Source organism: Pseudomonas lactis, assembly GCF_001439845.1.
Taxonomy (GTDB): domain Bacteria; phylum Pseudomonadota; class Gammaproteobacteria; order Pseudomonadales; family Pseudomonadaceae; genus Aquipseudomonas; species Aquipseudomonas lactis.
The window spans coordinates 115344-171515 of sequence record NZ_JYLO01000013.1; the positions used below are offsets into that span (position 1 = coordinate 115344).

Here is a 56172-nt window from a genome sequence, read left to right on the forward strand (position 1 = left end):
ACCCAGGGCCTGGACCTGATCCGCAAGCTCGGGCGCTTTGTCGAGTTCAGCGTGTTTGGCGCCGAGACCAGCGTGGACTGGTCGATCATCGGCGACCGTAAGGAGCTGGACGTGCGCGGCGCGCACCTAGGCCCGTATTGCTACCCGATCGCCATCGACCTGTTCGAGCGTGGCCTGGTCACTTCCCAAGGCATCGTCACCCATGATTTCCCGCTGGACGACTGGGCCGAGGCGTTTGAACTGGCCAATTCGACCAAGTCGATCAAGGTGCTGTTGAAGCCGGTGCTCTGAGATGGACTACGTCATCGGTGTAGACATTGGCACCCAAAGCACCAAGGCGCTGCTCGTGGATGCCCAGGGCACGATCATCGCCCAGCACAGCCACGGCTACCGGGTGGACACCCCGAAAGTGCGCTGGGCCGAGCAGTGGCCGCAGGTGTGGCTGGATGCCGTCCAAACCTGCGTGGCCCAGTGCATGGCCAAGGCCGGGGTGCCGGCGCCGCAGGTCAAGGCGCTGTGCATCAGCAGTTTGTACGGTGGTTCGGGCATTGCCGTGGATGCGCAGATGACGCCGCTGCACCCGTGCCTGATCTGGATGGACCGCCGCGCCGGCGAGCAGGTGGCCTGGGTGCGCGAGCGCGTGGACCTGGAGCGCTTGTTCGCCATCACCGGCAACTCGGTAGACAGCTACTACGGCTTCACCAAAATGCTCTGGCTCAAGCAGCACCAACCGCAGGTGTGGGCGGATACCCGCTACCTGTTACCGCCCAACAGCTACATCAACTGGTGCCTGACCGGCGAGTTGGCGGTGGACCACAGCAGCGCCGGGAATATCGGTGGTGTCTACGACGTGGCGGCGCGCAACTGGTCAGGCGAGATGCTGGAGGCGTTGGGTATCGCGCAGTCGATGATGCCCGAGCGGTTGCTGTATTCCGGCGAGGTGGTGGGTGGTTTGCTTGCAGACTGGGCCGCCCGCCTGGGTTTGCAGGCGGGCACGCAGATCCTCGCTGGGGGCGTGGACGCGGCCATGGCGACCCTGGCGGCGGGTGTCACTCAGCCAGGTAATCATGTGGCGATGATCGGCACCAGCATGTGCTGGGGCTACCTGAACCAGCAGGTGGATGCGCGCCATGGTTTGGTGAGCATGCCCCATGTCTACAACGGCCACCACGACCTGTACATCTTCGGCGGTGCGATCACCGCCGGGGCCTCGGTCAGCTGGTTTCGCGAGCAGTTCTGCCAGGCCGAAGAACAGCAGGCCCAGGCCACGGGGCAAGACAGCCTGGCACTGTTGGAGCAGAGCGCGATGAATATTCCGGCCGGCAGCGAAGGCGTGGTGTTTTTGCCTTACCTGATGGGCGAGCGCAGCCCGGTATGGGATGACCGCGCTAGCGGCAGTTTTGTCGGGCTCAACCTCTACCACAGCCGCTTTCACCTGTACCGCGCGGTGCTGGAGGGCGTGAGTTTTGCCCTGCGCCACAATATCGAAGCGGGTACTCAAGGCGCGCACTCCCTGGACCCACGCCTGATTGTGGTGGGCGGGGCGAGCCATTCGGACCTTTGGATGCAGATCATCGCCGATGTCACACGCTACCCGGTGTACACCATCGTCCAGGAGGTAGAAGCGGCCTTGGGCGCGGCGTTGCTGGCGGCGCATACCGTGGGGCTGGTGAGTGATGGGCAGATGGACACCGGCTGGGTGCAGTTGCAACTGCGGGCGCAGCCCAAGCGGGAGAATGTCATGACCTATGACCGGGCGTTTGCCGAGTACCTGAAGCTGTACCCGGCTCTGAAACCGATCATGCACAACCTGCAAACCACCTGATTCAACACGGTCCAGAAATGTGGGAGCTGGCTTGCCTGCGATAGCGGTGTATCAGCACCCGATAAGGAGACTGATACTCCGCTATCGCAGGCAAGCCAGCTCCCACAGTGGATCTTCATTGGTTTTGAGATCTTTATTTATGACCACTACCTTCGACTTCTCTCACCGGCGCATCCTCGTCACCGGTGCCAGCAGCGGCATCGGTCGCGAAATTGCCCAGCAACTGATCGCCAGCGGCGCCGAAGTCTTCGCCCTCGGTCGCGACGCCCAAGCCTTGGCGGCATTGGGTTGCCACACCTTGTGCGTGGACATCGCTGACAACATCACCCTCGACGAAGCCCTGCAAGCTTTGCCGCCCCTGCACGGCCTGGTCAATTGCGCCGGGATTTCACGCCTGGAACCCGCCGCCGCTATCAGCGCCAGCGCCTTCGATCAGGTGATGAACGTCAACGCCCGCGCCGCTGCGCAAGTGGCCAGCCGGGTCGCGGCGAAGATGATTGAGGCGAACATGGCGGGCAGCATCGTCAACGTCTCCAGCCAGGCGTCGTTGGTGGCGCTGGACGATCACCTGAGCTACTGCGCTTCCAAGGCCGCGCTGGATGCAATCACCCGTGTGCAATGCGCCGAGTGGGGCCGTTTTGGCATACGCGTCAACAGCGTCAACCCCACCGTGACCTTGACGCCGATGGCAACCATGGCCTGGTCCGACCCGGCCAAGCGCGACCCGGCGCTGGCTGCGATTCCGTTGGGGCGTTTTGCGCAACCGGCGGAAGTGGCGCTGCCGGTGCTGTTCCTGCTCAGCGACGCGGCGAGCATGATCAGTGGCGTCAGCCTGCCGGTGGACGGCGGCTACACCAGCCGCTAGCCGTTTTCCAGCTGCCCGGCGATGACCACTTTATCCCGTGGCTTGTACGGGTCTTGCAGGCGGTCGAGCAGCAGGCGCACCGCACTGCTGCCGGCCAGGGACGCGTCATGGGCCACGCAGGCGATGGGCACGCCAAAGATATCGGCGAAGGGCAGGCGGTCGATGCCGCAGATGGTCAGGCTGTCATGGGCAATGTTGTGCATGCGTAACGCGCGCAGGGCGCCCAGGGTGATCAACTGGTTGAAACCCATGATCGCGTCCGGCGCCGAGTGTGCGGCCAGGTAGTCGAGGGTATGCAGGTAAGCCGGCATCAGCGTGTAGTCACCCGCCTGCACCTCGACCTGAATGTCGGGGTGTTCGGCCAGCACTTCCCGCAGGCCTTTGAGGCGCTCCACGCTGATGCGCGAGTGCTCGGGGCCGGTCAGCACCAGCAGGCGCTTGAGGTTGGGCGTTTGGCGTAACAGGTAGTGCGCGGCTTGCAAGCCGCTGTGGTAGTTGTCGAGCACCACACGGCTGAACGGGCTGTCGTGGATGGTGCGATCGAGCAGCACCACCGGGGTCTTGCCGTTGCTCAGGCGCTCCAGATAGTCGGGTTGGTAGCTCGGTTCATCGGAGACCGGCGAGAGGATGATCCCCGCCACGCGATACCCCAGCAGGGTATCCACCGCCTTGCTTTCCAATTCCTCCAGCTCATCGGTGTCCACCAGCATGATGGTGTAGCCGTGCTTTTTCGCCTCGCGGGAAATCGCCTTGATCATCTCGCTGTAGAACGGGTTGTCCACCGAAGCGGTGATGACCCCGATGATCAGGCTTTCACTGCGCTTTAGCCCACGGGCGAAGGCGTTGGGCACGTAGTCCAGCTCGCGTGCCACTTCCAGAATGCGCGCCAGGGTGGCGGGTTTGACCAGGTCGGGTTTGCTCAAGGCCCGGGACACCGTAATGGTGGTCATGCCGACCCGTTTGGCAATGTCGCTGATGGTGACGGACTTTTTCTTGTTCATCGGTAAGGCTGCGAGGGGAAACACCAGCAGGCTAGCATGTGCGCAGATGTAGAGTGATTCAAATCAGCGGGTCCCAGCGTTGCGACCAGTCGCCTTCGGCCTTCACCACTGTACGTAGCAGCTCCAAAGCCTGTTGCAACACCGCCGAATCCCGCGCCCGCGAATACACCAGGTAGGTCGGGAAGCTGAATTCCGGCGCCTTGGGCACGCGCTGCATCACGCCGCTGTCCAGGTAGCTTTGCACCACCCGTGTGCGGAAGTAGCCGGCACCGCCGTTTTCCAGAATGTACTGCAACGCCAGCGGCCCCAGGTTGAAACTCACCGCGGCACGCGCACGGTCGGGCAGGGCGGCGTCGTGCTGCTGGCGAAAACCCTGGCCCCAGTCGATATACACGTAAGGCTCGGGTTTGCTCGCCAGTTGCACCAGAATCAGCTTTTCTTCCAGCACCTGCTCCACCTGCAAGCCCGGCCAGTATTGCGGCTGGAACACCAGGGCGGCGTCGAGCACACCCAGCTCTAGTTGGCGCAGCAGGTACTCGCCCTCACGCACTTCGGTGCGCAGAGCATGGCCCGGAATGTGTTCGCGCAGCGCCTTGGCCCAGCCGAGCATCAACGGGTTGCACAGGCTGACTTCACCGCCGATATGCAGCACGTTGCGATAGCCGTCTGGCAATGGCAGGTCGCGGCGCGCCGCTTCCCAGGTTTGCAGCAACTGGTTGGCATACACCACGAAGGCCTCGCCGTCGGCGGTCAGCCGCGCACCGGCACGGTTGCGCACGAACAGGGTGCAGCCCAGCTGGTTCTCCAGGTTTTTCACCCGGGCGGTGATGGCGGTCTGGGTGACGTGCAGTTTCTCGGCCGCTGCGGCCAGGCTGCCGCAGCGGGTGATTTCGAGGAAGGTGCGTGCCAGTTCGATGTCCATGAAGCCCCCGGGGATGAATAGGGGCATTGTAGAGCGATGCAGGATTGGAATGCGATCCATGTGGGAGCTGGCTTGCCTGCGAAATCGCTGGTTCAGTTAGCCCATTGGCCTCTGACACACCGCTATCGCAGCATAGGTATCTACATAACTTTGGTACGACGCTGTATCTGTGGCGAGGGAGCTTGCTCCCGTGGCGGCCTGACAGCGACGCTTATCCACCTGACGCGCCGCAGTCCTATGTGGGAGCTGGCTTGCCTGCGAAGACGGCCTGACAGTCAACTGGGATGTTGGATCAGAGCGCGTACATATCCGTTATTTAGGTAACGGCCACTTAGGGTTCCGCCCTGACGGCGGCTCACTTTGCAAAAGCGGCAAAGTAAGCAAAACGCTCTTGCCCCACCACTCGGCACCTCGCTTAGGCTCGGTGTGCCCGTAATCCGCCAGTGATTTGGGGGGCCGCCGCCACGCGCCATCCATGGCGCGGGGCGGCTAAACCGGCATCCCTGCCGGTTTACCCCCCAAATCCCTGTCGAATTCCGGCCAGCGTGGTTTAACGGGGCGCCTGAGATCAAGATCAAAAGCAGATCAAGAGCGGCTCGCTTCGCATCGTGGTTACCGTTGGCTGCTACAACCTACAAAATTGTGTAGAAGCTGCGACGGCGGTGTGTCAGAGGTCAATGTGCTGATTGAACCAGCGCTATCGCAGGCAAGCCAGCTCCCACAGTTGTAGGTATTTCAGGTCGGGATTTTCGGTGTGTGCAAGTGCGCTGTGGGGAATGCCTGTGCATACGCGTGACACACCCTAAGTACCTGTTCATCGGCAAACCGCGCGCCCACCACATGCAAGCCCACTGGCAAGCCATTTGCCGCCAACCCGCAGGGCACTGACGCCGCCGGTTGCTGGGTGAGGTTGAACGGGTAGGTGAACGGCGTCCATTCCATCCACTCAGTCATTCCCGAACCCGGCGGTACGTTGTGCCCGGCTTCGAACGCGGTGATCGGCATCATCGGTGACACCAGCACATCGTAATGCTCATGGAAAGCCGCCATCTGTGCGACCAGCGCCGCCCGGGCTTCCAGGGCTGCATTGAAATCATCCAGGCTCAAGCGCTCGCCCCGTTGTGCAATGCGTAGCAGCCCTGGGTCCAGAAGTTGCCTTTGCGCCTCGCTCATCGTGCCGGTCAGGCGTGCTGCGCCGGCAGCCCATAGGGTGCTGAACACCTCCAGCGGGTCGCTGAAACCGGGGTCGATCTGCTCGACATGGGCGCCCAGTTGCACCAGGCCCTGCACAGCCCGATCCACTACCTGGGCAACTTGCGGGTCGACTTTCACATAGCCGAACGTGGGGCTATGGGCGACACGCAACCCTTTCAAGTCCGTTCCTGGAATGAGCCAGGGCGTGGTTCGCGGCGCACCGATCAAGCCGTCCCGTGCATCCGGTCGCGCCACGGCTTGCAGCATCAGCACGCTGTCTTCCACGGTGCGCGTCATCGGCCCCAGGTGCGACAGAATCGTCATGGAACTGGCCGGCCATTGCGGTACATAGCCGAAAGTCGGCTTGATCCCGAAGGTGCCGGTAAACGCACAGGGAATGCGGATCGAGCCACCGGCGTCGCTGCCCTGGTGCAGCACGCCCAGGTTCAATGCCGCCGCCGCAGCGGCGCCCCCGGATGAACCGCCGGCGGTGGTGCGCGTGTCCCACGGGTTACGGGTGATGCCGTACAGCGGGTTGTCGGTCACGCCTTTCCAGCCGAATTCCGGGGTGGTGGTCTTGCCCAGCAGCACCGCGCCGGCCTTGCGCATGAAGGCCGAGAAGGGCGCGTCGACGTCCCATGGGCCCTCGGCACTGGAGGTGCGCGAGCCTTTGCGCGTGGGCATGCCGACCGTCAAGGTGAGGTCTTTGATCGACGCCGGTACGCCATCCAGTGCGCCGCAAGGTTCGCCTTTGAGCCAGCGCTGTTCCGACGCTCGCGCCGCGTCCAGTGCGCCTTGCGGGTCGACATGGCAGTAGGCATTCACCACCGGGTTGTAGCGCTCGATGCGCAGCAGCGCATCTTCAGTGACCTCCACGGGGGACAAGCTTTTGTCGCGAAAATGCTGCAACAGCTGCACCGCTGTCAGTTGGCCAATCTCACTCATGCCAGATCCCCCTGGGCCGCGTTCACCATGGCGCGCAGCAACACCGCGCAACCCGCCGCCAGGTCATCCGGCGCGGCGTTTTCGATTTCGTTATGGCTGATGCCGCCTTCGCACGGCACAAAGATCATCCCGGCCGGGCCCAGTTCTGCGACGAAGATCGCGTCATGCCCGGCGCCGCTGACGATGTCCATATGGCTCAAGCCCAATGCCTTGGCACCTTCGCGCACGGCGTTGACGCAGGCCGGGTGGAAGTCCAGCGGCGGAAAGTCGGCGGTGGGCGTCAGTTCAAACGACAAGCCGTGGCGGGCGGCCGATTCTTTGATCACTGCGCGCACTTCATCGACCATGGCTTGCAGCTTGTCGGCGTGCAGGTGGCGCAGGTCGATGGTCATGTTTACTTGGCCGGGGATCACGTTGCGTGAGCCAGGGTGCAGGTTCAGGCAGCCGACGGTACCGCAGGCGTGAGGCTGATGCTGATGGGCGATACGGTTGACCGCGCTGACCACCTCGGCAGCGCCCACCAGGGCGTCCTTGCGCAGGTGCATGGGTGTAGGGCCCGCATGCGCCTCCACGCCAGTGAGGGTCAGGTCGAACCATTTCTGGCCCAGGCAGCCCATCACCACGCCCAGGGTAATGGCCTGGTCCTCCAGCACCGGGCCTTGCTCGATATGCGCTTCGAAATACGCCCCCACCGGGTGGCCCAGCGCCGCACGCGAACCTGCATAGCCGATGCGCTGCAATTCGGCGCCCACCGACAGGCCCTGGTCGTCGCGCTTGTCGAGGGTCTCCTGCAAGTCGAACTTCCCTGCAAATACCCCGGAGCCCATCATGCACGGCGGGAAGCGTGAGCCTTCTTCGTTGGTCCATACCACCACTTCGATGGGCGCCTGGGTTTCGATCTGCAAGTCATTGAGCGTGCGGATCACTTCCAGCCCGGCCATTACCCCGTAGCAACCGTCGAACTTGCCGCCGGTGGGCTGGGTGTCGATATGGCTGCCGGTCATCACCGGGGGCAGGGCGGGGTTGCGGCCAGGGCGCCGGGCGAAAATATTGCCGATGGCATCCACACTGACGCTGCACCCGGCGGCTTCGCACCACTGCACAAACAGGTCGCGGGCCTGGCGGTCCAGGTCGGTGAGGGCTAGGCGACACACGCCGCCCTTGGCCGTGGCGCCGAGCCGGGCCAGGTCCATCAGCGACTGCCACAAGCGGTCGCGGTTGATCAGCGGGGCATTGCTCTGGAGCGGTTGCGCAAGACTGTTCATCAGGAATCTCCACTCAGGCACTCAAGGCCAGGTATCGGTTTTTGATCGTCGGGTCGGCGCGGAAGTCAGCGGCGCTGCCTTCGTACACCACGCGGCCCTGTTCGAGCACGTAATGGCGGTCGGCGAGCTTGTCGCAGACCATCAGGTTCTGTTCCACCAGCAACACCGGCAGGCCCTCGTCCTTGACCTTGCGCAGGATCTTCACCAGCTCGTCAACGATCACAGGGGCCAGGCCTTCAGTGGGTTCGTCGAGGATCAGCAGCTTGGGATCGTTCAGCAGGGCGCGGGCGATGGCGAGCATCTGCTGTTCGCCGCCGGACAACGCGTGGCCGGCGTTTTTGCGCCGCTCCTTGAGGCGCGGGAACATGGCGTATACGTCTTCCAGTTGCCAGCGGCTGTGCTTGCGGGCGGCGATGCGCAGGTTTTCTTCCACCGTCAGCAGGCGGAAAATTCCGCGGTTTTCCGGTACCAGCGCCAGGCCTTGGCGCGCAATTTCAAAGATCTTTTGCCCGACCAGCGCCTGGCCGTTGAAGTGGATCTGGCCCTGGCGCGGGCAGATGATGCCGAGGATGCTGCGCAGGGTGGTGGTCTTGCCGGCACCGTTACGGCCGAGCAGGGTCACCAGTTCGCCGGGGTTGACGCTCAGCGACACACCCTCCAGCACATGGCTTTTGTCGTAGTAGGAATGGATATTCTCGACGATCAGCATCAGGCAGCCTCCCCAAGATAGGCAGTGCGCACACGTTCATCGGCGCGCACGAATTCCGGCGTGCCTTCCACCAGAATCTGCCCATGGCTCATCACCGTGATGCGCTGGCTGATGGACATGACGATGCTCATGTTGTGTTCGATCAGCAGCACCGTATGGTCGCGGCCAAGGTCGCTGATCAGTTGGGTCATGATCGGGATATCGTCGATGCCCATGCCCGAGGTGGGCTCGTCGAGCATCAACAGTTTGGGTTTGGAGCCGATCGACATGCCCACCTCCAGCACCCGTTGTTGGCCGTGGGACAACTCACCGGCCAGGGTGTCGGCGCGTGCCGTGAGTTGCAGGCGTTCCAGCACCTGGTCGGCCATCTCCAGGTGTTCGCGCTGGCTGTCGACCCGACGCCAGAAATTCAAGGCTCGCACGCCGTCGCGGCCTTGGGCGGCCAGTCGCAGGTTCTCGCGCACGCTGAGGTTCTGGAACAGGCTGGTGAGTTGGAACGAGCGCGCCATGCCCAGGCCGACGCGGCCGTGGGCGGGCTTGCGCATCAGGTTCTTGCCGTCGAAATGGATCGCCCCGGCGGTGGCCTGGCGCTCACCCGTGAGGCAATGGAACAGGCTGGTCTTGCCGGCGCCGTTGGGGCCTATGATGGTGTGGATGGTGCCGGCTTCAACCTTGAGGTTGACGCCATTGACCGCATGGAACGCGCCGTAGGCCAGCTCCAGGTTTTGGGTTTCCAGCAAGATACTCATAGCCCGTCCTCCTTGGCGACGACCACGGGTTTGCGCGTGCCGCGCACCTTCTCGAACAGCGACGCGAGGCCGCCCCACAACCCGCCGCGCATGAAGATCACCACCAGGATCAGGATCACCCCCAGCAGCATCAGCCAGCGCGGCCACAGGTCGGAGAGGAAATCCCCCAGCAGCACGATGGAGCCGGCGCCCAGCAGTGAGCCGAACAGCGAGCCGGTGCCGCCGACGATGGTCATGATCAGGATGTTCTCGGACATCGCCAGGTCGATATTCGACAGCGGCACAAAGTGCAGCAGCATGGCGTACAGCGCCCCGGCAATCCCGGTGACCGCGCCGGACAGCACGAACACCAGGATCTTGAAGTGGCGCGTGTCGTAGCCGATGGCCGAGGCGCGGGTTTCATTTTCGCGAATCGCCATCAGCGTGCTGCCAAACGGTGAGGCGATCACCCGACGTGCGCCGACGAAGATCAGCAAGAACAGCACCGCGACAAAACCGTAGAACGCGCGGGCATCGGCCAGGGACAGCAGCACGGTGTCACCCACCCGGATTTCCGGGCGCGGCACGCTGAGGAGGCCGTTGTCGCCACCGGTCCAGTCGCTCAGGGTGTAGGCAACAAAGTAAGCCATCTGGCTGAACGCCAACGTGAGCATCACGAAATAAATGCCGGTGCGTCGAATCGCCAGGGCACCCACCAGCAAAGCCAGCACGCCGCCGGCCAGCGCCGCGCCCAGCAACGCGGTGAATAGGCCCAGTTGCAGGTGGATCATCAACAGCGCCGCGCAATAAGCGCCGGCGCCAAAGAAGATGCCTTGGCCGAAGGACAGCAGCCCGGTGTAGCCCAGCAGCAGGTTGCAGGCCAGGGCGGCCATGGCAAAGATCAGGATCTCGGTGGCCAGGGTCGCCGAGGGCAATACCAACGGCAGGCCGATCAGCACGGCCAGCACCCACAGCAACATGGCTCTGGATTGGGTCTTGGCGAACGGCAGGGGGTTTTTCTCGCTCATGTCAGGCTCTCCCGAACAGACCGTAAGGGCGCACCAGAATCACCACGGCCATGGCGCCGTAGATCATCAGGCTCGCACCCTGGGGCCAGAGTGTGGTCATCAGGCTTTGCACCACGCCCACCAGCAAACCGCCGACCAGCGCGCCGCTGAACGAGCCCATGCCGCCGATCACCACCACCACGAAGGCGATGCCCAAAATCTCCGGGCCGACGAAGGGCTGGGCGCCGCGCAAGGGTGCGAACAACACCCCGGCGACACCGGCCAGGGCGACGCCGAGGGCGAAGGTCATGGAGAACAGGCGGAAAATATTGGTGCCCAGCAGCGACACGGTTTCAGTGCTTTCACTGCCGGCGCGCACCAGGGCACCGAAGCGCGTGCGTTCCAGCAGCAGCCACAGGCCCAGGCCCACCAGCCCGGAAAACACAATGAGGAACAGGCGGTAGTAGGGATAGACAAAGTCACCCACCACCAGCACGCCGCGCAGCAGCTCTGGTACGGCGACGCTTTTGCCCACTGGGCCCCAGATCATCACGCTGGCTTCCTGGATGATCAGGGCGATCCCTAAGGTCACCAGAATCTGGAACATGTGCGGCAAGTGGTAGATGCGTTGGATCAGCAAGCGCTCGATCACCCAGGCCAGCGCGGCCACCACCAGCGGCGCGATCAGCAGCGCCAGCCAGAAGTTGCCGGTAAGGCTCACGGCGGTGTAGCAGATGTAGGCGCCGAGCAGGAAGAACGCGCCGTGGGCGAAGTTGACGAAGTTGAGCAAGCCGAAAATGATCGTCAGCCCCACCGCGATCAGGAAGTAGATCATCCCCAACCCGAGGCCGTTGAGAATCTGGAACAGGTACAGATTAAGCATGCAGGCACCCTCCGCAGACGGCCGCTTGCACGGCCCTGCGCGACAAAAGTTAAGCGGTCAGCCGAGTGTGCAGCCCGTCGCCTCGACTGCGGGGAACGACTGGCCAGCGCTGAGCACTTTGGCCAGGTCGTCCTTGTCGGCCATGTCGCCGCTGGCCTTGCCGATCAACAGGTAATAATCCTTGATCACCTGGTGGTCGCCGGCGCGGATCGACTCCTTGCCGGTCGGGCCTTCGTAGCTCAAGCCCTGCATGGCCTTGGCCACGGTCGGGCCGTCGAAGCTGCCGGTGGCAATGATGGTGTCGAGCATGACTTTGGTGCTGATGTAGTCGGCGGCCAGCGGGTAGGTAGGGTTGATGCCGTAGGTGGCCTGGGTGAGCTTGACCAGTTCACGGTTGAGCGGGGTGTCGACCTGATGCCAGTACTGCGCGCCCAGGTACACGCCTTCGAGCACATCGCTGCCCAGTTCCTGGAATTGATCCAGGCCGGCAGACCACACCAGCAAGACCTTCATGCGTTCCTTGATGCCGAAGTTCACCGCCTGGCGCAGGGTGTTGGACGATTGGCTGCCGAAGTTGAGCAGCACCAGCACATCGGGCTTGGTGGAAATGGCGTTGGTCAGATAGCCGGAGAATTCCTGTTCTTGCAGCGAGTGATAGCTGTTGCCCACGTGTTCCAGGCCATGTTCCTTGAGCACGTTCTTGGCGCCTTCGAGCAAGGCTTCGCCGAACACGTATTGCGGGGTGATGGTGTACCAGCGCTTGGCGTCCGGCAGCAGCTTGATCAGCGGCACCATGGTTTCGCGGATCGCGCCGTAGGTGGGGACCGACCAGCGGAAGGTCGCCTTGTTGCAGTCCTTGCCTGTAACTTCATCGGCGCCCACCGGGGTCATGAACACGCCGCCGACCTTGTCCACTTCCTTGGCCACTGCCAGGGCGGAAGACGATAGCGTGCAGCCCTGGAAGAACCGCGCGCCGTCCTGCTGTATGGCTTCCTGCACCTTGCGCACCGCCTTGCCGGCGTTGCCTTCGGTGTCGATGACCTTGTAGTTCAGCGGGCGGCCGAGCAATTGGGGGTGTTGTTGCACCGCCAGGCGCGAACCCATGTCGGCAAATTTGCCATAGCTGGCAAAGGCGCCAGACATGGACTTGAGGCCGTAAAAGGTAAAAGGCTCGGCGGCGAATGCCGAACGCACGCTCAGCGGAAGGCTGAGGGCGGCGGCTGCGGTGAGGCTGGCTTTCAATAACGTACGACGCTGCATGGGGTGACTCCCTGGTTTAGTTATTGGCAGGAGCGGCAAGGGCGATACGGTGGAGCAAGGGCCTGTGGGCAGGCTTGTTATTAGATGTGGGAGCTGGCTTGCCTGCGATGCAGGCGCCTCGGTATTACAGGGAAGGCCGAGTCGATGCCATCGCAGGCAAGCCAGCTCCCACATTGATCGGGTTCCCACATTGGATGTTCGGTGTGTTTAAGAGTGGTCGAACTCCAGTAGAAAGTGCGGGCTTACCTGGCCTTCCAGAGCGGTCATATGGTGTTCGGCATCGCACATGTGTTCATGCATCAAGCTGCGTACCGCGCTTTCATCCCCAGCGCGAAAGGCGATCAGCAGTTGCTTGTGATAGTCGAGGTTGGCCGCGTCGAACTGCTTGCGCTTGGGCTTGTAGGCCTTTTTCAGCACCACCAGATCGCGCAGCAAGTCATTGAGAAACTGCGCCATGAAACTCAGCAGCGGGTTGGGGCACGCCCGGGCCAGCAGGTTGTGGAACTCCAGTTCCGCCAGGCGCTGTTCGCGCTGGCCGGCTTCGCTGTCTTCGGGGGCGCTGCAAAACTCCACGTTGGCTTGCAGGGCGATGTAATCGTCTTCGCTCAAACGCCCCAGCACCGACACTGCCAGTTCCACTTCGATTACCTTGCGCAGTTGGTAGACCTGCTCGCCGTCCAGGTGCTGGAAGTGCAGGTAATTGCGCAAGGCGCGGCTGGCCGGTTCAGTGCCGGCCTGATTCAAGTAGGCCCCGCCGCTGGGGCCGGTGCGTGTGCTCACCAGGCCTTCGACCTCCAGCGCCTTGAGCGCTTCGCGCGCCGAGCCCTTGGAGCACTGGAAACTTTCCATCAGCTCGCGTTCGGTGGGCAGGCGGTCGCCGGGCTTCAAGGCGTCGGTGACGATCGAGCGCTTGACCGACTCGACAATCACATCGGACAGCTTCTGGCGTTTGCGGCGTAGCGGTCGACTCAGCATGGCGGTGATTTATCGTATTAATGCGGATAAATAGTACTTAATAACGATTGGGCAGGGGCGTCAACGCAAGGGGTCGTTTTCGGTGAATAGGGGTCGTAAATGCGCAGGTTATTCCCAGGCGCCCAAATCCAGGCAGCGTGCGGACGCCGGCGGCTGTTTACCGTAAGCGAGGAAATCCCCCAGCCAACGGCTCACGCAGCCGTCGGCGCCTGCGTGTGCCGACTCCTTGAGCAAGAGTTGCTCGACACCGGTGGCGAGTGGTTCGCCAGGTTCGGTATTGATCAGCACCATGCGCCCGACGCGCTCGGGAAACAGCGTGCCATAGCGGCTGCCCAGGCGAGTGGCCGCGGCGTTGCCCAGGTAGTTGAGGCGTGCCTCGCCCAGTTGCCCGCGCACGAACTCCATATCCTGCGCGGCCTGTTCCACGCCATTGCCTTGGCGCAGGTCGCGGGTGCTCAGCTCGATCACGTCATAACGGTCGACCAGGGTGCGATAGGCCTGGGTGGCAAGCGACTCCCAGCGACTGGCCAGGTGAAGGACGAAAGGTGCGCCTTTGGCCTGTTGGGGGTCGCCTGCCTGAATGAACACCACACCCTCACGGTTGAGCGGCTGCCGTGCGCCTACCCGTGTCACGCTCAGGCGTATGCGGCCGCGCTGGGGGGCGGCATGGTCGCGGGGCACGCTGACCAGGCCGCATTGGGTGCGGCCAACCACTTCGGGGTCCAGGCGCGCTGTTGCAGTGAGTGGGCAGTCCAGCAACCAGTCGATCGCGGTGGGGGCGATCAAGGGCTCGGCCAACGCCAGGTTTGGTATCAGCCAGAAGCCGATGCAGGCCAGGCCGTTTACAAAAGCGCTGGGTTTCATCATGAGGTCCCGGGCATCCGTGTGATAACGGCTTTTTTACCAAGGACCTTGGGGTGGAAAATGTAAGGTGAAGAAACAGCTGGTGTATGAAATATGAGTTTCGTTTATCAGATATCGGTGTTCCAGCCACCGCCTAGCGCTTTGTACAGGGCGATGCTGGCCTGCAGGCGCGACAAACGCAGCAGTACGTTCTGGTCCTGGGCGTCGTACAGGGTGCGCTGGGTTTCCAGTACCGTGAGCAGGTCTTCGGCGCCGGCCTCATAGCGGCTTTGGGCAATCTGGAAGGCGGTCTGCGCCTGGTGCAGTTCCTCGGTTTGCCACTGGCGTTGCTGGTCCAGGCGGGTGATGCTGCTGAGGGCTTTTTCCACATCGGCAAAGCCGTTGATGATCGCCCCGCGGTAGGTTTGCAGCAGTTCATCCTGGCGTGCCCGAGCCTTGTCGCGCTCGGCGCTCAGCCGGCCATTGTTGAAGATCGGCGCCATCAGGCCCGAGGTCAGTGTGTAGAAAGGGCTGCGCAGGATCTCTTCGGCCTTGGACGCGCCTGAGCCGAGCGTTGCGCCCAACGTCACCGTCGGCAGCATGGCCGCACGGGCCACCGTGACGTCGGCACTGGCCGCCGCCAACTGGGCCTCGGCCTGGGCGAGATCGGGGCGCCGGCTCAATAACTGGCTGGGCACGCCGGGCCCGATACTCGGCCAGCTCAGTGCATGGAAGGGTTCTGTGCCCAGGTCCAGGGCCTGCACGGGCTGGCCGAGCAAGGCGGCGAGGGTGATCTGCGATTCTTCGGCCGATTGCTCGATCAGCGGCAGTTGCCGTTGCTGACCGGCCACCAGGCTTTTCTGTTGTGCCAGTTCCAGGGCCGTGGCGGAACCGGCATCAAAGCGGGTCTGCACCAGGTTCAGCACATTGCGCGCATTCGCCAGGTTGAGCTCGGCAATCTGCAAACGCTGGCGTGCGGCCAGGGTTTGCGCGTAGCGGTCGGCGACGTTGCTGAGCAGGGTCAGCTCCACGTTGGCCTGATCGAACTCACTGGCCTGCAGGCTGTGCACGGCGCTGTCGCGCGCAGCGGCGCGGCCACCCCAGAAGTCGATTTCGTAGCTGGCCGTGAGGTTGGCGTCATAGTTGGTGACGGTCCTGTTGCTCTCGGTGGCGTCCAGCTCCGAGTTGCCGCTGCCGCGCAACAGCCGTTGACGGCTGGCGCCGAGGTTGAACTTCAGCTCCGGCAACAACGGTGCACCGGCGATCACCGCCGTGGCCTGGGCCTGGCGGACACGCGCCATGGCCGCCGCTACGTCGAAGCTGTCACGGCGGGCCTGGTCGATCAGGCGGTTCAACGCCGGGCTGCCAAACTGCGTCCACCAGTGTTGGTTGGTGGCTTGGTTTACCTCGTGCTCGGCATAGTGCCAAGCGGCGGGCGCAGCGATGCCGCTGTCGATGGCGGGCGGGTTAGCGCCACAGGCCGTGAGCAACAGGCACACACTGAGCGCTGACAGTTGTGGAGTGAGAGATCGTTTATTCACTGGTCAACGCCTTAACCGGATCGAGCCGGGCAGCTTTACGGGCCGGCATAAAGCCGAATACGACACCGGTAACCAATGCACAGCCAAACGCACCGAGCGCTGCCACCAGGGAAAACTGCACCGCCACTTCAGCCAGTACCAGCACGCCGCCCACCAGCAAGGCCAGGGCAATACCGAACAGGCCACCGACCACCGAGAGCATCACCGCTTCGGTGAGGAACTGGCGCAGGATGTCGCGCTGGCGTGCCCCGGTGGCCATGCGGATGCCGATTTCACGGGTGCGTTCGCGCACGGTCATCAACATGATATTCATCACGCCGATGCCGCCCACCAACAGCGAAATCGCCGCAATCGAGCCGAGCATCAGCGACAGGGTGTTCTGGGTACGCGCTTCGGCCTGGATCATCGCGGCATTGTTGGTCAACTCGTAGTCGCGCTTGCCGTTGTGCAACTTCAGCATCAGTTGGTCGATGGCGCGTTCGGCTTCATGCACCTTGCGCGCATCGGTGGTGGCAATCGCCACGTATTCGGGGTTGTAGCTGCCGAACAGGCGGACACTGGCGGCGCTGTAAGGAATGGCGACACGGTCGTCACTGTCCTTGTTGCCGGAGCTGGAGCCTTTTTCCGCGAGCACGCCGACCACCTGGAAGGGCACGTTCTCGATCAGGATGTACTGGCCGATGGGGTTGGCCACGTCCTTGAACAACTTTTGGCGGATGCGCGCGCCGATCACGGCGACCGTGGCGGCGGCGCGTTCGTCGGCCTCGGTGAAATAGCTACCCTCGACCACCGGCCAGTTGAAAATCTCCGGGAAGTTGGTGTCGTTGCCCCCCACATAGGCCATGTAGTCGACATTGCCGAAGCGCACGCCCGCGTCGGTGCCGTTGACCGGCATGATGCGCTTGACCTGCGGCAGCGTCGCCAGGGCGGCGACGTCGTTGAGGGACACAATACCCAGCGGCGTACGCGGGTTGGGTGAAGAACCGCTGAGGTAGATGATATTGGAGCCGAACGCGCCCATTTGCGCCATGACCTGGCGCTTGCTGCCTTCGCCCACCGCCAGCATCACCACCACCGACGCGACGCCGATGATAATGCCCAGCAGCGTCAGCGCCGTGCGAAAACGGTTGATCCACATCACCCGCCAGGCGGCTTGCACCGCATCCAGTAATTCAGCTTTCCAGGCACCATTGTGCTCGGCGCCGTCGGCCAGGCGTTGGCGCAGGTCCACGGCGTGCAAGGCGCCGGCCGCCACGCTGGGTGTGGCTGCGCGGGTGTCAGCCGAGTCGCTGATGATCTGGCCGTCGCGAATCTCGATGATACGGTTGGCCCGCGCCGCCACTTCACGGTCGTGGGTAATCAGGATGACCACATGGCCCTGGCTCGCCAGTTCGTCGAGCAAGGCCATGACCTCCGCGCCGCTGTGGCTGTCGAGGGCGCCGGTGGGTTCGTCGGCGAGGATGATATGGCCGCCGTTCATCAGGGCGCGGGCGATGGACACCCGTTGCTGTTGCCCACCGGACAACTGGTGCGGCCGATTGCCGGTGCGTTCGGCCAGGCCCAGGCGGGTGAGCAGGGCGCGTGCGCGGGCATGACGCTCGGTGGCGCTGATACCGGCATAGATCGCCGGCATCTCGACGTTTTCCTGGGCAGAGCCTGAGGGAATCAAATGGTAGCCCTGGAACACAAAACCGAAGGCTTCGCGGCGCAGCCAGGCCAGTTCGTCGCTGCCCAGGTGGGCGACGTTTTCCCCGGCGAACAGGTAGTCGCCCTCGGTGGGGCGGTCGAGGCAGCCGAGGATGTTCATCAGCGTCGATTTACCCGAGCCCGACGCGCCGACAATGGCGACGAACTCGCCGGCATGGATCGACAGGTCAATGCCACGCAACACATCGACCTGCGGGCTGTCGCCGCCGCCGTAGGATTTGCGAATGCCTTTGAGTTCAATCAGCGGCGTGGTCAATTCAGCCCCCATGGCTGTCAGCCGGGCCGATCAACAGGTGGTCGCCCTCGTTCAGCCCGCCGAGTACTTCGACGCGCAGGCGGTCGCTGATGCCCAGGCGCACTTCGCGGTCTTCGATGGCACCGTTTTTGGCCACCACCCGGGCGATTTGCGCTGCGGAGCCAGGCACGCCTTGCAAGGCTGCGACCGGTACGGTGAGGGCATCTTTAACCTGGCTTGCGACGAAAAAGACCTGGGTGGTCATCTCGGCCATCAGCGCGTTGTCGGCGTTGTCTACGTCGAGCAGCACCGTGTACAGCACCACTCGTCCAGTGCCGCTCTTGCTGGTACTGCTCGGGCTGCCGTTGCTCTGGGTTTCGTTCAAGGGCTTGGGCGGGATCGGCAGGATCTGGCGCACGGTGCTGGTCCAGCGCCGGCTGCCACCGCTCAGGGTGGTGAAATACGCGCTCATGCCGGGTTTGACATGGCCGATGTCGGCTTCGGAAACTTCCGCCCACACCGTCATGGGCGACAGCTTGGCGATGCGCAGGATCAGCGGGGTTTGCTGTTGCGCGTTGAGGGTCTGGCCGACGCGCGCGTCCACGGCCACCACGGTGCCGGTCATCGGCGCGTAGATGCGCGTGTAGCCCAACTCGGCTTCGTCGCTGCGCAGGCTGGCCTGGGCCTGGCGGATCTGTGCCTGGAACATCTCGACCCGTGCCTGGGTCGCGTTGAGTTCAGCCTTGGCGGTCTGCACGTCTTCTTCGCGGGTGGCGTTGCCGGCACTCAGGCGCTGCTGGCGCTGGTACTTCTGGCGGGCCAGTTGATGCTGGGCTTTCTGCTCCTGCAACTGGGCCTGCAGGTTTTCGATGGCATAGCGGCTGGCGTCGAGCTTGGCTTTTTGCGTGGCGGGGTCGATCTCCACCAGCAACTGGCCCTCTTGGACCTGGTCGCCGGCCTCGACGTGGATCTTGCGGATCTGCCCGGAGGCCTGGGCGCCGACGTCTACGTAACGTCGCGGTTGCAGGGTGCCCAGGGCGGTGACGCTGTTTTCGATGTCGGCGCGGGTCACGGTGACGGTGGCCAGGGCGTCGCGGCCCGGCGTCAGGCCCTGCCAGGTGGCAAACGCAACGATGGGAATCAGGCACGCCACCACAAGCAGGGCGCGTCGGGCAGGTCGAGGGCGTTTCATCGGTAGCTTCCAGCCAGGAAAGTTCGGGGCGCAGTCGCGCAGAGCTGACAGGTAAACGAGGAAAATGCCCGGGAATTTAGGCTGTTACATAAGTAGTTACAGCTCGGTTGGAGAAAAAATTCGACCGCTGACGAGAGAGTTCTTTAAAAGTAGATGAGAATTACTATAAATTGCACACGCTCAAACTGCCATCATCGGTGATGGCAAAACCGCCATTGGTTGCGGGTGCATTCAGGTAAGCGGATGTGCTCTTGGGTTTTTCGCGAGCAAGCTCGCTCCTACAGGGGGGGGCGTCGTTGGTATTAAGGCCGTGGGGTCAGGAGTCATGGTGGAAAACTACTATCGCGAGCTGGTGTGTTTCCTCAACGCCAAGCTGGGCAACCGTCAGGTGGCCGAAGATGTGGTGCATGACGCTTATGTGCGGGTGCTCGAACGCTCCAGCGACACCCCGATCGAACAACCGCGCGCCTTCCTGTACCGCACCGCCTTGAACCTGGTGATCGACGGCCATCGGCGCAATGCCGTGCGCCAAGCCGAGCCCCTGGAGGTGCTGGACAGCGAAGAGCGCTTCGCCGCCTGTTCCCCCCACGCCAGCCACGATCAGGGCCAGCGCCTGGAGATGCTCGAGCGCGCCTTGGCCGAGTTGCCGGCGGCCTGTCGCGACAGTTTCCTGTTGCGCAAACTCGAAGGCCTGTCCCACGTGCAAATCGCCGAACGCCTGGGCATTTCCCGCAGCCTGGTGGAAAAACACATCGTCAATGCGATGAAGCACTGCCGGGTGCGCATGCGCGAGTGGGAAGCGCACTGATCGGCTGTTAGTTAAATTTTATTTCACTGTCCTCGTTTCCTATCAACACACGGCCTGTTGTTCAGGCCATGAAGGTATTCCCGCCCCATCGCCAAGGGGCTTATCCAGAGGACACTGGAATGACACAGGCAATTGCTTCGCCCGCGGTTCATGACCTGATCGGGATCGGTTTCGGCCCTTCGAACCTGGCGCTGGCCATCGCCCTGCAGGAGCGTGAAAAGGCCCAGGGCAAGCTGGACGTGCTGTTTCTCGACAAACAAGCCGACTACCGCTGGCACGGCAATACCCTGGTGACCCAGAGCGAACTGCAGATTTCCTTCCTCAAGGACCTGGTGACCCTGCGCAACCCCACCAGCCCGTATTCCTTCGTCAACTACCTCAAGGCCCACGAACGCTTGGTGGACTTCATCAACCTGGGCACCTTCTATCCCTGCCGCATGGAGTACAACGATTACCTGCGCTGGGTGGCGGGGCAGTTCCAGGCCCAGGCCAACTACGGCGAGGAAGTGCTGGCCATCGAGCCGATCCTGCATCAGCAGCAGGTCGAGGCGTTGCGCGTGATCTCCCGTGATGCCCAGGGCGAGCAGCATGTGCGCACCACCCGTTCGGTGGTGGTCAGCGCCGGCGGCACACCGCGCATCCCCGAGGCATTCAAGGCGCTCAAGGGCGATAGCCGGGTGTTTCACCATTCCCAGTACCTGGAGCGCATGGCCAGCCAGCCGTGCGTAGACGGCAAGCCGATGCGCATCGCCGTGATCGGCGGTGGCCAGAGCGCGGCCGAAGCCTTTATCGACCTCAATGACAGCTTCCCGTCGGTGCAGGTCGACATGATCCTGCGCGGCTCGGCGCTCAAGCCAGCCGACGACAGCCCGTTCGTCAACGAAGTGTTCTCACCAGCTTTCACTGACCTGGTGTTCCAGCAAGTCGGTGCCGAGCGTGAGCGTTTGGTCGCCGAGTACCAGAACACCAACTACTCGGTGGTGGACCTGGACCTGATCGAGCGCATCTACGGGATTTTCTACCGCCAGAAAGTCTCCGGCATCGCCCGCCAGGCGTTCCGCACCCTCACCGTGGTAGAGAAAGCCACCCCAGGCCCGCTGGGTATCGAACTGGCCCTGCGCAATAGCGCCACCGGCGAAACCAGCCTCAACCATTACGACGCGGTAATCCTGGCCACCGGCTACGAGCGCCAGATGCACCGTGAACTGCTGGCGCCGCTGGAGGCCTACATGGGCGACTTCGAAGTGGCCCGCGACTACCGCATCGTCACCGACGAACGCTGCAAGGCCGGCATCTACATCCAGGGCTTCAGCCAGGCCAGCCATGGCTTGAGCGATACCTTGCTGTCGGTGCTGCCGATTCGGGCGGATGAGATTGCGGCATCGTTGTATGAGCACGATCGAAACCGCGACAAGGGACGTTCGGTGCAGGACTTGCTCCTGGCTACTGCCAGCTGACCGATCCCCTGTAGGAGCGAGCTTGCTCGCGAAGAACGTCAACGATAACGCGCCTCATCTGAATGAACGCGGCGCTCTTGCCTTCTTCGCGAGCAAGCTCGCTCCTACAGACGGCACTTGTGACAAGGTGTGGCTATTGGTACTGTACAAAAAACCAGTATCGGTAGCCCTCCATGCAGTTGATCGAAAAACTCAGCATCCTCGCCGACGCCGCCAAGTACGACGCGTCCTGCGCCAGCAGTGGTGCGCCCAAGCGCAGTTCCGAGGGCAAGGCGGGGCTGGGTTCCACCAATGGCATGGGCATCTGCCACAGCTACACGCCCGATGGCCGTTGCGTGTCGTTGCTCAAGGTGTTGCTCACCAACTTCTGCCTCTACGACTGCCAATACTGCGTCAACCGCCGCTCCAGCGACGTGCCCCGTGCGCGCTTCAGCCCGGAGGAGGTGGTCACCCTGACCCTGGATTTCTACAAGCGCAATTGCGTCAGCGGGCTGTTCCTCAGCTCCGGCATCATCCGTTCGTCGGACTACACCATGGAGCAACTGGTGCGGGTCGCCAAGCTGCTGCGCGAAGAGCATGACTTTCGCGGTTATATCCACCTCAAGACCATCCCCGATGCCGACCCGGCCCTGATCGCCGAGGCCGGCCGTTATGCCGATCGCCTCAGCGTGAACATCGAACTGCCCACCGACGCCAGCCTGCAAACCCTGGCGCCCGAGAAGCAGATCGGCTCGATCAAGCAGGCCATGCAGACCATCTACACCGGCGAACAGACGGTGCTCAACGAACCCCGCGCGCCACGTTTCGCCCCGGCCGGGCAGAGCACGCAGATGATCGTCGGCGCCGATGACACCGACGACAGCACCATCCTGCACGGTGCCGAGGCGTTGTACGGCAATTTCAAGCTGCGCCGTGTGTATTACTCGGCATTCAGCCCCATTCCCAACAGCCCGAAAAGCGTGCCTTTAGCCGCGCCGCCGCTGATGCGCGAGCACCGCTTGTACCAGGCTGATTTCCTGTTGCGCAGTTACGGTTTCCGCGCCAATGAGCTGTTCGCCGGCCCCGGTGACCTGGCACTGGATATCGACCCCAAGCTGGCCTGGGCCCTGGAGCACCGCGAGGTGTTCCCCCTGGACCTGAACCGCGCCGAGCCCACCCTGATCGCACGTATCCCCGGCATCGGCCTGCGCACCACCCAGCGCCTGGTCGACCTGCGCCGTGAACGCAAGATCCGCTTCGAAGACCTGGCGCGCATGCGCTGCGTGTTGGCCAAGGCCAAGCCGTTTTTCATCACCAGCGACTACCACCCGCAACAGGCCGACAGCACCAGTGTGTTGTTGCGTGAACAACTGCGTGATCGCCCGCAGCCGCAACAGATGGGGCTGTGGGGATGATCAGCCTGGAATGCGACAACCTGTTCAGCACTTGGCGCGAACAGGCACGCTGGTTGCTCAGCCATCAGGTCGACCCTAGCCAGGTCAGCTGGGGCCAGATGCAGGCGGCAGACCTGTTTGCTACCGATCAACCGATCCCACCAGGGATGGGGCCGTTTCAGGCGCGCATACCCAAGGCGTTGTTGCAATTACTGGAGTCCGCTGCCTGTTATCACGGTGATCAGCGCTGGAGCCTGCTGTATGAAGTGCTGTGGCGAGTCAGCCATGGTGATCGCACGGCCATGCTGGCAGGGGACAAGCTTGGCAGCGAGTTGCAACGGCGCATCAAGCAAGTCAGCCGGGAGGCCCACCACTTGCACGCGTTTGTGCGCTTCATCGCGCTGCCGGCCGGGGCCGGGCCGGAACTGCCGGAGTACGTGGCCTGGCATGAGCCGGCCCATGACATTCTCAAGAGCGCCAGCGAGCACTTTGTCGGGCGCATGGGCCGCCACCGCTGGATGATCGCCACGCCCCTGGACGGGGTGTACTACGACGGCGAACAACTGATTCATCAGCGCCAGTGCCCCGAGGCCTGGCAGCAACTGGCACAGAATGTTGAAGATCCCCACAGCGCCATGTGGCTGACCTACTACAGCCACATCTTCAACCCGGCGCGGCTCAATCCCAAAGTGATGGAAGGGCATTTGCCCAGCCGCTTCTGGAAGAATTTGCCGGAGGGCAAGTTGATTCCGGGGCTGATCAGTGAAGCCCGCACGGGCAAGCAGAAAGATGGGCAGGCGAAGCTGGTGGGTGCCAAGCCAGGCAAAAGAATATTAAGTGGGCAGGGGTGAATGATCGTTCCCACGCTCTGCGTGAGAATGCCACCCTGGACGCTCCGCGTCTGCTCTTGAAGTTTTGTGACGCGGAGCGTCATTGGATGCATTCCCACGCAGAGCGTGGGAACGAGCTAGCTGGATCAGGCCAGTTCGGTTGATCGTTCCCACGCTCTGCGTGGGAATGCCACCCTGGACGCTCCGCGTCTGCTCTTGAAGTTGTGACGCGGAGCGTCATTGGATGCATTCCCACTCAGAGCGTGGGAACGAGCTAGCTCGTTCAGGCCAGTTCGGTCGCGGTGTTCTTGACCACCGCCAACTCCGGATGCGCCACCAACTTATCAATGTGCAACTCATCATTGTTCAACCAGGTCTCGGTCAGCACCCGGTAATGCTCCATGTCGCGGCAGCGCATGCGCAGGCTGTAGTCGAACGGCCCGCTGATCAACTGGCATTCGAACACCTGCGGGCAGGCTTTGACGCAGGCTTCGAAGGCCTTTTGCGCCGAGCGCCCGCTTTGGTTGGACAAGGCCACCAGCACCAGCAGCGACAGCCCCGGTGAGACCATCTGCACATCGATGATCGCCCCATACCCACGGATCACCCCGCGTCGCTCCAGTTTGCGCACCCGTTCCAGGCAGGGCCTGGGGGTGAGGTGCACCAGCGACGAGAGCTTTTCGTAGGTGATACGCCCCTGATGTCTGAGTACGTCGATGATCGCTTCGTCGATGCGATCCAGCGTAGGGGAAGAATGGGGTCCGTTGGCCTTGGTATCCATGAGTTCACTTCAAACGGTTGGAAAGAAATTGCTGCAAGCGTTCGCTGGTGGGATGGTCGAGGATCTCGGCGCCGCCGTGTTCCTCGACTCGGCCCTGGTGCAGGAACAGCACTTGGCTGGACACCTGGCGGGCAAAGCCCATTTCGTGGGTGACCATCAGCATGGTACGACCTTCCTCGGCCAACGTCTGTATGACTTTGAGCACTTCTCCTACAAGTTCCGGGTCCAGGGCCGAGGTGGGTTCATCGAACAGGATAATCTCCGGTTCCATTGCCAGCGCGCGCGCAATGGCCACGCGCTGCTGCTGGCCACCGGACAGGAACGCCGGATATTGGTCCGCCACGCGGCTCGGCAGGCCGACCTTGTCCAGGTACAGCCGCGCACGCTTCTCGGCTTCGGCGGCGCTCACGTTCAGCACCCGGCGCGGGGCCATGGTGATGTTTTCCAGCACGGTCATGTGGCTCCACAGGTTGAAGTGCTGGAACACCATGGCCAGGCGCGTACGCAGGTTTTGCAGTTGCGCCTGGTGCGGCGCACGGGTGCCGGCGCGGCCTGGTTGCATTTCGATGCTGATACCGTCCAGGGTGATCACCCCGGCGTCAGGCTGTTCCAGAAAGTTGATGCACCGCAGCATCGTGCTTTTGCCCGAACCGCTGGCGCCGATCAAGCTGATCACATCGCCCTGGCGTGCGTTGAGGGACACGCCCTTGAGCACTTCGTGTTCGCCGTAGCGTTTATGGATACCTTCGACTTGCAGCTTGATGGCCGCCGTGGCGGTGTTGCCGACGGGTACATCCATTGGATAAGCGGCCAGGGCCTGCGCGGACTGGTTCATGGGTTAGCCTCGGGTAGGAACAAGAAAGCGCATCCAGCGACGTTCGGCCAGCCTGAACAGGCCCACCAGTGCAAAGGACAGCAGCATGTAGAGCAGGGCGGCGATGCCGAAAGCCTGGAAGGTCAGGAACGTCTCGGCATTCGCATCGCGGGCGACCTTGAGGATGTCGGCGACGGTGGCGGTGAACGCCAGCGACGTGGCGTGCAGCATCAGGATCATTTCATTGCTGTAGGCCGGCAGGGCACGACGCAAGGCGGCGGGCACGATCACAAACAGGTTCAGCCGCCAGCCGTGCAGGCCATAGGCGCGTGCCGCTTCGATCTCGCCATGGGGAATGTTGCGGATCGCCCCGGCGAAAATTTCCACGGTGTAGGCGCAGGTGTTGAGCACAAACGCCAACAGCGTGCAGTTCAGCGCATTGCGGAAAAACTGGTTGAGCAAGGCGTTGTCCTGCACCACCTCCAGGCTGTACAGCCCGGTGTAGCAAATCAGCAGTTGGATATACAGCGGCGTGCCGCGGAACAGGTAGGTGTAGACCTCCACCGGCCAGCGCAGCCAGAAATGCTCTGACACGCGTGCCAGCGCCAGGGGGATCGACAGGCCGAAGCCGAGCACCACCGAGATAATGAACAGCCACAAGGTCATGGCAACACCGGACACACCGCTGCCATCGCTGAACAGGTAGGCCAGGCCGTATTGCTGGAACAGTTCGATCATCGCGCCATCCCCTTGATGCCCAGGTTATAGCGCCGTTCCAGGCGCTTGAAGATGCGGTTGGAGAGAGTGGTAATCACCAGGTACACCAGGCCCGCGAGGATCAGGAAGTACAGCGGCTCACTCGTGGACTTGCCAGCGTTCTGCGCGGCCTTGACCAGGTCTGACAGGCCGATGATCGACACCAGCGCCGTGGACTTGAGCAGCACCAGCCAGTTATTGCCCAGGCCCGGCAGGGCAAAGCGCATCAGTTGCGGGAACAGCACCAGGTGAAAGCGCTGCCAGCGGCTCAGGCCGTAGGCGGTGGCGGCTTCCAGTTGGCCGGCCGGCACACTGAGGATCGCGCCCCGGAAGTTCTCGGTGAAATACGCCCCGTAGATAAACCCCAGGGTGACCACCCCGGCGGTAAACGGGTCGATTTCAACGTAGTTCCAGCCGAACGCTTCGGTCAGGTCGTTGAGCCACAGTTGCAGGCTGTAAAAGATCAGCAGGATCAGCACCAGGTCCGGCACGCTGCGGATCAACGTGGTGTAGAGCGTGGCCGGCACACGCAGCCATTTGGCGCTGGAGAGTTTGGCGCCAGCGGCGACCAGGCCCAGGGTAAGGCTCAGAGCCAGGGCGAGGAACGCCAGCTTGAGCGTCATCCAGGCACCCTGGGCCAGCATCGGGCCGTAGCCTTGCAGGTTGAGGAGGTCGTTCATGGGGAAATCTCGAAGGAGCGCACGTATTTATTGTGGGAGCTGGCTTGCCTGCGATAGCGGTGGTGCGGTCACGGCATGGGTGCCTGAACCACGGCTATCGCGGGCAAGCCCGCTCCCACATGGGCACGGGTTGCCGGTTACTCGTTGTAGATGTCCTGATCGCCAAAGTATTTCTTCTGGATCTTGGCGTAGGTGCCATCGGCCTGGACGGCGGCTATGCCCTTGTTGATCAGCTCACGCAGAGCCTGGTCGTTCTTGCGCAGGCCCATGGCGATGTCCAGGGGCAGGGTTGGGTCCTTGAAGGCCGGGCCGGTCTTGAAGTCGGCGCCTTCGGGTTTGGACAGGAAGTTGAGCTGGGCTTCGAGCTTGTCCGTCAGGGTGGCGTCGAGGCGGCCATTTTGCAGGTCGGCATAGTTCTGTTCCTGGGACTGGTACGCCTTGATCTGTGCACCGAGCTTGGCCAGGTGCGCGCGGGCATAGGCTTCCTGCAAAGAGCCTTGCAGCACGCCGACCTGTTTGCCGTTCAGCGACTCGGGGGTGTCACCGAAGGTGGCGTTTTTGCGGGTGATCACCGAGGTGGGGCTGAGGAACAGCCGGTCAGTGAAGTCGATGACTTTCTCGCGGGCCGGGGTCACGGCCATGGAAGACATGATCGCGTCGAACTTGCGCGCACGCAGGGCCGGGATCATGCCGTCGAATTCGTTGTGCACCCAGGTGCATTTCACTTCGAGCTTGGCGCAGATGGCGTTGCCCAATTCGATATCGAAGCCTTGCAGGCTGCCATCGGCGGCGACGGATTCGAAGGGCGGGTATTCGGGGAACACGCCAAACCGGATTTCTTTCCAGTCCTGGGCGTGGGCGGCGGTGGCGCACAGTGGCAACAGCAACGCAGCGAAGAGTGATCGCAGAGGAGTCATGTGTCGGTCCCTATATTTTGTAATTGATGTCAGGGGCAGTGAATAACTGGGAGCAGAGAATGCTTCATGATGGTGCGTTTTTTGTGTCGTTTACCCCCTGCGCAAAGCGCAAATTGCGCTGTTAAAACATGCAATGCAGCGGAATCGGCTGTGACACCGGCAAAATCGGCTTTTAACCCAGCAGAATCTGGCCTGCCCTGGGCGCAAAGCGGCAGGCCAGAGCGGTTTCAAGCGCGCTTTTTATGCTGTACCAAAGGTTGCTGGGCCAGGCGTGCGAACAGGTTTTTCGGGTCGGCCAGGTCCGGCACCAGCTCCAGCTCACTGCCCACTTCCAGGGCTTTGGCCACGTCCAGTACGTAGCGCAGGGCCGAGTAGTCTTCGATGGCAAAACCCACTGAGTCGAACAGGGTGATTTGGCGGTCATTCTCGCGGCCCGGCTGTTGGCCGTTGATCACTTGCCACAGCTCGGTGACCGGCGAATCTTCCGGCATATGCTGGATTTCGCCTTCGATGCGGCTTTGCGGTTCGTACTCGACGATCACCCGGGCGCGCTCGACGATGCGGCGGTCCAGCTCGGTCTTGCCCGGGCAGTCACCGCCCACGGCATTGAGGTGCATGCCTGGCTCGATCATCTCGTCAGTCAGGATGGTGGCGTAGGCCTTGTCCGCAGTGACGGTGGTGACAATGTCCGCGCCTTTGACCGCCTCGGCGACGCTGGCGGCCAGGATCACCTTGATCGCCGGGAACGCTTTGAGGTTGGCGGCGAGCTTGGCGGTGGCCTGGGGGTCGATGTCGAACAGGCGGATTTCAGTAATGCCGAGCATGGCGTGGAAGGCCAGGGCCTGGAATTCGCTTTGGCAGCCGTTGCCAATCAGCGCCATGCTGCGGCTGTTGGCGCGGGCCAGGTAGCGGGCGACCAGGGCCGAGGTGGCGGCGGTGCGGATGGCGGTGGTGAGGGTCATTTCCGCCAGCAGCACCGGCTTGCCGGTGTCGACGTCGCCCAAGGCACCGAACGCCATCACGGTGAGCATGCCGGCCAGGGTGTTTTTCGGATGGCCGTTGACGTACTTGAAGGCGTACAGCGAGGCGTCGGACACCGGCATCAGCTCGATCACGCCATCCGGTGAATGGTTGGCCAGGCGCGCGCATTTTTCGAAATCCTGCCAGCGCAGGTAGTCGGCGCGAATGTAGTCGGCCATCTCGGTGATGCAGGTTTGCAGGCCTTTTTGCGATACCAGGTAGCTGAGGTCGTTGACGTCGATATAACGGGTCATGGCAAGACTCCTTATTGAAATGAGGGACGGGCCGGCAGATGCACTTCGGCCAGCATGCAGCGGGCACTGCCGCCGCCGATGCGTTCGATGTTGTCGATATTCACCACCACCGGCCGCGTATGACGCTCTACGTGCTGGCGCTGCGCCGGGTACAAGGCGCCCCAGGCACTGGCGGACATCACCAGCAATGGCTGGCCGTCGCGGTCGTGGACTTCCAGCATGTTGCCGGCGAAGGCTTCCAGCTGGTCGAAGTCCAGGCTGAGGATGTCCTTGCCGGTGTCACGCAGAGAGCGTTCCAGGGCCAGGCGCTCGCTGTCGTCGGGCAGGGCTTGCAGGCACACCACCGCGAGGTCACGGCCAACGCTCATCATCACGTTGCTGTGGTAGATCGGTGCCTGGTGACGGTCCAGGGCGTGGAACACGCAGAGTTGGTAGTCGAGGCGCTCGGCAAACTGGCGCAGCGCCGCATGGTGGGTGCGCCCCGAATGGCAGGCGTAGCTGATGCGGTGCTGGCGGTCGAGCACCATGCTGCCGGTGCCTTCCAGGAAGATGTTCTGTTGTTCCAGGTGGCTGAGGTCGATGGTGGCGTTGATCGAAAAGCGTTGCTCCAGGACTCGCAGCACGCCCTTGTTGCGCTCCAGTCGGCGGTTCTGGCCTTCCATGGGGTAGAGCACCAGGCTGCCGTCGGCATGGCTGCTCCACCAGTTGTTGGGGAAGATCGAGTCGGGCGTGTGGGGCGCCGGCGTGTCCTGCACCACCAGCACTTCCACGCCGTGCTGGCGCAGGGTGTCGACATAACCGTCGAACTCCTCCAGCGCTTTGTGCTGTGCACTGAGCGGGTCCAGCGGCGGGCGTTGGAAACGGTTGTTGATCGCGGTATCCGGGTTGAAGGCAAAGCGCGCCGGGCGGATCATCAGGACGGTGTTGGTGGTTTGCATGGGGGCACGGGTCCGTTGGGGATCTTGTGCCGCTATTTTGTGCGTTGTGGGGAAAGGATCCCGGCTGAAACAGCGGGGTGGCTCAGCCAAGAAAGCTGAAAACGGGAGTGGCGCAGCCGAATCGGCTGCCAAGTTGAAATGCAATCAAACTGTGGGAGCTGGCTTGCCTGCGATAGCGGTGTGTCAGCCCCATTAATCTGACTGATACACCGCTATCGCAGGCAAGCCAGCTCCCACATTGGTATTGTGGTGTTTGTTATCGCTGTGTCAGCCAGGAGGAACCATGTCTACCGCTGTTCGCCTTGCCCAACCCTCAGATGCCGAGGGCATCAGTGAAGTCATCCTGGCTGCGCTGCACAGCAGCAACGCGCGTGATTACCCCGCGGATGTGATTGCGCGGGTTGCCAGCAACTTCACCCCCGACGCGGTGCTGGCGTTGCTCCAGCGGCGGGTGGTGCTAGTGGCAACGGAGGATCAACTGATCGTCGCTACGGCGGCACTGGATGGCAATGTGGTGCGCTCGGTGTTCGTCAACCCGGCACTGCAAGGGCAGGGCATCGGCCGGCTATTGATGATCGAAATCGAACTGCGCGCCCGTGAAGCCGGCGTGACGGTCTTGAGCGTGCCGTCCTCGCTGACGGCGCAAGCCTTCTACGCCAAGCTGGGTTTTCACAACGTGCGTGACGTGTACCACGGCAACGAGCGCACGTTGGTGATGGAAAAGGCGCTGTTGTCCCGCCACCCCATCGGGCCGTATCGCGACCGTCAGCACCGTGCCCAGGTGATTGAGTTATGGCAGCAGGCGTTTGGCTATGACACGGCCCATAACCTGCCGAGCCTGGCGATTGATAAGAAACTGACGGTCAATGACGGGTTGTTCTTTGTTGCCACCGACAACAACGCTGTGATCGGTACCATCCTCGCCGGCTATGACGGCCATCGTGGCTGGTTGTATTCGGTGGCGGTGCATACCGACTATCGGCGCCATGGCCTGGGATCGTCGCTGGTGCGCTATGCCGAACAGGCGTTGACGGCGCTGGGTTGCATGAAGATCAACCTGCAGATCACCGGCGGCAATGACGCGGTGGTGGGGTTTTATGAGGCGCTGGGGTATGGGGTGGAGCCGAGGATCAGTATGGGTAAGAGGATCGTTGAGTGTATTCCAGGACAAAGTAGATGACCGACAGCACTCTGATCACCCGTCTAACCTTTGAGGCTTACGCTTATTTTTTTTTCTGCTTCGCGGTATAGCCTTTCATTGCCGCAAAAGCATTCGCCAAGTTCAGAAACAGGATCTTGTCGTCAATATCCCCTTCGACATCGCCGTCACCGTCGGCATCCCCCGGGCTTGAGGAACGGTCATAAAAACCATTTTTCTCGCTGGAACTGGCATACACCAGAAGAGGGTCGGGATCGTTGGGGGCATTCAGTACTTCCATCAATATTTCTTTGCTTGCGTCACCTTCGAAGTCATCTGTCGTGAGGTGAATAATAAAGCTGCCCATGAGGTGTCTCCTTGAGGTTTGGTGAGAATCCAGCCTCTGCATTTATAATCCCGATCCCTGCGCATCTCTACTGTCAAACTTGACAGGGTGGATGCATTTACAGTTGATCGTTCCCGCGCTCTGTGTGGGGGTTCCGCCTGGGACGCTCCGCGTCCCGCTGGACAACTTAGGGTTTTGTGAGGCGCTGGGGGAATGGGGTGGGGCTGAAGATCAGTATGGGCAAGAAGATTGCAGAGAATATTGCGCCACGTTCTTGAAGGCGCAGAAACCAGTGTGGGAGCTGGCTTGCCTGCGATAGCGGTGGGTCTGTAGCCAATATGCTGGCTGACAGTTTGCTATCGCAGGCAAGCCAGCTCCCACAAGTTTTTGTGGTGTCGCTGGAGTTTGTGGCTGTTAGACCTTGACGATCCAACCCGCTGGCGCTTCCACATCACCGGTCTGCACACCGGTCAGTTCTTTGTAGAGCTTCTGGGTGATCGGGCCCACTTCGGTTTCGCTGTGGAACACGTGCAGCTTGCCGTTGTACTGGATGCCGCCGATAGGCGAGATCACGGCAGCGGTACCGCAGGCGCCGGCTTCCTTGAATTGGTCCAGCTTGTCGATGAACACTTCGCCCTCGACCACTTCCAGGCCCAGGCGGGTCTGGGCCAGTTCGATCAGCGACAGGCGGGTGATGCCTGGCAATACCGAAGGCGACTTCGGCGTGATGAACTGGTTGTCGTGGGTGATCCCGAAGAAGTTGGCCGAGCCGACTTCTTCGATTTTCGAATGGGTCATCGGGTCCAGGTAGATCGCGTCGGCGAAGCCGGATTTCTTCGCTTCCGAACCCGGCATCAGGCTGGCGGCGTAGTTGCCACCGACCTTGGCGGCACCGGTGCCTTGCGGCGCGGCGCGGTCGTAGCCGGAAATCTGGAAGTTGTGCGGCACCAGGCCGCCCTTGAAGTAGGCACCGACCGGGATGCAGAACACCGAGAAGATGAACTCCGGCGCGGTACGCACGCCGATGTTGTCACCGGTGCCGATCACGAACGGGCGCAGGTACAGCGCGCCGCCGCTGCCGTACGGCGGGATGAAGCGCTCGTTGGCCTTGACCACTTGCTTGCACGCGTCGATGAACGCGTCGGTCGGCACTTGTGGCATCAGCAGGCGGCCACAGCTGCGCTGCATGCGGGCAGCGTTCTGGTCCGGGCGGAACAGGTTGATCGAACCGTCCTTGCAACGGTAGGCCTTCAGGCCCTCGAAGCATTGCTGGCCATAATGCAGGGCAGTGGAGCCCTCGCTGATGTGCAGCACATTGTCGTCGGTCAGGGTGCCTGCTTGCCATTCGCCGTTTTTCCAGACCTGGAGAAACCGCTTGTCGGTCTTGATGTAGTCAAAACCCAGCTTGTCCCAATTGATGCTCTCGTTACCCATGACACCCTCTATCTCTGGTCAAGTCGGATTTTTTTCTGGATGGGCGCAACAATACTGCATTCTTGGCCGGTGTGGGAGCTGGGCGGCGGACCATTCAACCTCTGCATTGGCTGATCCACCGCTATCGCGGGCAAGCCCGGCTCCCACATTGGAATGCATTTCAAGTGTGGGAGCTGGCTTGCCTGCGATGGCCACGCCGCGGTTTTACAGGTGCAACGCGTGCCCCAACGCCCGCAACGCCGCTTCCTGCACCGCTTCACCCAGGGTCGGGTGGGCATGGATGGTGCCCGCTACGTCTTCCAGGCGCGCGCCCATTTCCAGGCTCAGGCCGAACGCGGTCGACAGCTCGGACACCCCAGCCCCCACCGCTTGCCAGCCAACAATCAAGTGATTGTCGCGCCGTGCCACCACCCGCACGAAGCCGGCTTTGGACTCCAGCGTCATGGCCCGGCCATTGGCGGCGAACGGGAAGCTCGACACGATGCAGTCCAGGCCGGCCGCCTTGGCCTCGTCCGGGGTCTGGCCGACCACCACCAGTTCCGGGTCGGTAAAACACACCGCGGGTATCGCCGCCGGGTTGAATTCGCGGGCTTTGCCGCTGATCAGTTCGGCAACCATTTCGCCCTGGGCCATGGCTCGGTGCGCCAGCATCGGCTCGCCACTGAGGTCGCCAATGGCATACACGTTGCGCATGCTGGTCTGGCAGCGGCTGTCGATCTTGATCGCCGCGCCGTTCATGTCCAGGTTCAGCGCTTCGAGGTTCCAGCCTTGGGTGTTGGGTTTGCGCCCTACGGCTACCAGCACCTGGTCGGTGTCCAGTGCCAAGGTGTCGCCGCTGGGCGCACGCACTTGCAGTTTGCCGTCGGTAAAACCGGTGACGCTGTGTTCCAGGTACAGCTTCACGCCGAGTTTCTTCAGGGATTCAGCCACCGGCAGGGTCAGCTCGGCGTCGTAGGCCGGCAGGATGTGGGCCTGGGCCTCGACCACACTGACGTCGGCACCGAGCTTGCGGTAGGCAATTCCCAGTTCCAGGCCGATATAACCACCGCCCACCACGATCAGGCGCTTGGGCACGTGTGTCGGTGCCAGGGCTTCGGTGGAGGAGATGATCGGCCCGCCAATCGGCAGCATCGGCAGGTTGACGCTCTTCGAACCGGTGGCCAGCAGCAGGTGTTCGCACTGGATGCGCTGCTCGCCCACCTCGACAGTCTTGCCGTCGATGACCTTGGCCCAGCCGTGGATTACCTGCACCTTATGTTTTTTCAGCAGGGCGGCGACGCCCGTGGTCAGGCGGTCGACGATGCCGTCTTTCCATTCCACGCTCTTGCGGATGTCCAGGGTCGGTACATCCACTTCAATGCCCAGTTGCGAGCCCTGGCTATGGTGCACGGTTTGCTGGAACTGTTCGGCCACATGAATCAGGGCCTTGGAGGGAATGCAGCCGATGTTCAGGCAGGTGCCGCCCAGTGCCTGGCCTTCCACCAGGATGGTCGGGATGCCCAGTTGGCCGGCGCGAATCGCCGCCACATAACCGCCAGGGCCGCCGCCGATAATCAGCAGCGTGGTATGCAATGTCTGAGTCATGCCCTTACTCCAAGAACAGGCTGGCGGGTTGTTCGAGCAGGCCGCGAATGGCCTGGATGAATTGCGCCGCGTCCATGCCATCGACCACACGGTGATCGAAGGAGCTGGAGAGGTTCATCATTTTGCGCACCACGATCTGACCCTTGATCACCATCGGCCGCTCAACGATACGGTTGACGCCGACGATGGCCACTTCCGGGAGGTTCAGCACTGGCGTGCTGACAATGCCGCCCAGGGCGCCGAGGCTGGTCAGGGTAATGGTCGAACCGGACAGCTCTTCACGGCTGGCCTTGCCTGTACGTGCGGCGTTGGCCAAACGCGCGATTTCTTCGGCAGTGCCCCACAGGCTGCGAGCTTCGGCGTGGCGCACCACCGGCACCATCAGGCCCACGTCGCTCTGGGTGGCGACGCCCACGTGCACGGCGCCAAGGCGCGTGATGACCTGGGCTTCGTCGTCGTAACGGGCGTTGATCTGCGGGAAGTCGCGCAAGGCGACAACCATGGCCCGTACGATAAACGGCAGCAGGGTCAGCTTGCCGCGTGTCGCACCGTGCTTTTCGTTGAGGTGCACGCGCAACTCGTCCAGGGCGGTGACGTCGATCTCTTCCACGTAGCTGAAATGCGCGGCGCGGCGGGTGGCGTCCTGCATGCGCTGGGCGATCTTGCGGCGCATGCCGATCACCGGGATCTGGTGTTCGTCAGTGCGCTCGGCATACGGGTTGGCGGTGCTGGCGCCCGTCGCCGGGCCCTGGCGCAAGTAAGCCTCCAGGTCTTCATGCAGAATCCGGCCCGCCGGGCCGGTGCCCTGCACCAGGCGCAGTTGAATCCCGGCATCCAGTGCATGTTTGCGTACCGCGGGCGAGGCCAATGGACGTTCGCTGGCTTCACGGGCCACGGGAGCTTGCGGCGCTTTCACGACCGCAGCGGGTTTGCTTTCTACCGGCGCCTGTACCGGTTTGGCTTCGGCCACGGGAGGCGCGGCCTTCGCCGGTTCGGCAACCGCCGGCACATCCTTGGTATTGCCTGCGCCTTCCACTTCAATGCTGATCAAAATACTGCCCACTGCCATGACCTCACCCGGCTCACCGCCCAGAGAAATCACCTTGCCATGGACCGGCGAGGGAATATCCACCATCGCCTTGTCGGTCATCACATCCGCCAGCACCTGGTCTTCAACTACCAGATCACCGACCTTTACATGCCATACCGACAGTTCAACTTCCGCAATGCCTTCGCCAATGTCCGGCATCTTGATAACGTGCGTGCCCATTCAGACCTCCATGACCCGTTTCAACGCCGCGCCCACTCGGGACGGCCCTGGGAAATACGCCCACTCCTGCGCGTGCGGGTAGGGGGTGTCCCAACCGGTGACGCGTTCGATCGGCGCTTCCAGGTGGTGGAAGCAATGCTCTTGCACCAGCGAAACCAGCTCGGCACCAAAGCCGCAGGTGCGCGTGGCCTCATGCACCACCACGCAACGGCCGGTCTTTTTCACCGACTTGACGATGGTCTCCAGGTCCAGGGGCCACAGGCTGCGCAGGTCGATAACTTCGGCGTCGATGCCGGTTTCTTCGGCGGCAACTTGCGACACATACACGGTGGTGCCGTAGGTCAGTACGGTTACGGCCGAGCCTGGGCGTACGATGGCGGCCACGTCCAGGGGCACGGTGTAGTAGCCGTCCGGCACCTGGGCTTGGGGGTGTTTGGACCACGGCGTTACCGGGCGGTCGTGGTGGCCGTCGAACGGGCCGTTATACAGGCGCTTGGGTTCGAGGAAGATCACCGGGTCATCGTTTTCGATGGAGGCGATCAGCAGGCCCTTGGCGTCATAGGGGTTGGACGGCATCACTGTGCGCAGGCCGCAGACCTGGGTGAACACCGCTTCGATACTCTGGCTGTGGGTCTGGCCGCCGTAGATGCCGCCACCGCAGGGCATGCGCATGGTCAAGGGCGCAGTGAACTGGCCGGCCGAGCGATAACGCAGGCGCGCCGCCTCGGAAATGATCTGGTCGGTGGCGGGGTAGACGTAGTCGGCGAACTGGATTTCGGCGACCGGGCGCAAGCCATAGGCGCCCATGCCCACGGCCACACCGACGATGCCGCTTTCCGAGATGGGCGCGTCAAACACCCGCGAGCTGCCGTACTTGGTCTGCAAGCCTTCGGTGCAACGGAACACGCCGCCGAAGTAGCCGACGTCCTGGCCGAACACCACCACGTTATCGTCACGTTCAAGCATCACATCCATGGCCGAGCGCAGGGCCTGGATCATGGTCATGGTGGTGGTGGTCATGGCGGTTTCCAGTTCAATACTGTTGTTGTGGTCGTTCATGTCACACCCCCAGCTCTTGACGCTGGCGCTTCAAGTGCTCCGGCATCTCTTTATAGACATCCTCGAACATGGTCGCGGCGCTTGGAATCTGGCCACCGGCCAGGGTGCCGTACTGTTCGGCTTCCTTCTGCGCCTTGACCACTTCGGCTTCAAGCTCGGCACTGACCGCCGCGTGTTCCTCTTCGGACCACTGGCCAATCTTGATCAGGTGCTGCTTGAGGCGGGCAATCGGGTCGCCCAGGGGGAAGTGGCTCCAGTCGTCGGCGGGACGGTACTTGGATGGGTCATCGGAGGTGGAGTGCGGGCCGGCGCGGTAGGTGACCCACTCGATCAGGGTGGGCCCCAGGTTGCGGCGCGCACGCTCGGCAGCCCAGGCCGAGGCAGCGTACACGGCGATAAAGTCGTTGCCGTCCACGCGCAGGGAGGCGATGCCGCAACCGACGCCGCGTCCGGCGAAGGTGGTGGCTTCACCGCCAGCGATGGCCTGGAAGGTGGAGATGGCCCACTGGTTGTTGACCACGTTGAGGATCACCGGCGCGCGGTACACGTGGGCGAAGGTGAGGGCGGTGTGAAAGTCCGATTCCGCGGTGGCGCCGTCGCCGATCCAGGCCGAGGCGATCTTGGTATCGCCCTTGATCGCCGAGGCCATGCCCCAGCCCACGCCCTGGACGAATTGGGTGGCGAGGTTGCCGGAAATAGTGAAGAAGCCCGCCTCCTTGACCGAATACATGATCGGCAACTGGCGGCCCTTGAGCGGGTCGCGCTCGTTGGACAGCAGTTGGCAGATCAGGTCTACCAGCGGCACGTCGCGGGCCATCAGGATGCTTTGCTGGCGGTAGGTGGGGAAGCACATGTCGTCGATATTCAAGGCCAGGGCCTGGGCGCTGCCGATGGCTTCTTCGCCAAGGCTTTGCATGTAGAACGACATTTTTTTCTGACGCTGGGCGACCACCATGCGGTTGTCGAAGATACGCGTCTTGAGCATCGCACGCATGCCGCGGCGCATGATCTCGGTGGAGACACCCTCGGCCCACGGGCCAAGGGCCTGGCCCTGGTCGTCGAGCACGCGGATCAGGCCCTTGGCCAGGTCGGCGGTGTCGGCCGGTTCTACGTCGATGGCGGGTTTGCGTACCAGGCCGGCGTCGGTCAAACGCAGGTAGGTGAAGTCGGTCTTGCAACCTGGGCGGCCCGAGGGTTCGGGAACGTGCAGGCGCAGCGGTGCATACGGCTGGGTCATGGCTTTCTACGCTCTATCTTGTGAATTTCTTGTAGTGGGCGCGCTAGCTGACAGTCAGTCTTCGGGTAGAAGAAATCTTGTCCTACAACAATCATAGGCGTGGCGTAGAAGAATATTTATCTCTGTTTCATTGCGTCGCCGGCTATTTGCGGATAAAAAAACTGCATAAACATAATAAACAGGTGATTTTGTCTCATGCGCAAACTGGACCGTACCGATATCGGCATTCTCAACGCCCTGCAGGAGAATGCCCGGATCACCAATGCCGACCTGGCCCGCTCGGTCAACTTGTCGCCGACGCCGTGTTTCAACCGGGTCAAGGCGATGGAAGAGCTGGGGTTGATTCGGGAGCAGGTCACGCTGCTGGACGCTGATTTGCTGGGGCTGCACGTGAATGTGTTCATCCATGTGAGCCTGGAGAAACAGAACGAGCTGGCGCTGCAGCAATTTGAAGGGGCGATCTCGGACCGACCGGAGGTGATGGAGTGTTACCTGATGGCGGGTGACCCGGACTATTTGATCCGCGTGTTGGTGCCCACGATTCAGTCGCTGGAGCGTTTCATGATGGATTTTTTGACTAAGGTGCCGGGGGTGGCGAACATTCGCTCCAGCTTTGCCTTGAAGCAGGTGCGCTACAAAACCGCATTGCCCTTGCCAGCCAACGGCATCAGCCTGGGTTCCTGATTCAATACGGGGCAAAATGTGGGGATTGCCTGCGTGCCAGCTGACGTCAATCTACCTGACACTCCACGATCCAACTGTGGGAGCTGGCTTGCCTGCGATGGCGGCCTGCCAGCCGACACTTCTCTACCTGACACCCCGCAATCCAACTGTGTGTGGGGCTTGCTCGCGAAGGCGGTCTGACAGTCAACACAGTTGGATTGTGTACATAGCCATTGCTGCGGTAACGGCCACTTAGGGTTCCGCTCTGACAGCGGGTCACTTTTGGAAAAGAGCCCCAAAAGTAACCAAAAGGGCTCTTGCCCCACCACTCGGCACCTCGCTTAGGCTCGGTGTGCCCGTAATCCGCCAGTGATTTGGGGGGCCGCCGCCACGCGCCATCCATGGCGCGGGGCGGCTAAACCGGCATCCCTGCCGGTTTACCCCCCAAATCCCTGTCGAATTCCGGCCAGCGTGGTTTGACGGGGCGCCTAAGATCAAGATCAAAAGCAGAGCAAGAGCAAGAGCAAGAGCGACTCGCTTCGCATCGTGGTTACCGTTGATCGCTACAACGCTGTGCTTCTAGAGTTGGTTGAGGGGGATCTTAAGGTACGTCACGCCGTTTTCTTCCGCCGTCGGCATATTCCCCGCTCGCACATTCACCTGGATCGCCGGCAGCAACAACGTTGGCATGCCCAATCCAGCATCGCGCTGGGTGCGCATCTGTACAAACGCCGCTTCATCCACGCCGTCATGCACATGGATATTGCCCGCCCGCTGTTCCGCCACGGTGGTCTGGCATTTGGCTTCTCGACCCTCGGGTGGATAGTCATGACACACGTACAGCTTGGTGTCTGAAGGGAACGCCAGCAGCTTGCGCATCGACGCGTACAACTGCCGCGCATCACCGCCGGGGAAGTCGCAACGGGCGGTGCCGACGTCGGGCATGAACAGGGTGTCGCCCACCAGGATCAAGCGGCCGTCGATCAGATAGGCCATGTCGGCGGGGGTGTGTCCGGGCACATGCAACGCCTGGGCCTTCAAGTTGCCGATATGAAAGATCTCATCCGGCGCAAACAGGTGATCGAACTGCGAGCCGTCCACTCGAAATTCCGGCTCCAGGTTGAACAGGTTCTTGAACACACCCTGCACCTTGCTGATGGATTCGCCGATCGCGATCTTGCCGCCCAAGGTGCGACGCAGGTAGGGCGCGGCGGACAGGTGGTCAGCATGGGCGTGGGTTTCCAGCAGCCACTGCACGTGCAGGCCATGCTCTCGCACAAAGGCAATCACCTTGTCGGCCTGGGCGGTGTCGGTGCGGCCGGACGCCGGGTCGTAATTGAGTACCGAGTCGACAATGGCGCAGGGGCCGCCATCGGCCTCATAGACGATATAGGTGTAGGTCGACGATGCGTCATCCAGAAAGGCTTGAATCAACGCTGGCATGGCGGCTGTCTCTGCTTGGGAAAAAAGTGGTTACAATCAGTTTACGTTTACACATAATGTTTTGAGCTTAAGTGACATAAAGGACCCGAGGCAAATGGAATCTACGTTGAGTGAGGGCGAGGTCGCCCAGTTGCGTGCTTCGGCGTCCAAGGCCTGTGCCTTGCTCAAGGCCCTGGCCAATGAAGACCGCTTGTTGATCCTGTGCCAGTTGACCCAGGGCGAGCGCAACGTCGGTGAGCTGGAAGCCTTGACCGGCGTACGCCAGCCCACCCTGTCACAACAGTTGGGCATCCTGCGCGATGAAGGGTTGGTCGCCACCCGTCGGGAAGGCAAATACATTTTCTACGGGCTGGCCAGCCACGAAGTGATTCAAGTGATGAAGACCCTGTCCGGCCTGTATTGCGGCGCGGTCATAAAAAGTTGGGCGTGACGCCATCCGGCAGCGACCCTTGTGTGCATTGACTCAAAAAGGCAGTAGACAATGACCGAACAACACTGGGGACCCACCATCAGTGGCGATATCGTAGTCATCGGCGGCGGCTCGGCAGGCATCGGCCTGCTGGCCAGCCTGCTCAAGCGCGACCCGCACCTGAACATCACCCTCATCGAACCTAACGACTACCACTGCTACCAGCCGGCCTGGACCCTGGTCGGCGGCGGCGCCTACGACCTGCACAAGACCCGCCGGCCCCTGGCCGATGTGCTGCCCAATGGCGTGAGCTGGGTGCAGGCCGCTGTCAGCGAAGTGCTGCCCGATGAAAGCACCCTGGTGCTCGACAACGGCCAACGCGTCACCTGGAAAAACCTCATCGTCTGCCCTGGCCTGCGCCTGGCCTGGGAAAGAATCGAAGGCCTGCAAGACACCTTGGGCCAACACGGCGTCACCTCCAACTACAGCTATGAGCACGCCGCGTACACCTGGCAGTTGGTGCAGCAGCTCAAGGGCGGCAAGGCGTTGTTCACCCAGCCGGCCATGCCGATCAAATGCGCCGGCGCGCCGCAAAAAGCCATGTACCTGTCCTGCGACCACTGGCTCAAGCAGGGCAACCTCAAACACATCGACGTCGAATTCAACCTGGCCGGTGCCGCGTTGTTTGGTGTGCCGACCTTTGTGCCGCCCTTGATGAAGTACGTCGAAAAATACAACGCGCGCCTGGCGTTCAATTCCAACCTGGTGAAAGTCGATGGCCCGGCGCGCAAAGCCTGGTTTGAAGTCAAAGACGCCCAAGGTAACGCGACGGTCGAAGAGAAAACCTTCGACATGCTCCACGTCGTACCGCCGCAGGTCGCTCCGGATTTTATCCGCGAAAGCCTGCTCGCCGACGCCGCCGGCTGGTGCGAAGTGAACCCCCACAGCCTGCAACACCTGCGCTACCCGCATATCTTCGGCCTGGGCGATGTGTGCGGCACCACCAACGCCAAGACGGCGGCAGCGGTGCGCAAGCAAATCGTGGTGGTGGCCGAAAACCTGCTGGCCCTGCGCAAACAGGCGCCATTGCCGCTCAAGTACGACGGTTATGGTTCCTGCCCATTGACGGTGGAGAAGGGCAAGGTGGTGCTGGCCGAGTTTGGCTATGGCGGCAAGTTGCTGCCGACCTTTCCCCTCGATCCAACGCAGGCACGTCGTTCGATGTGGTTCCTCAAGGCCACGCTGCTGCCGTGGTTCTACTGGAACGGCATGCTCAAGGGCCGCGAGTGGCTGACCCGCCTGAGCAAGGTGGACTGAATGCTGCTCGCCAGTCTGTTAGGGGTATTGATGGGCCTGGTCATGGGCCTGACCGGCGCGGGCGGCGGCATCCTCGGGGTGCCGGCGCTGGTGCTGGGGCTGGGCTTGACCATGACCCAGGCCGCGCCCGTGTCATTGCTCGCGGTGGGCGCGGCGGCAGCGGTCGGGGCCATCGATGGTTTACGCCATGGCCTGGTGCGTTACCGCGCGGCACTACTGATCGCCTTGCTCGGCGCGCTGTTTTCGCCGTTGGGCGTGTTCGTCGCCCACCAACTCTCGGAACCGGTGCTGATGGGCTTGTTCAGCGCGCTGATGGTGCTGGTGGCCTGGCGCATGCTGCAACGGGAAAAGCGCGAGGCCGGGCCGAGTGACCATGGCTCGGCGTCGTGGGGCCAGAAGAACTGCATGCTCAACCAGCAGACCGGGCGCCTGGCCTGGACCGCCAAATGCAGCGCCACCCTCGCAGCGTTGGGCGCGGTGACCGGCGCCGTGTCGGGGTTGCTGGGCGTGGGTGGCGGCTTCCTGATTGTACCGGCGTTCAAGCAACTGACCGACGTGCAGATGCGCGGCATCGTCGCCACTTCCTTGATGGTGGTCAGCCTGCTGTCGCTGATCGGCGTGGCCGGTGCCTTTCATGCGGGCGTGAGTATCGAGCCAGTGGGTTGGGTGTTTATCGGCGCGAGTATCGTCGGCATGTTGGCGGGACGGCGGTTGTGTTCGGTGATCCCCGCGCGGGCCTTGCAAGTGGGGTTTGCTAGCCTGTGTGTGGTGGTGGCAGTCGGTATGTTGCTTAAAGCCTCTCTCTAAGGACGGCATGGATTGCAGTGTGGGAGCGGGCTTGCTCGCGAAGGCGTCGTGTCAGTCAATGCATCAGCAACTGATCTACCGCATTCGCGAGCAAGCCCGCTCCCACATTTAGCTGTGTCTGCCTGGGGATCAAATGCGTCCTCAAGATGGCAACATGAACGCCTCTCAGGTTACTGTTCCTCTGTGTAACGGATTCACCGGCCTTGCACCCCGGCTTACCAAGGTCACCGAATGGATAAATACACCCCCCACACCTGGCAACCCCACGAGCGGCCGAGCCTGCCTGGCTCGCCGTCGACGCCGCTGCACCCTACGCATAAGCGCTGGCTCTTCGCGATGGTCGGCGTGCTGGTGGCAATTACCGGCGGCCTGGGTAACGCCCTGGTTATCGCCAACCTGCAATACCTGCAAGGCGCCCTGGGCGCGACCACCGCGGAAATGGCCTGGTTGCCCGCCGCCTATGTGATGACCAACGTGTGCATGAACCTGCTGCTGGTGAAGTTTCGCCAACAGTTCGGCCTGCGTGCGTTTACCGAGGTGTTCCTGGTGCTCTACGCGCTGGTGACCTTCGGGCATTTGTTCGTCAATGACCTCAGTTCGGCGATTGCGGTACGGGCCGCCCACGGCATGGTGGGTGCGGCGCTGAGTTCGTTGGGCTTGTACTACATGATCCAGGCATTCCCGGCCAAGTGGCGGTTGAAAGCCCTGGTGCTGGGGCTGGGCACCGCGCAGTTGGCGTTACCGCTGGCGCGGCTGTTTTCCGAAGACTTGTTGCAAATCGCTGAATGGCGGGGGCTGTATTTGTTCGAACTGGGCCTGGCGCTGATCTGCCTGGGCTGCGTGTTCCTGCTCAAGCTGCCGCCGGGCGATCGCTTCAAAACCTTTGAAAAACTCGACTTCCTGACCTTCGCCATCCTCGCCAGCGGCGTGGCCTTGCTCTGCGCAGTGCTATCTTTGGGGCGCATCGACTGGTGGCTGGAAGCGCCGTGGATCGGCGTGGCCTCGGCCTGTTCCCTGGTGCTGATCATGGCCGGGCTGGCCATCGAGCATAACCGCAGCAACCCGATGCTGATGACGCGCTGGCTGGGCAGCGGCGTGATGATCCGCCTGGCGCTGGCGGTGGTTCTGATTCGCATGGTGCTGTCCGAGCAGTCCACCGGTGCGGTGGGGTTCATGCAGATGCTGAACATGAGCTACCAGCAGATGCATACCCTGTACGTGGTGATGTTGGCCGGCGCGATTGCCGGGCTGGTGGTCAGCGCGCTGACGATCAACCCGGCGCACCTGCTGATGCCGCTGATCATCTCCCTGGCGCTGATGGCGACAGGTTCGGTGATGGACAGTTTTTCCAGCAACCTGACCCGCCCGCAGAACCTCTATATCAGCCAGTTCCTGCTAGGCTTCGGCGGTACGTTCTTCCTGGGGCCGACCATGGTGCTGGGCACCAAGAATGTGCTGACCAACCCACGCAACCTGGTGAGCTTCTCGGTGATGTTCGGAATCTGCCAGAACCTCGGTGGCCTGATCGGCGCGGCGTTGCTGGGCACCTTCCAGATCGTGCGCGAGAAGTACCATTCGAGCATGATCGTCGAGCACCTGACCCTGATCGACCCGCTTGTGGCGGCAAGGGTGCAGAGTGGTGGGGCGGCCTATGGCAAGATCGTCGCCGACCCGGAACTGCGCAACCTCATGGGCATCCGCAGCCTGGCCACGGCGGCGACCCGTGAGGCGAACGTCATGGCTTACAACGATGTCTTCATGCTGATCGCGATTATCGCGATCCTGACCATGCTGTGGATCTTCACCCGCAGCCTATGGCTGATGAGTACCACCAAGGCAACTCCTCCTGTTCAACCCAGCGGCGCGACTTCATGACTGAACCTTCAACCACCACCACGACCGCCATTGCCGCCACGCCGGAAGGCAGCACGCCACCGGGCGCGGTGCCGACCCAATTGCGGCCCTTGCGCGTGCGGATCATCTCGTCCCTGGGCTTTGCCGCCATCGCCATCATCGGTGTGCTGATCGTGTTATACGCCTGGCAACTGCCGCCGTTCAGCAGCGCGGTGGAAACCACCGAAAACGCCCTGGTGCGTGGGCAGGTGACGATTATCGGCCCACAGCTCAGCGGTTATGTATTCGAAGTGCCGGTGCAGGACTTCCAGTACGTCAAGACCGGCGACCTGCTGGTGCGCCTGGACGACCGCATCTACAAGCAGCGCCTCGACCAGGCCCTGGCGCAACTGGCGGTGCAGAAAGCCTCGTTGGCCAACGTGGTGCAGCAACGCAACAGCGCCGAAGCGACCATCAAGCTGCGCCAGGCCGCTCTGGTCGACAGCCAGGCCCAGGCGCGCAAGAGCACTGCGGATTTGCGCCGCAATGAAGAACTGATCAGCGATGGTTCGGTCTCCAAACGCGAACTGGACGTGACCCGTGCTGCCAACGCGCAGACCATCGCTGCCGTGGCCCAGGCCCAGGCCAGCCTGGAAATTGCCCGCCAGGATTTGCAGACGGTGATCGTCAACCGCGGCTCCCTGGAGGCCGCTGTCGCGAGTGCCGAGGCGGCGGTGGAACTGGCGCGCATCGACCTGTCCAATACCCGCATCACGGCACCACGGGATGGTCAGCTCGGGCAGATCGGCGTGCGCCTGGGCGCGTACGTCAATTCCGGCGCGCAACTGATGGCGCTGGTGCCCAAGCAGTTGTGGGTGATTGCTAATATGAAAGAAACCCAGATGGACAATGTGCAGGTCGGCCAACCGGTGACGTTCACCGTGGATGCGCTGAACCACCGCAAATTCCATGGCACGGTGCAGCATATTTCCCCGGCGACCGGTTCCGAGTTCAGCCTGTTGCAGGCGGACAACGCCACCGGCAACTTCGTGAAGATCGCCCAGCGGGTGCCTGTGCGCATCACCGTAGACCCGGACCAGGCCGAAAGTGAACGCTTGCGGCCGGGGTTGTCGGTGGTGGTGAGTATCGACACGGCCGGGCGCCTGAAAAACAGCCCACCCTGACACTGACGCATCCTCCAACTGTAGGAGCGAGCTTGCTCGCGAAAAACGTCAACGATAACGCGTGTTTTCTGAATGAACGCGGCGCCTGTGAGTTTTTCGCGAGCAAGCTCGCTCCTACAGTTCAGGCATTTGGCGTGTATTTCAGGTTGAATGCCAGGTGGGTTGACTGGCCTTGCTCCAGCAGTTTCAGGCCAGGCCTGCCTGGAAGGTGATGGGCATTCACCGGATGACTCACCGGCTCGATGCAGAAAAATTCCAACCCCGGCGGGCAGTAGAGCAGGAAGTAACCGGCGCCGCTGGCCTGGCATTCAAGGCGGTAGCCAAGCTCCGGTTGCTCGATCAGGCAGTGCCCATCCCAGCCGCAAAAGCCGTTGTCCACCAGCCCGTCTGGCAGTTCCTTCAGTTGCCGGAAATTCCAATCTTCTGGAACCGGTGCCAACCCTGTGGGCAGCTTGGCTGCATCACTCATCCACACTTGCCTAGCCTTGGCCTGCAGCCGCGTACCCGGCCGGCGCGGCAAGTACGGATGCAAGCCCAACCCATGCCACGCCGGTTGCTCGGCCAAGTGAGTCACGCACAAATCGATATTCAACTCACCGTTGTCCAAGTGCACCCGCTGGCGGGCGTGATAGGCGAAGGGCGTTTCGCAGCGCAGCTCCAACACCACTTCATGTTCTGACTGGCTTGTCACCTGCCACGGCTGCTGCCAGGCTGAACCGTGAATCGGTAGAGGGTCAGTGAGGCTATTGGGTGCCAGTGCCAGCCAGCCATCGGGGTTGTCGAACCCACCTTGAGCGATTCGGTTGGACCAGGGTGCCAAGGGATAGCAGCCCAGCTTGCCCGGCAGTCCGGTATTGATCGCCTGTGCATCGCTGTGCCGTAACAGCGGCTGCCCGGTGGCGCGCACCGTCCAGTTGACGAGGCTGCCGCCGATGGCCGGGGCGAGCACCAGATGGGTGAATTTATCCGAAAGCTCAATCACGATTGACCTGCCTGATGAAGTCAAAACAAACACTGAGGATGCAAGTGTGGGAGCTGGCTTGCCTGCGATAGCGACCTGTCAGTCAATGCATCCGTGACTGATACACCGCTATCGCAGGCAAGCCAGCTCCCACAGTTGCTCACCTTGTTTCTGAAAGAAGGTTTACAGCACCAAATGGGGCAACCACAGCGACAACGCCGGGATGTAGGTCACTGCAATCAGCACCAAGAACAACACCGCATAAAACGGCAACAGTGCCTTCACGGTTTTCTCGATACTGGTCTTGCCCACCGCCGCCCCGACGAACAGCACCGCGCCCACCGGCGGGGTAATCAGGCCGATGCCCAGGTTCACCAGCATGATCATCCCGAAGTGTACCGGGTCGACGCCGATGCCCAGGATCACCGGCATCAGAATAGGCGTGAGGATCAGAATCAGCGGCGCCATGTCCATCACCGTGCCCAGCAACAACAGCATGACGTTGATGCACATCAGGATCACGTAGCGGTTATCCGACAGGGTCAGGAACAGCGTGGTGATCTTCGCCGGGATCTGCATCAGGGTCATGATGTAGCCGAAGCTGGCGGCGAAGGCGATCAGGATCATCACGATGGAAATGGTGCGCACCGTGCGATGCATCAGCTTGGGGAGTTCGCGCCATTTGTAGTCGCGGTAGATGAACATGGTCACGAAGAACGCCCACAACACCGCAATCGCCGCCGACTCGGTGGCGGTGAAGATGCCCGACAGGATGCCGCCCAGGATGATCACCATGGCCATCAGGCCCCAGAGCGCATCGGCGGCGATCTTCAGCGCCTGCTTCAAGGGGATGACTTCGCCTTTGGGGTAGTCGCGTTTTTTCGCGAAGATCAGGCACAGCACCATCAGGCACGCGCTCATCAACAGGCCTGGCACCACACCGGCCATGAACAGCGAGGCGATGGAAACCGTGCCGCCAGCGGCCAGGGAGTACAGCACCGAGTTATGGCTGGGTGGCGTCAACAGCGCCTGCACCGAACCGCTGACGGTTACTGCGGTGGCGAATTCGCGCGGATAACCACGCCGTTCCATCTCTGGAATCAGCACCGAGCCGACCGACGCGGTATCGGCCACGGATGAACCGGAAATCGCGCCGAAAAACGTCGAGGCCATGATGTTGACCAAGGATAAGCCACCGCGTACAAAGCCCACCAGCACCCCGGCAAAGGCCACCAGGCGCCGTGACATGCCGCCCTCGGCCATGATCGCCCCGGCCAGTACGAAGAACGGAATCGCCATCAGCGAAAACTTGTTCACCCCACCGGCAATCTGAATCATCAGGGCCTGGAACGGGATGTCGATCCACCACGCACCAATCAACGCCGACAGCCCCAACGCATAGGCCACCGGCATGCCGATCAGGATCAACGCAACAAAGCTACCCAACAGAATCAACGCGTCCATATCAGGCGGCCCCTTCGTTTTCTTCAACCAGGTCGAAACGCACCACCTTGCGGTTGCTCTGGTCACCGAGCAGCAGCTTTTCGACCACGAACACCAGGGTCAGCACCCCGCCAATCGGGATCGGCATATAGGTAATGCCCACGCGCAGGGTAGGGATGGCGCTCATGAACTGGTTCCAGGTGGACAGGCACAGCTTGGTGCCCCAAATCGTCATGAACACGCAGATGGTGCCCATCAGCAGTTGCGAGAGGATGCCGACGAGGCGGCGTTGGGTTGGCGGCAAGCGGTCAGTAACCATCGCCACCGACATGTGCGCACCGGCACGGTAACTGGCAGCAGCGCCGATAAAGGTGAACACCAGCATCAGCAGGATAGCGGTGGGCTCCGGCCAGCTGGAACCGGTGCCGAGGGCGTAGCGGGTGAAGATACCCCAGGGAATGATCAAGGCGACCCCCAATACCGACAGGCCGGCGACCCAGATGCAGGTCATGTAGAGGCGGTCATTGAAGCGCAGCAGTAAAGTCTTCATGGCGTTCACCGTGACCGGGCGCGTCGATACCGACCGCGCCGGGCCTTATGCAGGGCAGGGGAGGTTATTGAACCGCGTCGATGCGCTTGATCATGTCCGCATACGGCGCACCGTACTTGGCACGCACCGCGGCGGTGGCCTCATAGAAGGGCTTTTTATCGACGGTGATGAACTCCACGCCGGCCTTCTTGAGTTTCTCTTCACTGCTGGCGGACTTGGCGTCCCAGAGCACGCGCTCATCGGCCTGGGCGGCCTTGGCGGCGGCCTTGACCATGTCCTGCTGGGCGGGGTCGAGCTTGTTCCAGGTGATTTTCGACATCACGATGGGTTCGGGCAGGATCAGGTGTTCGGTGAGGGTGTAGTACTTGGCGTTCTGGAAATGGTTGTGTTCCAGCAAGGTCGGCGGGTTGTTTTCCGCGCCGTCGATAACCCCGGTCTGCAGGGCGCTGAAGATCTCGCCGGTGTCCATGGCGATGCCATTGGCGCCCATGGCGTTGAAGGCTTCGATGAAAATCGGGTTGCCTTGCACGCGGATCTTCATGCCCTTGAGGTCTTCGATCTTGCGCACCGGTTTCTTGGTATAGAGGTTGCGCGTGCCGCCATCCATCCAGGCCAGGGCCACCAGGCCGAACTCGGAGTTGGTGATCTTGGCGAGGATCTCGTCGCCGATCTCGCCATCGATGACCTTGCGCATATGCGCCTGGTCGCGGAACACGAACGGCAGGTTGAACACGTTCACGTCGGGCACCACCGGGCCGACGATACCGAGGCTCACGCGGGTCATCTGCACGGCGCCGACCTGGGCCTGTTCGACCACTTCCTTCTCGGAGCCCAGCACACCGCCGGGGAAATACTTGAAGGTCAGCTCGCCGTTGCTCGCCTTGGTCAGGGCCTTGCCCATGTTTTCTTCTGCGACCACGGTGGGGTAGCCAGCGGGGTGGATATCGGCGAACTTGATTTCCAGCGCGTGGGCGGCGCTGCTGAGGGTGAAGATTGCAGCGGCGAGCAAGGTGCGTTTGAAGTCCATGGAAGTCACTCCTGTCTTGTTATTGTTGTATTCAAGGCACAGCGATTAAACGATGAAGCGGGGTTCGGGCAGCCCTTGGACGCCGGGGTTGAGGGCGAACACGCCACCGGACAGCGACTGTTCACTCGGGTCGTCACGGATGGAAGTGACGTACAGAGTGTCCAGGCGGCTGCCACCGAAGGCGCACATGGTGGGTTTTTTCACCGGCACGCTCAGGGAGCGGTCCAGGCGACCGTCGGGGGTGAAACGGTGGATCAGCCCGGCGTCGTTGGCGCAGATCCAGTAGCCGCCCTCGGCGTCCACGGCCGCACCGTCGGGGCGCCCAGGAAAGTCGTTCATATCAATGAACAGGCGGCGATTGGACGGTGTACCGGTCTCGATGTCGTAGTCGAACGCCCAGACCTGTTGCACCCGCGGGTGTGAATCGGAGGCGTACATCGTGCGGCCATCGGGGCTGAAGGCCAGGCCGTTGAGGGTGATGAACCCGCCCAGTTGCGCGTGGGGCGCAGTCCCGGACGCATAGCGATAAAGGACGCCCTCGGCGGCGTTCAAGCCCATGTCCAGCACCATGCTGCCGGCCCAGAAACGGCCCTGGCGATCGCAGCGGCCATCGTTCAAACGCATGTCCGGGCGTGAATGCTCGATGCTGGCCAGCGGCACGGTGTCGAGGCTGCCGTCGTTGTGGGCCGTGAGTTGAAAGAAGCCGGTTTGCATCCCCGCGACCCAATTGCCCGCTTGGGTGCGCGCAATACAGGCGAGCATCTCTGGGGCTTTCCACGCCGCCAGATGGCCGGTGGCGGCGTTCCAGCGTTGCAGGCCGCCGTTGGGGATATCCACCCAATACAGCGCGTTTTCTTCAGGCACCCACACCGGGCATTCGCCCACGGCGTTACGGGCGTCGACAATCAATTCAGCACACATGGTCATTCCCTTGGGTTGCTGGGCACTCAGTCACCGAACGGCCCCGCCGCGCAGAACGCACCGCCCTGGTAGACCTTGGCCGGGTCATCGGCGGCCACGGGCGGTTGGGCTTCAACCTCGGCGCGGAACACTTCGGAGCTGTCCTTGGGCGCAAAGCCCAGGTGCGCGGCGTAGCGGTTGTCCCACCAGGTATCGAGGTTGGCCGACATGCCGTACACCACGGTATGGCCGACGTTGGGCGTGTACAGCGCGCGTTCGAGCAGTTGGGTCAAGTCGTCGAAACTCAGCCAGGTGTGCATCATCCGGCGGTTCTGCGGTTGCGGGAACGAGGAGCCGATACGGATGCTCACGGTCTGTATGCCATACCGGTCGAAGTAGAAACTGGCCATGTCTTCGCCGTAGGATTTGGACAGGCCGTAGTAACTGTCCGGGCGACGCGGGGAGTGGGCGTCGAGTTGCTCGCCCTGTTTGTAGAAACCGATCACGTGGTTGGAACTGGCGAAGATCACCCGCTTGACCCCGTGGCGGCGGGCGGCTTCGTAGATATGGAAAATGCCACTGATGTTCGCGCCCAGCACCTCTTCGAACGAGCGCTCCACCGACACACCGCCAAAGTGCAGGATGGCGTCGACGCCCTCTACCAGCTGATGCACGGCGTGTTTGTCGGCCAGGTCGCAGGTTTGCACTTCTTCGCGAGCATCGGTGGCGGGGGCCATTTCAGCGATATCCGAAAGGCGCAGCACTTGGGCATAAGGACGCATGCGTTCACGCAGGACTTTGCCCAGGCCACCGGCGGCACCGGTAAGCAGCAGGCGGTTGAAGGGAGTGGGAGTGGTGGTGGTCATGGGCCTTCCAGATTTTTGTTGTAGGTTGTCGTATGACTATGGGGAAATAGTGTTAGGGATTCCTGGTGTTGTCAACTTCCTTCCCGGCGCATGAGATCAAATGTGGGAGCTGGCTCGCCTGCGATAGCGGTGGGTCAGAAAAGGGTGTGGTAACTGACCCACCGCCATCGCAGGCAAGCCAGCTCCCACATGGATGTGCGGCACCTTTGAGATCGAGTTCGACACTGGAACCTACAACAATGAAATCGGATAACTGATAAAAATCCGATTCTCATCGAACTCGTTATTGCTGAAGTCCCGGCGCATGGTTGAGTTGCGCCACTTTACATTCAGGTTCTTCAGCGCACCGCTCTGCACCGTGTAGGCCAGCTCCGACTCACGCCCCCACTCTTTGCCGTCGGTGATCGCCCCAGTGTGTACGTTGCTGCCGCTGATATAACGGTTCATCAGGGTCAGCCCCGGAACCCCGAGCACCACAAAGTTAAAGTCATGGCGCACCTGCCAGGACTTTTCCTTGGCGTTGTCGTAGCTGGCGTTGTAGCTGTCGTTGGCCAGGGTGCCGCCGCTGGTGCCGTTGATGCGCATCCAGGCGCTGTCGCCACTGAGTTTTTGCAGGCCGACGTAGAAGGTGTGGCCGTTGTATTTGGCTGAGAGCAGGGCGAACAGGGTTTTGTTATCGAGGTCGCCGGCCAGGGCGCTGCCGTCTTCCTTGCCGTTGAAGAAGCCGAGGTTGGCCCCCAAGGTCCAGTCGCCCACCGGCTGGCTGTGGGTGAGGTTGAGGTACTGCTGCTGGTAGATATCAGTCAGTTCGGCGTACCACAGGCCGACCTGGGTACGTTTGTCATTGAAGGTGTATTCGCCGCCGCCGAAGTTGAAACGGTCCGAGGTGAACGCGGCTTTGCCGTTCATGAACATGTCTTCCATGCTCGCGTCGTTGCGCGGGCTGTTGCCGCGAAACTGACCGCCATAGAGGGTTAGCCCGGCAATCTCATTGGAGGTGATTTGTCCGCCACGAAAGGTCTGGGGCAGAGAACGGCCATCGTCGGAACGCAGGATTGGCAGCACCGGCATCCATTCGCCAACCTTCAACTCGGTTTTCGACAGCCTGGTTTTCAGTGCGACACCCAGGCGCCCGAAATTGTCGGCGGGGCGGCCATCGTCATGTACCGGTAGCAGTTGCGTGCCGGCGGTGCCTTTGCCGCCATCGAGCTTTTGCGAATACAGGCCCAACACGTCTATCCCGAAGCCGACCGTGCCCTGAGTAAAGCCGGACTTGGCATCGAGGATAAAATTCTGCGTCCACTCTTCGGCCTTGCCCTGGGGGTTGGTCGGGTTGGTGAAGTTGCGGTTGAAGTAGGCGTTACGCAGATTGAGCGTGGCCTTGGCGTCGTCGATAAAGCCTTCGGCATGGGCACCCAGCGGCAGGGTGACGGCCAGGCTGCCGAGACCGAGAAGGCCCAGGCGCGTGCAGGAATGGCGGGCGGATTGACTCACAGTGAGGCTCCCTTTGTTTTGTTGTTTTTATTATTTGTTATACGTCGTCGTACAACATTGAGCGCGATATTTGCGAGGTTTTCGGGGCGTGTCAAGCAGAAGTTATATGATGACTTGGGTGAAACGATTCAACGCAGCGGCACGGTTGCCCTCTGTAGGAGCGAGCTTGCTCGCGAAAAACGTCAACGATAACGCGTGCTTCCTGAATGAACGCGGCGCCTGTGAGTTTTTCGCGAGCAAGCTCGCTCCTACATGGATTGCATTGCGACGCAGGTTTCAGTCAGCCATCACCATCGGCGGTAACGTTCCAAGCAGGGAAACCGCCGCCACCGCTGCAAGGCCCAGCAGCCACTCCATCATCACACTGGCTTTCAAACTGCCCAGGCGTTGCTCGCAGCGCTCGATACGCAACCGGTTCAACAACGCCAACCCCAGCATACCCAGCACCAGCCCCACCTTGATCAGCAAAATCAAGGCAAACCCTTGGAAGAGCGGGGTGGGCCATAGTTGCCCGGTGAGCACGCGCACGTTGATCAGCCCGGTTACCAGCAAGCCGCCGACCAGGCCATATCCCACACCACTGAAGCGACGCAAAATCGGCTCCAGGCGCTGGCCTTGCGCCTGCTGGAGGATCAGCACCAACACCAGCAACCCCCCGAGCCAGGCCCCAACGCACAGCAGGTGCACCACCTGGTTGAGAATCAGCAACTGTCCACTCAGCCCGTCGAGCATGGCGCCGTGACCTACGGGTGCCAGGGTTGCCAGCAGCAGGGCGAGCAGCGGCAAGCGCAAGGCCGGCCAGGGCTTGATCAGCACGATCACCAGCAGCAGGTTCAGCAGCAGATGCCAGGCCCATACCTGACCAAAAAAGGTCTTGCCCAGCACCAACTGGAGGGTGGCCGGTTGCAGCGCCGCGTCCCAACTGCCGGCCATGCTGGCGGTGATCAACAGCAACCACGCAACACCGGTGACGAGCCCCAACCCAGCCAGGCCACGGGTGATGCGCAGCAGTTGCCGGTCCAGTGTCGGTTGCACATCAGCGCCGAGCAGCCAGGGCCTCAACCCCCAGGCCCCGAACATCAACAGCACGACGATGAAATGCAGGAAGCGGCACAGCACCAGCAGGGTTGCCATGGGTTATTGGCCGACCTTGAAACTGTAAGTGCCTTCGCTTTTGTGAGTGTCGACGGACACTGCATGCCATTCGACTTTATAGGTGCCGTTTGCCAGCGCAGCGGCAGGCGTGACCACCAGGGTCTTCTTGTCGGCGCCCGGAGTTTCCAGGCCCTTGATCGCAATTTCGGTGCCGTCCTTGCTCAGGGACACCTTGGTGAAGGTGGCTTCGACGCCTTCGCTGAAGGTCAGGCGCAGGTCTTTGGGTGCGGCGACATTGCTGTCAGCCGCAGGCTCCGCGCTCTTGAGGTGGGCGTGGGCAAACGCCGTGGAGGCGCCCAGCAGGGCAGTGAACAGGACAGCAGCGGTCAGGGACTTCTTGAGCAACATTGTTCAACACCGATCAGAGGATAGGAGTCGGCAGTGTACGAAGTTTCGGCTTGGCCTGTCGCCCCGATCTAGAGCCGGTGGTAGTCTTTAGGCCGTGTTGTTGTCAGGGAGCCCTTATGGGCAATCACAAGATCGGAATTCGTCGGGTCAACGTCGAGAAAATCCTGCTGGCGGCGGAGAAGGTCTTCGCCAACAAGGGCTATGGCAGCACCGCCATGGCCGACATCGCCGAAGAAGCGCAACTGCCGCGCTCCAACCTGCATTACTACTTCACCACCAAAAGCGAGCTGTACAGCGCGGTGCTGTTCGACCTGCTGGAGTTGTGGAAGCAGGACGCCCTGAGCTTTGAAACCTTTGACGACCCTCGTGTGGTGCTCAGCAGCTACATCCGCGCCAAGATGCAGCGCTCGCGCACGCGCCCGTATGGCTCCAAGGTCTGGGCCAATGAAATCATCCACGGCGCGCCCACACTCGGCGAGGCCCTGGATGAAAGCCTGTACGACTGGGCCAAGATGAAGGAAGCGAAGATTCGCCAATGGGTGCAAGACAAACGCATCCTGCCGGTGGAGCCCTCGAGCCTGTTGTACATGATCTGGGCCTCGACCCAGCACTATGCCGACTTCGACCACCAGGTGAAGATTTTGAATGATCACCAGCCGTTGTCGGACAGGCAGTTCGAGAAGGCCATTCAGACAGTGACCAGTGTGATTTTGCGCGGGATTGGCTTGGAACCTTGAGCTGATCGTTCCCACGCTCCGCGTGGGAATGCCGCCCTGGACGCTCTGCGTCCGCTCTTGCCAGGGTGACGCGGAGCGTCACAGGATGCGTTCCCACGCGGAGCGTGGGAACGAGGGACAAGGATTACACCGCTTCCCGGTAAGGATTGCGCGGGTCCTGCGTCCAGTTCAAAAACGGCTTGCCGGTATCGATCGGCACCATCTCGATGCAGTCGGCCACCGGGCAAGTGATCTGGCACAGGTTGCAGCCCACGCATTCATCATCGATCACCTCATACAGATGCGTGCCATCGGCCTGCTTCAAGCTGGCAATGGCCTGGTGCGAGGTGTCCTCGCAGGCAATATGGCAACGCCCACAGCCAATGCACGCCTCTTGGTCTATCTTGGCGATGACCTGGTAGTTGATGTCCAGGTACTTCCAGTCTGTGGTATTGCCCACCGCCCGCCCGGAAAACGCCTGCAGGTTGGCATGGCCCTGGCTGTCCATCCAGCGCGACAAGCCGTCCTTCATCTCTTCAACGATGCGAAACCCATGCAGCATCGCCGCCGTGCACACCTGTACCGCGCCGCAGCCCAGGGCGACAAACTCCGCCGCATCCCGCCAGGTGCCGATACCGCCGATGCCGCAGATCGGCAGGCCGTGGGTCTGTGGGTCGCGGGCGATTTCGGCGACCATGTTCAACGCAATCGGCTTGACCGCCGAGCCGCAGTAACCGCCGTGGGTGCTCTGGGTGCCGACCACCGGCAGCGCGACCATACGTTCCAGGTCCACGCTGGTGATGGAGTTGATGGTGTTGATCAGCGACACCGCATCCGCGCCACCGCGATAGGCCGCCCGCGCCGCCACGCGGATGTCGGTGATGTTCGGCGTGAGCTTGACGATCACCGGCAGCGAACAATACGTCTTGCACCAGCGCGTCACTTGCTCCACGTACTCCGGCACCTGGCCGACGGCGGCGCCCATGCCCCGTTCGGGCATGCCGTGGGGGCAGCCGAAGTTCAGCTCGATGCCGTCGCAGCCGGTCGCCTCCACCAAGGGCAGGATGTTCTTCCAGGACGCTTCGACACAAGGCACCATCAGCGAGACGATCAGCGCGCGGTCCGGCCAGTCCTTTTTCACCTGGGTGATTTCCCGCAGGTTGATCTCCAGGGAACGGTCGGTGATCAGTTCGATATTGTTGATGCCCAGCACTTCACGGTTGGCGCCATAGTGCGCGGAGTAGCGCGACGACACGTTCACCG

Annotated in this window: 53 protein-coding genes (2 of these 53 running past the window's edge); 15 read left to right on the forward strand and 38 right to left on the reverse strand. The window is 62.0% G+C overall.

The features are described 5' to 3' along the window. The 3 genes from TX24_RS22815 to TX24_RS22825 all read left to right on the forward strand — a co-directional run. Positions 1 to 291, forward strand: partial view of an erythritol/L-threitol dehydrogenase gene (locus TX24_RS22815; RefSeq protein WP_003192355.1) — the 3' end only. Its footprint begins 789 nt before the window's first position; the window shows 291 of its 1080 coding nt (coding positions 790-1080); the start codon falls outside the window, past its left edge; it ends in the stop codon at positions 289 to 291. Position 292: 1 nt separating this feature from the next. Beyond that, the gene (locus TX24_RS22820; protein WP_057711208.1) at positions 293 to 1825 is read left to right on the forward strand and encodes an FGGY-family carbohydrate kinase; all 1533 of its coding nucleotides are present in this window, start codon (positions 293 to 295) and stop codon (positions 1823 to 1825) included. Positions 1826 to 1964: 139 nt separating this feature from the next. After that, positions 1965 to 2690, forward strand: coding sequence for an SDR family oxidoreductase (locus TX24_RS22825; RefSeq protein ID WP_057711211.1), 726 nt, complete (start codon positions 1965 to 1967; stop codon positions 2688 to 2690). Here the strand turns inward: TX24_RS22825 and TX24_RS22830 are convergent. The 14 genes from TX24_RS22830 to TX24_RS22895 form a co-directional block, all read right to left on the reverse strand. Continuing rightward, positions 2687 to 3691, reverse strand: a complete 1005-nt coding sequence (locus TX24_RS22830; RefSeq protein WP_003192351.1) for a LacI family DNA-binding transcriptional regulator — start codon at positions 3689 to 3691, stop codon at positions 2687 to 2689. The genes TX24_RS22825 and TX24_RS22830 overlap by 4 nt on opposite strands. Positions 3692 to 3749: 58 nt before the next feature. Next, the gene (locus TX24_RS22835; RefSeq protein WP_003192349.1) at positions 3750 to 4613 is read right to left on the reverse strand and encodes a LysR family transcriptional regulator; all 864 of its coding nucleotides are present in this window, start codon (positions 4611 to 4613) and stop codon (positions 3750 to 3752) included. A gap of 735 nt (positions 4614 to 5348) precedes the next feature. Beyond that, positions 5349 to 6752, reverse strand: a complete 1404-nt coding sequence (locus TX24_RS22840; protein ID WP_057711213.1) for an amidase — start codon at positions 6750 to 6752, stop codon at positions 5349 to 5351. Continuing rightward, a complete protein-coding gene (locus TX24_RS22845) occupies positions 6749 to 8017 on the reverse strand; it encodes a Zn-dependent hydrolase (RefSeq protein ID WP_057711215.1) in 1269 nt (422 codons plus the stop codon). The genes TX24_RS22840 and TX24_RS22845 overlap by 4 nt, the downstream gene beginning before the upstream one ends. 13 nt (positions 8018 to 8030) lie before the next feature. Beyond that, positions 8031 to 8726 (reverse strand): ABC transporter ATP-binding protein, encoded by a 696-nt coding sequence (locus TX24_RS22850; protein WP_003192343.1) that lies wholly within the window; start codon positions 8724 to 8726, stop codon positions 8031 to 8033. Next, positions 8726 to 9475, reverse strand: coding sequence for an ABC transporter ATP-binding protein (locus TX24_RS22855; RefSeq protein ID WP_057711217.1), 750 nt, complete (start codon positions 9473 to 9475; stop codon positions 8726 to 8728). Before TX24_RS22855 ends, TX24_RS22850 begins: the two co-directional genes overlap by 1 nt. Continuing rightward, positions 9472 to 10482, reverse strand: coding sequence for a branched-chain amino acid ABC transporter permease (locus TX24_RS22860; protein WP_057711219.1), 1011 nt, complete (start codon positions 10480 to 10482; stop codon positions 9472 to 9474). The genes TX24_RS22855 and TX24_RS22860 overlap by 4 nt, the downstream gene beginning before the upstream one ends. Before the next feature lies 1 nt (position 10483). Further along, positions 10484 to 11344, reverse strand: coding sequence for a branched-chain amino acid ABC transporter permease (locus tag TX24_RS22865; RefSeq protein ID WP_003192337.1), 861 nt, complete (start codon positions 11342 to 11344; stop codon positions 10484 to 10486). A 57-nt stretch (positions 11345 to 11401) separates the two neighbouring features. Next, the gene (locus tag TX24_RS22870; protein ID WP_003192336.1) at positions 11402 to 12604 is read right to left on the reverse strand and encodes an ABC transporter substrate-binding protein; all 1203 of its coding nucleotides are present in this window, start codon (positions 12602 to 12604) and stop codon (positions 11402 to 11404) included. 207 nt (positions 12605 to 12811) lie between these two features. Further along, positions 12812 to 13579 (reverse strand): FadR/GntR family transcriptional regulator, encoded by a 768-nt coding sequence (locus TX24_RS22875; RefSeq protein WP_003192333.1) that lies wholly within the window; start codon positions 13577 to 13579, stop codon positions 12812 to 12814. A 108-nt stretch (positions 13580 to 13687) separates the two neighbouring features. Continuing rightward, positions 13688 to 14443: a hypothetical protein gene (locus tag TX24_RS22880; RefSeq protein ID WP_003192332.1), complete on the reverse strand. Its 756-nt coding sequence runs from the start codon at positions 14441 to 14443 to the stop codon at positions 13688 to 13690. Between the two features lie 107 nt (positions 14444 to 14550). Further along, the gene (locus TX24_RS22885) at positions 14551 to 15963 is read right to left on the reverse strand and encodes an efflux transporter outer membrane subunit (RefSeq protein ID WP_003192331.1); all 1413 of its coding nucleotides are present in this window, start codon (positions 15961 to 15963) and stop codon (positions 14551 to 14553) included. Further along, positions 15956 to 17938 carry a MacB family efflux pump subunit gene (locus TX24_RS22890; RefSeq protein WP_137204340.1) on the reverse strand — a complete coding sequence of 661 codons (1983 nt, stop codon included), beginning with the start codon at positions 17936 to 17938 and terminating at the stop codon, positions 15956 to 15958. The genes TX24_RS22885 and TX24_RS22890 overlap by 8 nt, the downstream gene beginning before the upstream one ends. Next, positions 17928 to 19097 (reverse strand): efflux RND transporter periplasmic adaptor subunit, encoded by a 1170-nt coding sequence (locus TX24_RS22895; protein ID WP_034134278.1) that lies wholly within the window; start codon positions 19095 to 19097, stop codon positions 17928 to 17930. The genes TX24_RS22890 and TX24_RS22895 overlap by 11 nt, the downstream gene beginning before the upstream one ends. Positions 19098 to 19422: 325 nt before the next feature. On the opposite strand from TX24_RS22895, the gene TX24_RS22900 reads away from it, so the two are divergent. The 4 genes from TX24_RS22900 (at position 19423) to TX24_RS22915 (ending at position 23586) form a co-directional block, all read left to right on the forward strand. Next, the gene (locus tag TX24_RS22900) at positions 19423 to 19905 is read left to right on the forward strand and encodes a sigma-70 family RNA polymerase sigma factor (RefSeq protein ID WP_003192325.1); all 483 of its coding nucleotides are present in this window, start codon (positions 19423 to 19425) and stop codon (positions 19903 to 19905) included. A 119-nt stretch (positions 19906 to 20024) separates the two neighbouring features. Next, complete coding sequence (locus TX24_RS22905; protein WP_003192323.1) at positions 20025 to 21362, forward strand: lysine N(6)-hydroxylase/L-ornithine N(5)-oxygenase family protein; 1338 nt, start codon at positions 20025 to 20027, stop codon at positions 21360 to 21362. Between the two features lie 173 nt (positions 21363 to 21535). Then, positions 21536 to 22756: a putative DNA modification/repair radical SAM protein gene (locus tag TX24_RS22910; RefSeq protein WP_003192321.1), complete on the forward strand. Its 1221-nt coding sequence runs from the start codon at positions 21536 to 21538 to the stop codon at positions 22754 to 22756. Continuing rightward, positions 22753 to 23586 carry a TIGR03915 family putative DNA repair protein gene (locus TX24_RS22915; protein WP_057711221.1) on the forward strand — a complete coding sequence of 278 codons (834 nt, stop codon included), beginning with the start codon at positions 22753 to 22755 and terminating at the stop codon, positions 23584 to 23586. The genes TX24_RS22910 and TX24_RS22915 overlap by 4 nt, the downstream gene beginning before the upstream one ends. 262 nt (positions 23587 to 23848) lie before the next feature. On the opposite strand, the gene TX24_RS22920 is transcribed toward TX24_RS22915, so the two are convergent. The 7 genes from TX24_RS22920 to ctlX all read right to left on the reverse strand — a co-directional run bounded on the left by TX24_RS22920 (position 23849) and on the right by ctlX (position 29725). Then, on the reverse strand, positions 23849 to 24346 hold the full coding sequence (locus TX24_RS22920; protein WP_003192319.1) for an Lrp/AsnC family transcriptional regulator: 498 nt from the start codon (positions 24344 to 24346) through the stop codon (positions 23849 to 23851). A 4-nt stretch (positions 24347 to 24350) separates the two neighbouring features. Then, the gene (locus TX24_RS22925; RefSeq protein WP_003192318.1) at positions 24351 to 25181 is read right to left on the reverse strand and encodes an ABC transporter ATP-binding protein; all 831 of its coding nucleotides are present in this window, start codon (positions 25179 to 25181) and stop codon (positions 24351 to 24353) included. Between the two features lie 3 nt (positions 25182 to 25184). Further along, entirely contained in the window at positions 25185 to 25898 is a 714-nt protein-coding gene (locus TX24_RS22930) for an ABC transporter permease (protein WP_003192316.1), read from the reverse strand. After that, positions 25895 to 26596: an ABC transporter permease gene (locus TX24_RS22935; RefSeq protein ID WP_003192315.1), complete on the reverse strand. Its 702-nt coding sequence runs from the start codon at positions 26594 to 26596 to the stop codon at positions 25895 to 25897. The genes TX24_RS22930 and TX24_RS22935 overlap by 4 nt, the downstream gene beginning before the upstream one ends. Positions 26597 to 26733: 137 nt before the next feature. Further along, positions 26734 to 27513, reverse strand: a complete 780-nt coding sequence (locus tag TX24_RS22940) for an ABC transporter substrate-binding protein (protein WP_003192314.1) — start codon at positions 27511 to 27513, stop codon at positions 26734 to 26736. A 227-nt stretch (positions 27514 to 27740) separates the two neighbouring features. Beyond that, the gene (locus TX24_RS22945) at positions 27741 to 28787 is read right to left on the reverse strand and encodes an ornithine cyclodeaminase (RefSeq protein ID WP_057711223.1); all 1047 of its coding nucleotides are present in this window, start codon (positions 28785 to 28787) and stop codon (positions 27741 to 27743) included. Positions 28788 to 28798: 11 nt separating this feature from the next. After that, positions 28799 to 29725 (reverse strand): citrulline utilization hydrolase CtlX, encoded by a 927-nt coding sequence (gene ctlX, locus TX24_RS22950; RefSeq protein WP_057711225.1) that lies wholly within the window; start codon positions 29723 to 29725, stop codon positions 28799 to 28801. A gap of 283 nt (positions 29726 to 30008) precedes the next feature. Here ctlX and TX24_RS31245 point away from each other — a divergent pair, with 283 nt between their 5' ends. Next, complete coding sequence (locus TX24_RS31245) at positions 30009 to 30905, forward strand: GNAT family acetyltransferase (RefSeq protein WP_080765526.1); 897 nt, start codon at positions 30009 to 30011, stop codon at positions 30903 to 30905. A gap of 43 nt (positions 30906 to 30948) precedes the next feature. Here the strand turns inward: TX24_RS31245 and TX24_RS22965 are convergent, their stop codons facing one another. The 6 genes from TX24_RS22965 to TX24_RS22990 all read right to left on the reverse strand — a co-directional run bounded on the left by TX24_RS22965 (position 30949) and on the right by TX24_RS22990 (position 37793). Then, positions 30949 to 31230, reverse strand: coding sequence for a hypothetical protein (locus tag TX24_RS22965; RefSeq protein ID WP_032900759.1), 282 nt, complete (start codon positions 31228 to 31230; stop codon positions 30949 to 30951). Positions 31231 to 31623: 393 nt separating this feature from the next. Continuing rightward, positions 31624 to 32643: a branched-chain amino acid aminotransferase gene (locus tag TX24_RS22970; RefSeq protein ID WP_003192309.1), complete on the reverse strand. Its 1020-nt coding sequence runs from the start codon at positions 32641 to 32643 to the stop codon at positions 31624 to 31626. A 204-nt stretch (positions 32644 to 32847) separates the two neighbouring features. Then, a complete protein-coding gene (gene lpdA, locus TX24_RS22975) occupies positions 32848 to 34227 on the reverse strand; it encodes a dihydrolipoyl dehydrogenase (RefSeq protein ID WP_057711227.1) in 1380 nt (459 codons plus the stop codon). A 4-nt stretch (positions 34228 to 34231) separates the two neighbouring features. Beyond that, on the reverse strand, positions 34232 to 35497 hold the full coding sequence (locus TX24_RS22980) for a dihydrolipoamide acetyltransferase family protein (protein ID WP_057711230.1): 1266 nt from the start codon (positions 35495 to 35497) through the stop codon (positions 34232 to 34234). Continuing rightward, a complete protein-coding gene (locus TX24_RS22985) occupies positions 35498 to 36556 on the reverse strand; it encodes an alpha-ketoacid dehydrogenase subunit beta (RefSeq protein ID WP_005789444.1) in 1059 nt (352 codons plus the stop codon). It abuts the gene before it with no gap. 1 nt (position 36557) lies between these two features. Beyond that, positions 36558 to 37793: a 3-methyl-2-oxobutanoate dehydrogenase (2-methylpropanoyl-transferring) subunit alpha gene (locus TX24_RS22990; protein ID WP_003192305.1), complete on the reverse strand. Its 1236-nt coding sequence runs from the start codon at positions 37791 to 37793 to the stop codon at positions 36558 to 36560. A 195-nt stretch (positions 37794 to 37988) separates the two neighbouring features. Here TX24_RS22990 and bkdR point away from each other — a divergent pair, with 195 nt between their 5' ends. Continuing rightward, the gene (bkdR, locus tag TX24_RS22995) at positions 37989 to 38477 is read left to right on the forward strand and encodes a Bkd operon transcriptional regulator BkdR (RefSeq protein ID WP_003174877.1); all 489 of its coding nucleotides are present in this window, start codon (positions 37989 to 37991) and stop codon (positions 38475 to 38477) included. 558 nt (positions 38478 to 39035) lie between these two features. Here bkdR and TX24_RS23000 read toward each other — a convergent pair. Then, the gene (locus TX24_RS23000) at positions 39036 to 39899 is read right to left on the reverse strand and encodes an MBL fold metallo-hydrolase (RefSeq protein ID WP_057711231.1); all 864 of its coding nucleotides are present in this window, start codon (positions 39897 to 39899) and stop codon (positions 39036 to 39038) included. A gap of 94 nt (positions 39900 to 39993) precedes the next feature. Between TX24_RS23000 and TX24_RS23005 the strand changes: the two genes are divergently transcribed. The 5 genes from TX24_RS23005 (at position 39994) to TX24_RS23025 (ending at position 45449) form a co-directional block, all read left to right on the forward strand. Beyond that, positions 39994 to 40329 (forward strand): ArsR/SmtB family transcription factor, encoded by a 336-nt coding sequence (locus tag TX24_RS23005; protein WP_003174875.1) that lies wholly within the window; start codon positions 39994 to 39996, stop codon positions 40327 to 40329. Between the two features lie 51 nt (positions 40330 to 40380). Continuing rightward, complete coding sequence (locus TX24_RS23010) at positions 40381 to 41625, forward strand: NAD(P)/FAD-dependent oxidoreductase (protein WP_003192303.1); 1245 nt, start codon at positions 40381 to 40383, stop codon at positions 41623 to 41625. Then, positions 41626 to 42432, forward strand: a complete 807-nt coding sequence (locus TX24_RS23015) for a sulfite exporter TauE/SafE family protein (protein WP_003192301.1) — start codon at positions 41626 to 41628, stop codon at positions 42430 to 42432. It begins immediately after the preceding gene. A 231-nt stretch (positions 42433 to 42663) separates the two neighbouring features. Further along, entirely contained in the window at positions 42664 to 44307 is a 1644-nt protein-coding gene (locus TX24_RS23020) for an MFS transporter (protein WP_003192300.1), read from the forward strand. Beyond that, complete coding sequence (locus tag TX24_RS23025; protein ID WP_003192298.1) at positions 44304 to 45449, forward strand: HlyD family secretion protein; 1146 nt, start codon at positions 44304 to 44306, stop codon at positions 45447 to 45449. The genes TX24_RS23020 and TX24_RS23025 overlap by 4 nt, the downstream gene beginning before the upstream one ends. A 121-nt stretch (positions 45450 to 45570) precedes the next feature. On the opposite strand, the gene TX24_RS23030 is transcribed toward TX24_RS23025, so the two are convergent. The 9 genes from TX24_RS23030 to copC all read right to left on the reverse strand — a co-directional run bounded on the left by TX24_RS23030 (position 45571) and on the right by copC (position 54193). Beyond that, entirely contained in the window at positions 45571 to 46431 is an 861-nt protein-coding gene (locus TX24_RS23030) for an aldose 1-epimerase (RefSeq protein WP_057711233.1), read from the reverse strand. A gap of 162 nt (positions 46432 to 46593) precedes the next feature. Further along, positions 46594 to 47874: a TRAP transporter large permease gene (locus TX24_RS23035; RefSeq protein WP_003192294.1), complete on the reverse strand. Its 1281-nt coding sequence runs from the start codon at positions 47872 to 47874 to the stop codon at positions 46594 to 46596. Position 47875: 1 nt separating this feature from the next. Then, the gene (locus TX24_RS23040; protein WP_003192293.1) at positions 47876 to 48403 is read right to left on the reverse strand and encodes a TRAP transporter small permease; all 528 of its coding nucleotides are present in this window, start codon (positions 48401 to 48403) and stop codon (positions 47876 to 47878) included. Between the two features lie 64 nt (positions 48404 to 48467). Then, positions 48468 to 49430 (reverse strand): TRAP transporter substrate-binding protein, encoded by a 963-nt coding sequence (locus TX24_RS23045; RefSeq protein ID WP_003192291.1) that lies wholly within the window; start codon positions 49428 to 49430, stop codon positions 48468 to 48470. A gap of 45 nt (positions 49431 to 49475) precedes the next feature. After that, positions 49476 to 50351, reverse strand: coding sequence for an SMP-30/gluconolactonase/LRE family protein (locus TX24_RS23050; protein WP_057711235.1), 876 nt, complete (start codon positions 50349 to 50351; stop codon positions 49476 to 49478). Positions 50352 to 50377: 26 nt separating this feature from the next. Beyond that, the gene (locus tag TX24_RS23055) at positions 50378 to 51196 is read right to left on the reverse strand and encodes an NAD-dependent epimerase/dehydratase family protein (protein WP_003192287.1); all 819 of its coding nucleotides are present in this window, start codon (positions 51194 to 51196) and stop codon (positions 50378 to 50380) included. Between the two features lie 231 nt (positions 51197 to 51427). Beyond that, positions 51428 to 52690: an OprD family porin gene (locus tag TX24_RS23060; protein WP_032896494.1), complete on the reverse strand. Its 1263-nt coding sequence runs from the start codon at positions 52688 to 52690 to the stop codon at positions 51428 to 51430. Between the two features lie 276 nt (positions 52691 to 52966). After that, complete coding sequence (gene copD / locus TX24_RS23065; protein WP_003192285.1) at positions 52967 to 53824, reverse strand: copper homeostasis membrane protein CopD; 858 nt, start codon at positions 53822 to 53824, stop codon at positions 52967 to 52969. Positions 53825 to 53827: 3 nt separating this feature from the next. Then, positions 53828 to 54193: a copper homeostasis periplasmic binding protein CopC gene (copC, locus tag TX24_RS23070; protein WP_057711237.1), complete on the reverse strand. Its 366-nt coding sequence runs from the start codon at positions 54191 to 54193 to the stop codon at positions 53828 to 53830. 116 nt (positions 54194 to 54309) lie between these two features. On the opposite strand from copC, the gene TX24_RS23075 reads away from it, so the two are divergent. Continuing rightward, complete coding sequence (locus TX24_RS23075) at positions 54310 to 54930, forward strand: TetR/AcrR family transcriptional regulator (RefSeq protein ID WP_003192282.1); 621 nt, start codon at positions 54310 to 54312, stop codon at positions 54928 to 54930. 124 nt (positions 54931 to 55054) lie between these two features. On the opposite strand, the gene preA is transcribed toward TX24_RS23075, so the two are convergent. Continuing rightward, positions 55055 to 56172: the 3' portion of an NAD-dependent dihydropyrimidine dehydrogenase subunit PreA gene (gene preA / locus TX24_RS23080; RefSeq protein WP_003192280.1), read on the reverse strand. Its footprint extends 157 nt past the window's final position; only the last 1118 of its 1275 coding nucleotides appear in the window; the start codon falls outside the window, past its right edge; its stop codon occupies positions 55055 to 55057.

What these genes read in the sequence shown, in the direction of transcription:
- TX24_RS22820 (WP_057711208.1), top strand. Translation starts at nt 293, where the DNA reads ATGGACTACGTCATCGGTGTAGACATTGGCACCCAAAGCACCAAGGCG.
- TX24_RS22825 (WP_057711211.1), top strand. Translation starts at nt 1,965, where the DNA reads ATGACCACTACCTTCGACTTCTCTCACCGGCGCATCCTCGTCACCGGT.
- TX24_RS22830 (WP_003192351.1), bottom strand. Translation starts at nt 3,691, where the DNA reads ATGAACAAGAAAAAGTCCGTCACCATCAGCGACATTGCCAAACGGGTC.
- TX24_RS22835 (WP_003192349.1), bottom strand. Translation starts at nt 4,613, where the DNA reads ATGGACATCGAACTGGCACGCACCTTCCTCGAAATCACCCGCTGCGGC.
- TX24_RS22840 (WP_057711213.1), bottom strand. Translation starts at nt 6,752, where the DNA reads ATGAGTGAGATTGGCCAACTGACAGCGGTGCAGCTGTTGCAGCATTTT.
- TX24_RS22845 (WP_057711215.1), bottom strand. Translation starts at nt 8,017, where the DNA reads ATGAACAGTCTTGCGCAACCGCTCCAGAGCAATGCCCCGCTGATCAAC.
- TX24_RS22850 (WP_003192343.1), bottom strand. Translation starts at nt 8,726, where the DNA reads ATGCTGATCGTCGAGAATATCCATTCCTACTACGACAAAAGCCATGTG.
- TX24_RS22855 (WP_057711217.1), bottom strand. Translation starts at nt 9,475, where the DNA reads ATGAGTATCTTGCTGGAAACCCAAAACCTGGAGCTGGCCTACGGCGCG.
- TX24_RS22860 (WP_057711219.1), bottom strand. Translation starts at nt 10,482, where the DNA reads ATGAGCGAGAAAAACCCCCTGCCGTTCGCCAAGACCCAATCCAGAGCC.
- TX24_RS22865 (WP_003192337.1), bottom strand. Translation starts at nt 11,344, where the DNA reads ATGCTTAATCTGTACCTGTTCCAGATTCTCAACGGCCTCGGGTTGGGG.
- TX24_RS22870 (WP_003192336.1), bottom strand. Translation starts at nt 12,604, where the DNA reads ATGCAGCGTCGTACGTTATTGAAAGCCAGCCTCACCGCAGCCGCCGCC.
- TX24_RS22875 (WP_003192333.1), bottom strand. Translation starts at nt 13,579, where the DNA reads ATGCTGAGTCGACCGCTACGCCGCAAACGCCAGAAGCTGTCCGATGTG.
- TX24_RS22880 (WP_003192332.1), bottom strand. Translation starts at nt 14,443, where the DNA reads ATGAAACCCAGCGCTTTTGTAAACGGCCTGGCCTGCATCGGCTTCTGG.
- TX24_RS22890 (WP_137204340.1), bottom strand. Translation starts at nt 17,938, where the DNA reads ATGGGGGCTGAATTGACCACGCCGCTGATTGAACTCAAAGGCATTCGC.
- TX24_RS22895 (WP_034134278.1), bottom strand. Translation starts at nt 19,097, where the DNA reads ATGAAACGCCCTCGACCTGCCCGACGCGCCCTGCTTGTGGTGGCGTGC.
- TX24_RS22900 (WP_003192325.1), top strand. Translation starts at nt 19,423, where the DNA reads ATGGTGGAAAACTACTATCGCGAGCTGGTGTGTTTCCTCAACGCCAAG.
- TX24_RS22905 (WP_003192323.1), top strand. Translation starts at nt 20,025, where the DNA reads ATGACACAGGCAATTGCTTCGCCCGCGGTTCATGACCTGATCGGGATC.
- TX24_RS22910 (WP_003192321.1), top strand. Translation starts at nt 21,536, where the DNA reads ATGCAGTTGATCGAAAAACTCAGCATCCTCGCCGACGCCGCCAAGTAC.
- TX24_RS22915 (WP_057711221.1), top strand. Translation starts at nt 22,753, where the DNA reads ATGATCAGCCTGGAATGCGACAACCTGTTCAGCACTTGGCGCGAACAG.
- TX24_RS22920 (WP_003192319.1), bottom strand. Translation starts at nt 24,346, where the DNA reads ATGGATACCAAGGCCAACGGACCCCATTCTTCCCCTACGCTGGATCGC.
- TX24_RS22925 (WP_003192318.1), bottom strand. Translation starts at nt 25,181, where the DNA reads ATGAACCAGTCCGCGCAGGCCCTGGCCGCTTATCCAATGGATGTACCC.
- TX24_RS22930 (WP_003192316.1), bottom strand. Translation starts at nt 25,898, where the DNA reads ATGATCGAACTGTTCCAGCAATACGGCCTGGCCTACCTGTTCAGCGAT.
- TX24_RS22935 (WP_003192315.1), bottom strand. Translation starts at nt 26,596, where the DNA reads ATGAACGACCTCCTCAACCTGCAAGGCTACGGCCCGATGCTGGCCCAG.
- TX24_RS22940 (WP_003192314.1), bottom strand. Translation starts at nt 27,513, where the DNA reads ATGACTCCTCTGCGATCACTCTTCGCTGCGTTGCTGTTGCCACTGTGC.
- TX24_RS22945 (WP_057711223.1), bottom strand. Translation starts at nt 28,787, where the DNA reads ATGACCCGTTATATCGACGTCAACGACCTCAGCTACCTGGTATCGCAA.
- ctlX (WP_057711225.1), bottom strand. Translation starts at nt 29,725, where the DNA reads ATGCAAACCACCAACACCGTCCTGATGATCCGCCCGGCGCGCTTTGCC.
- TX24_RS31245 (WP_080765526.1), top strand. Translation starts at nt 30,009, where the DNA reads ATGTCTACCGCTGTTCGCCTTGCCCAACCCTCAGATGCCGAGGGCATC.
- TX24_RS22965 (WP_032900759.1), bottom strand. Translation starts at nt 31,230, where the DNA reads ATGGGCAGCTTTATTATTCACCTCACGACAGATGACTTCGAAGGTGAC.
- TX24_RS22970 (WP_003192309.1), bottom strand. Translation starts at nt 32,643, where the DNA reads ATGGGTAACGAGAGCATCAATTGGGACAAGCTGGGTTTTGACTACATC.
- lpdA (WP_057711227.1), bottom strand. Translation starts at nt 34,227, where the DNA reads ATGACTCAGACATTGCATACCACGCTGCTGATTATCGGCGGCGGCCCT.
- TX24_RS22980 (WP_057711230.1), bottom strand. Translation starts at nt 35,497, where the DNA reads ATGGGCACGCACGTTATCAAGATGCCGGACATTGGCGAAGGCATTGCG.
- TX24_RS22985 (WP_005789444.1), bottom strand. Translation starts at nt 36,556, where the DNA reads ATGAACGACCACAACAACAGTATTGAACTGGAAACCGCCATGACCACC.
- TX24_RS22990 (WP_003192305.1), bottom strand. Translation starts at nt 37,793, where the DNA reads ATGACCCAGCCGTATGCACCGCTGCGCCTGCACGTTCCCGAACCCTCG.
- bkdR (WP_003174877.1), top strand. Translation starts at nt 37,989, where the DNA reads ATGCGCAAACTGGACCGTACCGATATCGGCATTCTCAACGCCCTGCAG.
- TX24_RS23000 (WP_057711231.1), bottom strand. Translation starts at nt 39,899, where the DNA reads ATGCCAGCGTTGATTCAAGCCTTTCTGGATGACGCATCGTCGACCTAC.
- TX24_RS23005 (WP_003174875.1), top strand. Translation starts at nt 39,994, where the DNA reads ATGGAATCTACGTTGAGTGAGGGCGAGGTCGCCCAGTTGCGTGCTTCG.
- TX24_RS23010 (WP_003192303.1), top strand. Translation starts at nt 40,381, where the DNA reads ATGACCGAACAACACTGGGGACCCACCATCAGTGGCGATATCGTAGTC.
- TX24_RS23015 (WP_003192301.1), top strand. Translation starts at nt 41,626, where the DNA reads ATGCTGCTCGCCAGTCTGTTAGGGGTATTGATGGGCCTGGTCATGGGC.
- TX24_RS23020 (WP_003192300.1), top strand. Translation starts at nt 42,664, where the DNA reads ATGGATAAATACACCCCCCACACCTGGCAACCCCACGAGCGGCCGAGC.
- TX24_RS23025 (WP_003192298.1), top strand. Translation starts at nt 44,304, where the DNA reads ATGACTGAACCTTCAACCACCACCACGACCGCCATTGCCGCCACGCCG.
- TX24_RS23035 (WP_003192294.1), bottom strand. Translation starts at nt 47,874, where the DNA reads ATGGACGCGTTGATTCTGTTGGGTAGCTTTGTTGCGTTGATCCTGATC.
- TX24_RS23040 (WP_003192293.1), bottom strand. Translation starts at nt 48,403, where the DNA reads ATGAAGACTTTACTGCTGCGCTTCAATGACCGCCTCTACATGACCTGC.
- TX24_RS23045 (WP_003192291.1), bottom strand. Translation starts at nt 49,430, where the DNA reads ATGGACTTCAAACGCACCTTGCTCGCCGCTGCAATCTTCACCCTCAGC.
- TX24_RS23050 (WP_057711235.1), bottom strand. Translation starts at nt 50,351, where the DNA reads ATGTGTGCTGAATTGATTGTCGACGCCCGTAACGCCGTGGGCGAATGC.
- TX24_RS23055 (WP_003192287.1), bottom strand. Translation starts at nt 51,196, where the DNA reads ATGACCACCACCACTCCCACTCCCTTCAACCGCCTGCTGCTTACCGGT.
- copD (WP_003192285.1), bottom strand. Translation starts at nt 53,824, where the DNA reads ATGGCAACCCTGCTGGTGCTGTGCCGCTTCCTGCATTTCATCGTCGTG.
- copC (WP_057711237.1), bottom strand. Translation starts at nt 54,193, where the DNA reads ATGTTGCTCAAGAAGTCCCTGACCGCTGCTGTCCTGTTCACTGCCCTG.
- TX24_RS23075 (WP_003192282.1), top strand. Translation starts at nt 54,310, where the DNA reads ATGGGCAATCACAAGATCGGAATTCGTCGGGTCAACGTCGAGAAAATC.